The organism is Staphylococcus sp. GDY8P72P, assembly GCF_016890655.1.
Lineage (GTDB): Bacteria > Bacillota > Bacilli > Staphylococcales > Staphylococcaceae > Staphylococcus > Staphylococcus arlettae.
In genome coordinates this window covers 203,323-260,993 of the sequence record NZ_JAFEQJ010000006.1, presented here as the reverse complement: position 1 = coordinate 260,993, position 57,671 = coordinate 203,323, and the positions used below count along the sequence as shown (strand labels likewise).

The window sequence follows — 57,671 nt, the reverse complement described above, 5'->3', positions numbered from 1 at the left end:
AACAAAAGAGCAACTTGCAGTAATTGCAGAAATTAAATCTAAAAGTCCATCATTACCAGAATTACCAGGTAAGGATTTAGTACAACAAGTTAAAGATTATGAAGCTTATGGAGCCAATGCGGTATCTATATTAACAGATGAACAGTATTTTGGTGGGAGTTACGAACGTTTACAATCACTAACAGTAGAAACCAACTTACCTGTGTTATGCAAAGACTTCGTAATTGATCCAATTCAAATTGATGTGGCCAAAAAAGCTGGAGCTTCTATCATTTTATTAATTGTTAATGTCTTAACAGATCAACAACTTAAAGAATTATACACGTATGCAACTAAACAAAATTTAGAAGTGCTAGTCGAAGTTCATGACAAAGAAGAACTAGCCAGAGCATATCAGTTAGATCCCGAAATAATAGGTGTTAACAATAGAGATTTAAAACGTTTTGTCACAGATGTTAAACATACAAACGAAATACTAAGTGGACGACAAGCAGGCTATCATTATATTTCAGAAAGTGGTATCCACACTAAAGACGATGTTGAGTCTATTGTGAATTCAGGTATTGATGGCTTACTTATTGGGGAATCATTAATGAAAAGTGATGATTTGAGTGAATTTTTACCGAGCTTAAAACTGGATAAAGTCAAAGTATGAAACTAAAATTTTGTGGTTTTCGTACAGCAACAGATGTAAAGCAAGCACGGCATTTAGACATTGATGCCATCGGTTTTATTCATTACCCCAAAAGTAAAAGATTTGTAGATACAGCAACTATTAAGTCATTAATCCAACTTGTACCAAACGATAAACAGACTGTAGTTATTGTAGTGAATCCAACAATGGATAAAATAACAGAATTGGTCCAAGTAACAGGCTTGTCTACGATTCAATTACATGGAGATGAATCAGTGGAGTTTGTAGCGCAAGTTAAACAACATTTTCCACAGCTAAATATTATTAAAGCCTTACCTGCAAACGAAAAATTAAATGCTAATTTAGTAGCGTATCAACCTTATGTCAATTTATTTATTATAGATACGCCTTCGAAAGCATATGGAGGTACAGGTCAACATTTCAATTGGCAAATATTGCAACAAATTAGAGATATACCTTATTTAATTGCAGGTGGTATAAACTATGACAGTATTCAACAAATAGAACAGTTAAATTTAGCGCATAGTGGTTATGATATAGCGAGTGGAATAGAAATTAACCAGTATAAAGATAAAGATAAAATGAACGATATTATTAAATTGGTCAAAGGAGTATCGACACATGAATAAAAAAATACAAACAGAAGCGGATGAATTTGGCTTTTTCGGTGACTATGGTGGTCAATATGTCCCTGAAACATTAATGCCAGCTATTATTGAATTAAAACAAGCATATCAAAAGGCAAAAAAGGATCCTTCTTTTTATGAAGAATTACAGTATTATTTAAAAGATTATGTGGGGCGAGAAACTCCTTTAACATTTGCTGAAAGCTATACAAAGCAATTAGGTGGCGCGCAAATATATTTAAAACGCGAAGATTTAAATCATACTGGAGCGCACAAAATCAACAATGCTTTAGGACAAGCCTTATTAGCTAAAAGAATGGGCAAAAACAAACTTGTAGCTGAAACTGGTGCGGGTCAACACGGTGTGGCAAGTGCAACAGTCGCAGCCTTATTTGATATGGAACTTGTTGTTTTTATGGGTGAAGAAGATATTAAACGACAATCTCTAAATGTCTTTCGTATGGAATTATTAGGAGCAAAAGTAGAATCTGTGAGTAATGGCCAAGGAACATTGTCAGATGCAGTTAACAGCGCTTTACAATATTGGGTAAGTCATGTTGATGATACGCATTACTTATTAGGTTCAGCTTTAGGACCAGATCCATTTCCAACGATGGTCAGAGATTTCCAAAGCGTAATTGGGACAGAAATTAAGTCGCAAATTACGGACAAAGTAGGGCGCTTACCGGATGCAGTAGTTGCATGTATTGGTGGGGGATCAAACGCTATAGGTACATTTTATCCATTTATTGAAGATGACGTTAAACTATACGGCGTTGAAGCAGCAGGTAAAGGAAAGAATACGGACCAACATGCCTTAGCAATTAGTCAAGGGAAGCCAGGTGTGCTACATGGTTCGAAAATGTATTTGATTCAAGATGATCATGGCCAAATTCAACTTGCACATTCTATTTCAGCAGGTTTGGATTATCCAGGAGTCGGTCCCGAACATTCTTATTATCAAGATATCGGTAGAGTTAACTATGTAACTGCTAGCGATGATGAAGCGATGAATGCGCTAGTACGATTTACTAAAGCTGAAGGTATCATTCCAGCAATCGAAAGTGCCCACGCGTTAAGTTATGTAGAACAATTGGCACCTGAAATGAGTAAAGATGAAGTATTGGTAGTTACGGTGTCCGGACGTGGCGATAAAGATATGGATACGATTAGAAATTACATGAAAGCAAGAGGTGAAATTTAATGTCGAAATTGTTTATACCGTATATTATGGGCAATAGTTCATTTATTCAAAATTTAAAAATGTTGAGTGAGGCAGGTGCAGATATTGTTGAAATTGGTGTGCCATTTTCAGACCCTGTAGCTGATGGACCTGTTATTATGGATGCAGGTAAAAAGGCAATTGAGGAAGGTATTAGTGTGAACTATATTTTAGAACAACTCACACAACATAAAGCCGACATTAATAGTAATTACGTATTAATGACTTATTATAATATTATTCATCATTATGGTGAAGAAGCATTCTTCGCTGCTTGTGAAGATGCAGGTGTTTATGGTCTGATTATACCTGATTTGCCGTTTGAGCTCATTGAACAAATGAAGTTGAGACATCCTGAACGTAAAGTGAAAATTATTTCATTAGTTGCTATGACAACTGCTAAAGAACGTATCGAACAAATTGCGCAACATGCTGAAGGTTTTATTTATACAGTTACCATGAATGCAACTACTGGTGAAAATGGTAAATTTCATCCAGAGTTAAAACAACGTATTAATTATATCAAGTCAATTTCACAAGTTCCTGTTGTAGCAGGTTTTGGCATACGTACTACAGACCATGTAGCTGACATTATTGAAGCGGCTGATGGTGTAGTGATAGGCAGTGAGATTGTAAGACGTTTAGACGAAGATGATAATGCTACATCACGTCAATATTTTAGTGAAATTCGTCACGTATTAGATGCTTAAGCAAATTAGTTTTTATCCATTTTAAAAAACTGTAAAATACAAATACATAGTTAAACTATGTATTCAAGTCTAATTTAGAGGTGACTGAAATTGAGTAAAAAGGTATTATTTGTTTTAACTAGTAGAAATCAATATGATGATGGTTCACAAACAGGTTTATGGCTAGAAGAAGCAAGTGAGCCATATCGTATTTTAGCAGAAGCTAATATTACAGTAGACCTTGTATCTATTGATGGTGGTGCAGTACCGATTGATGCAAATTCTACACAAAACGGTGAATTAGAGCAATACAGTGATTTTGTGGATAAAATTAATGATGTACCTAGCATTAAAACGGTAAACGTTGATAATTACGATGCGATTTATTTACCAGGTGGACACGGTACAGTATTTGACTTTGGACACAATCAAGAGCTAGCGACAGTACTTGCAGAATTTAAAGAACAAAATAAATTTATTTCATCTGTTTGTCATGGTCCAAGTGCTTTTGTTGGCGCTAAAGATAAAAATGGTAACTTTATCGTTAAAGATGTAACTTTAACAGCATTTACAGATGAAGAAGAGCGTGCTATGGGCTTAGAAAACAAAGTACCATTTTTAACACAAAGCGAATTAGAAAACCAAGGCGCAAAATTTGTCACTAAAGATAATTTTGTATCACATGTTGAGCAAGATGGTTTGTTTATTACAGGACAAAACCCTCAATCTAGCATTGCCATCGGTGAAACGTTAAGAGATGCATTAACACAATAACGATTAACTGATTCATAAAGTACAAGGTATATGATATATAATAAATTTAAAGAGAGCAGTATAGAAATTAAAAAAATTTAATTTCTATACCGTTCTCTTTTTGTTTGTTAACCTATAATAAATGGTATAATAATATGTAGCATAATGATTTTAAACTATCATGAAAATTGATTTATTGACTGAACAATAAGGGTATTAATTTTGTTTTAATGATGAATATTGTATAATAGTTAAGATTGAAGAATAAAAAGATTAATAGATGAACTAGGAGTATATAAAATGAAATTTACGAATTTAACGGCGACAGAGTTTGGCACATTTGCTGATAAGATGGAGAATAGTCACTTTACGCAAATGGTAGGAAACTATGAACTTAAAATTGCAGAAGGTACAGAAACACATTTAGTAGGTGTTAAGAACAATAATAATGAAGTTATTGCAGCATGTTTGCTAACGGCAGTACCAGTAATGAAATTTTTTAAATATTTCTATTCAAACCGTGGTCCAGTAATAGATTTCGACAACAAAGAGTTAGTACACTATTTCTTTAATGAATTAAATAAGTATTTAAAAAAACATAATGCGTTATATTTCCGTGTAGATCCATATTTACCTTATCAGTATCGTAATCACGATGGTGACATTTTAAGCAATGCTGGTAATGATTGGTTCTTTGATAAAATGAAAGCATTAGGTTATAAACATCAAGGGTTTGTAACTGGCTTTGATCCAATTATTCAAATTAGATTCCATTCAGTTTTAGATTTACAAGATAAAACAGCTAAAGATGTCTTAAATAATATGGATAGTTTACGTAAACGTAATACGAAAAAAGTTCAAAAAAATGGCGTGAAGGTACGCTTCTTAACAGAAGAAGAATTACCAATTTTCCGCTCATTTATGGAAGATACATCAGAATCTAAAGACTTTCATGATCGAGATGATAGTTTCTATATCAATCGTTTTAAATACTATAAAGACCGTGTACTCGTACCATTAGCTTACATAGATTTCGTGGAATATATAGACGAGTTGAAAGCCGAAGGGGAAGTGCTGACAAAAGATATCAACAAAGCTATTAAAGATATTGAAAAACGTCCAGATAATAAAAAATCCCACAATAAAAAAGAAAATTTAGAAAAACAATTACAAACAAATGAACAGAAAATTGCAGAAGCTGAAGCATTAAAAGCAAAACATGGTAATGAATTACCAATTTCAGCGGCATTCTTCATTATAAACCCATTTGAAGTTGTATATTATGCAGGTGGAACAGCAAATGAATTTAGACATTTTGCAGGTAGTTATGCGATTCAATGGCAAATGATTAACTATGCACTTGACCATAATATTAATCGTTATAATTTCTATGGTATTAGTGGTGACTTTTCTGAAGATGCAGAAGATGCAGGTGTTATTAAGTTTAAAAAAGGCTTTAACGCCGATGTAGTAGAGTATGTTGGAGACTTTATTAAACCAATTAATAAGCCAATGTATAACGTCTATAAAGCCTTGAAAAAGGTCAAAGATAAAGTGAGTAAACATTAATAGAAGGGAACTAAGCTAGAATGAAATTTACAGAGTTAACTGTCAAAGAATATGACAATTTTGTACAAAATCCAGCGTTAGAAAGTCATTATTTTCAAGTTAAAGAAAATATAGCGACTAGGGAAGAGGATGGATTTCAAGTTGTTTTATTAGGATTAAAAGATGACAACAATCAAGTCGTTGCAGCTAGTCTGTTCTCTAAAATACCAACAATGGGGAGTTATGTCTATTATTCAAATCGTGGGCCAGTAATGGACTACAGTGATTTAGGATTAGTAGATTATTATTTGAGAGAATTAGATAAATATTTACATCAACATAACTGTTTATACGTCAAACTAGATCCGTATTGGATTTATCACATATATGATAAGGATGTTAATCCATATAGTAATAGATATCAAAATGATGCACTCGTTAATTTATTCAAAGCTTACGGTTATGAACATCATGGTTTTACGACATCATATGATACATCAAGCCAAGTAAGATGGATGGGTGTATTAAATTTAGCAGGTGAAACACCTGCATCATTAAAAAAACAATTTGATAGTCAACGAAAAAGAAATATTAATAAGGCCATTAATAATAATGTGCGCGTACGTTTCTTGGGTAGAGATGAATTTGATATTTTCTTAAATTTATATAGAGAAACGGAAGAAAGAGCTGGTTTTGTATCTAAAACGGATGACTATTTCTATAATTTTATTGATAATTATGGTGATAAAGCCTTAATTCCACTTGCTTATGTCAATTTAGATGAGCGTATTGAAACGATTCAAAACAATATCAACGATAAAGAAGCGCGTCGTGATCAAATGATGCAAAATGAAAATAAGACAGAGAAACATTTGAAAAAAATTAGCGAATTAGATAAGCAAATTGAACACGACAAATCAGAATTACTACAAGCGAGTGAATTACGTCAAACAGATGGTACTATTTTAAACTTAGCTTCAGGCGTATTTTTCGCCAATGCTTATGAAGTAAACTATTTTTCAGGAGGTTCTTCAGAAAAATATAACCACTTTATGGGACCATATATGATGCACTGGCATATGATAAATTATTGCTTTGAACATGGTTATGAGCGTTACAATTTCTATGGCTTATCAGGAGACTTTACTGAAAATAGTGAAGACTATGGTGTATATCGATTCAAACGTGGCTTTAATGTACAAATCGAAGAGTTAATTGGAGATTTCTACAAACCAATTAAAAAAGCAAAATATAAATTATTTAATTCTTTAAATAATATCCGTAAGAAAATTAAAAAATAACTGTTTTAAACCGCCATATTAAGAATATGGCGGGATTTTTATGTCAAAATAAGTAACTATATTTATGTTATGTAAACTTATAAAGTGATATTAGCAAATTATTGTCTTTAACAGGCAACTTCTAACATGACGATAAATTAAGAGATCAGAAACCATTACATTATAGTACTAAATGAATATAATGTATAAAAAGTATAAGTAATATAACAAGTAAGTAAATTTTAATTATGTAAAATTATCTGAGTCGAATATTGATATTGGTAAGTAAGTGTGATGTTCCTAATGGCAAATTAAGCAGTTATTTATAACTGAAAATGCTAAATATGCGAAAAAATATAATAACTTACGCTGCAATATAAATAACCATATTTATGTTATGTAAACCATAATGTATTTTAGCAAATAATTTAAACCCTGTAACTAAGGATTGCTACTTAGATAGATTTTATAGATTAATCAAGTGTTAATGTGTGTATTATGAGTTAATCTTGCTGATTTAAGCACTTAATGAATATCAGCTATAACTATAAGTACATTAATAATTATATTGTAATTTAAAGACGCTGAGATTTTGATTTCTGAGCAATTTTATTTAATTAAGTGAACAAACGTATAAGTAATGACAAATGAGTCAGTGATATTTACTAGACTATAGATAAATTAATCAATCAAGACAAATGAAGTGATATATGTAATTTATATGTGAGCATTATTAATGGATGGTAATATATGATCTTAAATATTGATATTATATATGTTAATTAACGACTAACTTTTAGAAAACATTTTAGTTTACATAATATATATTATAGGAAGTTATATATGGAACGCTTTTTCTGCTGAATATCCACTTATTAATAATGATTAGCATAGTTTTTGTAGTTTGTTATTTTTAGTTAAGTAATATTTATAGCTTATTTAGTACTTCGATTCATTATTATTATTTTAATATGAGTTAGCAATATATCATCGTAACTTTATTTGGTTATGTTATATATTTTGCCAATTGCTGTTGCAATTATGATATTTGCTCATTCTTACTCGACTTAGAAAAAGCTATGTGTAATTTGCAAACATATAATTATAATGTATATATTACAGTAATATATTAATTAAAAAATAATTGATAACGATTATCAATTACAGTATACTTCTGTTATAGGAGGCATACTACATGAAAAACATAATTATTCTTTTTAGTATCATTGTTGTAATGATAATGGTTACTGCATGTGATACTAAAAAACAATCAACATCACACCAAAAGACGAAAACTGTCAGTATCGACAATACATATGAATTTAAAGAGCAAACTAAGGATCATAATCGTGGGACTATGAAATCTAAAACTGTTAAAGTACCTATCAATCCTAAAAGAGTGGCTGTAATGGATTATGGTGCATTAGATACTATGCAATCTTTGCATTTAGAAAATCGCATAGTAGCCATATCTAAAGGTCAAAATGCCTCTTTTTTACCAGAACGTTTAAAAGCGTTTAAAGACGATAAATATGCTAATTTAGGGAATCCTGGGCGCCCTAATTATGAAACTTTAGCAAAAGCTAAGCCAGAAGTTATTTTTGCCTCTTTTAGACAAGCGCATTCTAAGACATTAGAGGAAATGCAAAAAGCTGCACCACAAGCAAAAATTATTTTTGTAAGCCCCCACTTCGATAATTATATCCAATCCGTAGAAGAGAATGCCATGATTATTGGTAAAATATTTAAACGAGAAAAAACTATACACAATATGAGCGATAAATTAGATCAGAAACTGTTAGAAACTAAAACAGTCATTAACGAAGATAAGGTATTATTTTTAAACGTGGATGACAAAGATGTGAAGGCGTATGGCTCCACAGGAAGATTTGGTGGATTTATTAATGAAACTTTAGGCATTAGACATGCTGATACAAATATGAAGGCTAGTTCAAGTGGCGCGGTCATTTCGTATGAGTATTTAGCACATACAAACCCTGACAAGTTGTTTGTAATAGATAGATCGAAGGATGGTAAGACGAATGGAGTGCCGGAAGCATTAAAAAACCCAGTCATAAATAATGTTAAAGCTGTGAAAAATAATGAGATCACCCTATTTGAGGCTAATGATTGGTTTTTTAACGAAGGTGGTCTGCAAGCAACAATGGATCAATTAAATGATGTTGAGAATGCATTTAAATAAAAATAAAAAGCGCTACAGGCGATTAAATCTTCCTGTAACGCTTTTTATTATTGTTTGTGGCGTGTATATTCTTCAACTTCTTGTCGAGGAATACCGCCTCGTTTTCTAATTTCTTTATTAAGTTTTTTTTCTTTGCGTTTTCGTCTCCAATTTCGAGTAAAATACCATAATAAAAATGTAATAATAATACAAAAGATTGCTAAAAATGCAGCATAACCCAACAATGGTTCATATGAAATGTTGTAAAAGTTAGGTATTAAAAATGCTGCAATTGCTAAAACAATAAAAGTGGTAATTGCAGGGAAAAACCATTTGTTTAATACTAAATTACAAAATACAGTCAATAATATTGCTGCTACAAAAGTAATCCACAAATAGTTCGGCATATCAAATATACTCATATTAATTGCTCCTCACAAAACTTATAAAATTGACATAAAGTCTTTGTTAACTACATTTTATCTGAAAATACTTTATATGTATAGCGACTATAGTTGTATCTCACGTAATAATTGTCCTTAGTATATCTTTAGTAAGTGATTAATGTATAATGCAAAGTGAATACATAATGAAAAGGAGTGAAATCAATGATGGTTTCCTTACCATTTAGAAATGAAGTCCCTAGTGAAGAACAATGGGATATTACTGATTTATTTATATCTGATGAAGCTTTTTATACACAATTAACCGAGACTACTAAACAAGCTCAACAATTTCGTGCAAATTTTGATACTCAAATAACTGTAGATAAGATTGAATCAATGTTACAGCAATATTCACAAATATTAATAGAAGTCGATCGTATGGCAAACTATGTTGAATTAAGGTTAAGTGTTGATACTACAAACGAAGCAGCACAAAATTTAAGTTCTAAATTTAGTACGACATATGGCAAAATAGCAAGTAATCTCGCCTTCGTTGAATCTACAATATTAGCTTTAAGCGATGAAGAGTTAGCACGTGTTATTGATCATTCTCAATACAAACACTTTTTAACTAAATTAAAAGCGCGCAAACCATATCAACTGGCACCTAATGTAGAGGAAGCTTTAGCGAGTTTCTCCCCTATTTTTGAAAAGCCTTATGAACTATACGGCAATACTAAGATGTTAGATATTGCTTTTGATTCATTTAAGCATAATGACGCTGTTTATCCTATGGATTACGCTACATTTGAAAATGATTATGAAGATAATGCTGATCCAGAATTTAGACAGAAAAGCTTTGCGACTTTTAGTGATGCTTTAAAAAAATATCAACATACTACTGCAACGACATATAATATGCAAGTACAACAAGAAAAGATAGAAGCAGATTTAAGAGGATATGACTCTGTTATAGATTATTTATTACAAGACCAAGAAGTAACACGTGAAATGTTTGATCGACAAATTGATGTAATCATGAGCGAACTTGCCCCTATTATGCAAAAATATGCTAAGTTGTTGAAGCGTGTACATAATTTAGAAGTAATGCGCTTTGAAGATCTGAAGATTTCGATTGACCCTCTGTATGAACCTGAAATTTCAATTGAAGAATCTAAATCATATATCTATGGCGCACTGAATGTCTTGGGTGATGATTATTTGAATATGGTTGAAACTGCATATAGAGATCGTTGGATCGACTTTGCTCAAAATAAAGGCAAAGAAACTGGTGCATATTGTGCAAGTCCGTATGCTTCACATTCTTACGTATTTATTTCATGGACAGGAAAAATGGCTGAAGCATTTGTTTTAGCGCATGAACTTGGACATGCAGGTCATTTCAACTTAGCGCAACACCATCAAAATTATTTAGAATCAGAGGCATCTATGTATTTTGTAGAAGCGCCTTCTACAATGAATGAAATGTTAATGGCAACATACCTATTTCAACGCAGTGAAGATCCACAATTTAAGCGTTGGGTTATTGGATCAATTATTTCAAGAACGTATTATCATAATATGGTAACGCATTTGTTAGAAGCTGCATTTCAACGTGAAGTTTATACAAAAGTAGATGCGGGCGAATCGTTAACTGCGCCCCAATTAAATCAAATAATGAGAGATGTATATAGTCAATTTTTCGGAGATAGTGTTAAGTTAAGTGATGGTGCTGAATTAACATGGATGCGCCAACCTCATTATTATATGGGATTATATTCCTATACTTACTCTGCAGGACTAACTATTGGAACGGTTATGGCAGAACGGATAAAAAATGAAGGCCAAAGTGCAGTAAATGATTGGCTAAATACATTGAAACTTGGAGGAAGCAAATCACCTATAGAATTAGCACAAGTTGCAGGTATTGATATTACAACAGATCAACCATTGCGTGCGACGATTAATTATATTGGTGAGCTCGTGAATGAGTTAGAAGATTTAACAAATACTATTGAAAATAAATAAACAAAGGCTACCAAGCATATGGCTTGGTAGCTTTTAATTATCGTATGATTCGAAACGTTCACCTGTAATAAAGTAATAATAATTCTCTGCAATATTACAAATATGATCGCCTATTCTTTCCAAGTGTCTTGCAGCTAGATGTGCTTGTCCTGAAACGAAAGGATCGTTATCAATCAGATAAGTCGTATTGACAATGTTTCGATATAAATCGTCAATATCACGATCTCTAGCGATAATTTCTTTTATTAATGTCAGGTCATTGTTATTTGCTGCTGTATTTAAATCAACGAGCATTAACAGAGCTAATTTACCCATTGTTTTTAACCGTGTTAATACATAATTATCGCTAAATTGTGCACGTAATCGTATTTTGGCAATACTTGCAGCATTATCACCCATACGTTCAAAATCAGAAGCTATTTTTAATGAAGCCATCATAAGTCGTAAATCAGTTGCTATAGGTTGTTGGCGTGTAATTAGCATAATTACCTTTTCATTAATTTCTGATTCAAGTGCATTAATTTCCTTATCTAGTGCTATTACTTGGCGTGCATAATCACGATCATTAACACTCAGCGATTCTAAAGCATAGTCAATGTTACGATATACTCGAAGGCCAAGCCGGCGTAAATCTTTATTGAGTTCGCCGATTTGGCCTTCGTAATTATGTCTAATAATAGCCATAGTTTATTAACCGAAGCGTCCAGAAATATAATCTTCTGTTTGCTTGTCTGCTGGATTAGAGAAGATTTTTTCAGTATCATCGTATTCATTGACATAACCGTTAAGGAAGAACGCTGTTTTATCAGATACACGTGCTGCTTGTTGCATGTTATGCGTTACAATAATAATCGAATATTTTTCTTTTAATTCTTGAACTAATTCTTCTACTTTTAATGTTGAGATTGGATCTAATGCTGATGTTGGTTCGTCCATCAAGATAACGTCAGGTTCGATAGCTAACGTTCTAGCGATACATACACGTTGTTGTTGACCACCAGATAAGCTATAAGCATTAGTGTCCAATCTATCTTTCAATTCATCCCAAATTGCCGCGCCACGTAAAGATTTTTCTACTATTTCATCTAATACTTTTTTATTTTTTATACCGTGAATTTTCGGTCCATAAGTGATATTATCATAAATTGATTTAGGGAATGGATTTGGTTGCTGGAAGACCATTCCTACATTAGTACGTAATTTTTCAACAGAATATTTATCGTCAAAAATATTTTGATCTCTGTACATGATTTTTCCAGCTGTTTTTACAGAAGGTACTAATTCAACCATACGATTTAATGCTTTAATATAAGTTGATTTACCACAACCTGAAGGACCGATAATTGCTGTTACATTGTTTTCTAAAATATCTAAGTTAATATTTTTTAATGCGTGGTTATCGCCATACCATAAATCAAGATTTTTCGTAGAGTAGACAATACTTTTGCTTTTATCTGAACTCTCTATTTTGTTGTTTGAATTAGTGTCTAATGGCGTAGTCGGTGCTTGATTTTGTGCTGTATGTTTTTCTAATTCGACTTTTTCATCTTTATTTGCAGTTAAATTGTTTACCATAATTAAAACTCCTTTATAGATGCTCATTAAGGTTAAAATATAGGTTACTTAATGAGGTGTTTGTTTTATGCTAGAATATTGTGCCTAAAACTTTTTGCTGTATTTGTTACGCAAGAATATTGCGATTGCATTCATTAATAATAAGATAACAAGTAATACGATAATACCTGCAGATGCTACGTTTTGGAATTCTGCTTGAGGTAGTTTTGCCCAGTTGTAAATTGCCATTGGTAATGCTTGGAATTGATCAAAAATACTTGATGGTAATGCCATAAGTACTGTTGGAATACCAATTAAGATTAACGGTGCAGTTTCCCCTAATGCACGCGATAATGCAAGAATAAAACCAGTTAAAATTCCAGGAATAGCGGCCGGCAGAACGACTCTTCTAATTGTTTGCCATTTATTGCCTCCAAGTCCGTAAGAAGCTTCTCTCACTGTATTAGGAACAGCACGGATTGCTTCTTGGCTTGCTACAATGATTACTGGCAAAATCAATAAAGACATAGTCAAAGCAGCTGCTAGAATAGAGTTACTTAATGCTAGTGCTTCGATTCCCATACCACGTACGAAAATAGTCAGGCCTAATAGACCGAATACGACTGAAGGTACACCAGCTAAATTAGAAATACTTACTTTAATAAATTGAGTAAATGCATTGTCTTTAGCATATTCCTCTAAATATATTGCTGTGCCTACCCCTAATATAATCGTGATTGGGATAATAGTAATCATCAACCAAACTGTACCGATTAATGCGCCTTTAATACCTGCCATCGATGGTGTTGAAGATGAGAAACTTGTAAAGAAAGATGGCGTTAAATGTCCAGCACCTTTAATTATAGTATCAATTAATAATACCGCTAATACAACAAGTCCAACCATTGTGCAGGCGAAGAACGCCCATTTGTTAAATTTATTTGTTTTCAAGCGTCCATTTAATTTATTTTCTACTGATTTTTGATCTACTAACACTTTGTTGTTATTTGATGGTGCTTGAGAGATTGTTTGATCATTTGCTTGTGTCATATTAATACTCCTCTCTAAAGCGTTTCGTAATCCATTGAGAGATTAAATTCATTGCTAGTGTAAATAGGAATAACGTGAATCCTACTGCATAAATACTATAATAAATGTCTGAACCGAAAGTAGCGTCACCAGTTGCGACTTGAACAATGAAACCAGTCATCGTTTGGATTGAACCAGTTAAGTCTAATGAGGCAGTTGGTGTACTACCTGCAGCGAGTGAGACAATCATTGTTTCACCAATTGCACGTGAAATGGCTAAAACAATTGACGCCATGATACCTGATGTAGCTGCTGGTAATACTACTTTAGTCGCTACTTCGAATTTTGTAGCACCTAAGCCTAAAGCACCTTCGCGCATTTTATTAGGAACTGAGGACATAGCATCTTCACTCATACTTGAAATAAGAGGAATGATCATGATACCTACTACAATCCCAGGACTAATAGAGTTAAAGCTTCCTAATGATGGGAAAATGTCTCTTAATAATGGTGTTACAAATGTTAAAGCAAAGAAACCAAATACAATAGTTGGAATACCTGAAAGGATTTCCAAAATTGGTTTGATAATTGCACGTGCACGTTGTGATGCATATTCACTTAAATAAATAGCTGCACCTAAGCCGATTGGCACCGCTACAATAGTTGCTATAACTGTAATTTTCAAAGTACCTAGAATTAATGCCCAAATACCATATTTAGGTGTGGATGAGAATGGATTCCAATCCATCGTAAATAAAAATTCTGTAATTGGTACGCGTGTAAAGAATGTGATTGTTTCCGTTAATAAAGTTACTAAAATACCTACTGTCGTTAATATGGAAATAACTGCAATAGTTCCTAAGATGACAGGCACAATTTTGTCGCTTGTACCTTTCTTTTTGGCGTTGTTTTGAGCAATCATTTCACTAACAGAGAAATTGTTATCCGCCATAAAAATACCTTCCTTCTATATAATAAGCTCCCAAAATTTAAAAAAGATTGGGGACTGTTGTCACCTACTTACAAAAACGGTGTTTCGTAAGTGTTATAAAGGTGAACAGTTATGGAAAATGGTTAACGAAGTGGTGTTTACTTCGTCTGCCATTTTCCTTATCCCAATCTTAAAGAATTGATGTTATAATTATTTTTCTTCTTCCTTACTACTTTCTTCTTTGCTATCTCCACCTGTAATGTCCTTCAGGTTATCTTGTTGTTCTTTGTAAGTTTTTTCAGGAAGTGCAACATATCCAGCATCTTCTGCTGCTTTACCTTTATCGTCTAAGATGAAGCCGATGAATTCTTGGAAAGCTTTATTGTCTTTAAGTTTTTTCTCATTTGCGTAGACATATAAGTCTCTACTTAAAGCGTATGAACCATTTTGAATAGATTTCTTAGTTGGTTCTTTTGCTTCGCTATCACCTTTGATTTTAACTGCTTTTAATTTGTCTTTATTTTGTTCGTAGAAGTTATAACCGAAATAACCAATACCTTGTTTATTATCTTGTACTGAAGAAACGATTACGTTTGTATCAGCATTTTTCTCTGCTTTGATATCACCGTCATCCATAACTTCTTCTGTGAAGAAATCATAAGTACCGTGTGATTGGTCAGGAGAGAAAGCTTTAATTTCTTTATCTGGCCATTCTGGGTTAACATCTTTCCAAGACTTAGCTTCACCAGAATAAATTTGTTTCAATTGATCTTTATCAAGTTCATCAACAAAGTCATTTTCTTTGTTAACTGCAATAGTTACACCGTCTTTTGCAACTTTGAACTCTTCATATTTAATACCTTTATCTTCTAATTTTTTCTTTTCTTCATCTTTGATTGGTCTAGAAGCATTTGCAAAATCAGTGCTTCCAGAAATGAATTTTTCAAATCCTCCACCAGTACCAGAAGTACCAGAAGAAACTGTTATATTTGGAAAATCTTGAGCAAATTTTTCATTTAATTTTTCAATGATTGGACCTACTGTTGAAGAACCGTCACCCTTAACTTCGCCTTCAACATCTTTGCCTTCACCAGAACCTCCGCTACCGCCACAAGCTCCTAGTAAAAACGAAGCACCAACAACTGTAGTACCAATTAACTGCCATCTTTTCATTGAAACATCCTCCTAAATAGAATCAATAACTCGAAAACAAGTTATATGTATTTATTACAACTCTTATGATACAGACGAATTATTAATCTCAAATATGCTAATTGTAAATGTTTCGTTAAGAATAGAATCATTGTGTTTACAAAATTAAAAATTGAAAGCATAGCTTGTGGAAGTCAATCATATCAAGGGTTTAAAGAGTTATAAATGTTACGTTAACATTACGTGATACTAAAATTAGCAAAATAATTATTTAGTTTTTGTGTTGAAAATTTTATTTTGGGTTTGTTTACTTATAATTAAATGTATTTTGAGGAAGTTTTAGTTGATTATTAAGAAAGTATTAAGTGAATAAAATGGAACTTGTACATTAATTGTGCTTTAGTGAGATTGTCGATGTAGTTTCTGACTTTGTGGCATGTTTATGCACGCTTTCCGCGGGGACTGCCTCAGTCTGTAGTCTTCGGCGAGAGCTATTCCCGCAGGAGTCGGCATAAATACAGCCGATATTATAATATATATAAATAAACACCCCTTCACATTTATTTGTGAAGGGGTGTTTATTTATTATGATCTAGATTTTTTAAAAGCTCATTTCTATTATTGAACATCACCTATAATAATAGAAGAAACTAGTTTTCTAATCTAGACCATCCTTTTTTAGTTAGTTCAATTTTGCCAGTTTCGATATTAATGATTTTTTGTTTGTAAAGGTGACCAATAGCTCTTTTAAAAGCACCTTTACTCATATTGAATACTTCTTTAATTGCTTCTGGGCTTGATTTATCCCAAAAAGGCAATTCACCATCATACTCAACAAGTAAATCAAAAACGATTTGGCCATCTTCATCTAAACGTTCATGGGCTAATGGTAAAAATGATCCATTTAACTCCCCTTTGTCGTTGTGGCCAATAATTCGTACATTGACTAGTTCACCGAATCTTGGTTCTGCTTTACGTTCTGATTCATGAACAAATATTTTATAACCATCTTTTGATAGTAAAAAACTACCAATTCTAAGTAAACGATATGGTCTTGCTTCAATTACTTCGTTTTGTTTTGAATCGTCATGGACAGGCGTGAACATTGATTCAACTATTGTTTCTGTTGCTAATCTAGCAAACATTTGGTTTTCACTATCTATTCTTAAAGTGACTAATAATTCATCACCATGTTCTGGCCATAAAGTTTTTACTTTAGGTAAATCTTCCCATGGGATAAGGACCTCTCTTGGTAATCCAACATCTACATGGGCACCATCTCGGTCTGTTTTTAATACTTTTACAAAATCGTACTTATCTACAGTGATGTCTGGCATATTTTGGGTTGCAAATAGTTCTCCTGAACGATTAGGATAGATAAAAAAGCTGTACTCTTCCCCTACTGCTAACTCGTCTTCTTCATTAACTTCTGATTGGTTTAATTTAACTGTTTCGTTATTTGGGCCTTGTAACATATAAGTTGATCCTTGCAAACCAACAACTTTTAAGAATTCAATCGTTCCTACAATTCCTTTTTCTTCTCGTGCCATATTTGTCTCCTTCGCACATATTTATTCTGTATCATTATAACACGCCAAGCGTTAACAAGCATTAATCCTTTTTAGAAAGCTCGAAACAAAGATATAAGTATGTTATAATTTGTCCGTTAGAATAACGATAAAGGAGTAAGTGCATGTTACAAGTTACTGATGTGAGTTTACGATTTGGTGATCGTAAATTATTCGAAGACGTAAATATTAAATTTACAGAAGGCAATTGCTATGGGTTAATCGGTGCAAATGGCGCTGGGAAGTCTACATTTTTAAAAATATTATCTGGTGAGTTAGATGCTCAAACGGGCAACGTGTCTATGGGCAAAAATGAACGACTAGCTATTTTAAAACAAGATCACTTTGCTTATGAAGAAGAACGAGTTATTGATGTAGTGATTAAAGGTCATGAACGTTTATACGAAGTGATGAAAGAAAAAGATGCTATCTATATGAAACCTGATTTCAGTGATGAAGATGGTATTAGAGCTGCTGAGCTTGAAGGTGAATTTGCTGAAATGGACGGTTGGAACGCAGAAGCCGACGCTGGTTCATTACTTTCAGGTTTAGGTATTAAAGCAGATTTACAAGATAAATTAATGTCAGAATTAGAAAACAACCAAAAGGTTAAAGTTTTACTAGCGCAAAGTTTATTTGGGCAACCTGATGTGCTATTACTCGATGAGCCGACAAACGGTTTGGATATTCCAGCAATAAGTTGGTTAGAAGATTTCTTAATTAATTTTGAAAATACTGTTATTGTCGTTTCACACGATAGACATTTCTTAAATAATGTATGTACACACATTGCTGACCTAGATTATGGCAAAATCAAATTATATGTTGGGAATTATGATTTTTGGTATCAATCTAGTCAATTAGCAATGAAAATGGCTCAAGATCAAAACAAGAAAAAAGAAGAAAAAATTAAAGAATTACAAGACTTCGTGGCACGATTCTCAGCAAATGCTTCGAAATCTAAACAAGCAACTAGTAGAAAAAAACAACTTGAGAAAATCGAGTTAGATGATATTCAACCATCATCACGTCGTTATCCATATGTTAAGTTCACTCCAGAACGTGAAATTGGTAATGACTTATTATTTGTTGAAAATGTATCTAAAACAATTGATGGTCAAAAAGTATTAGATAACATTTCATTTACGATGGATCCAAATGATAAAGCTGTACTGATTGGCGATAGTGAAATTGCTAAAACGACTTTATTGAAAATTTTAGCAGGTGAAATGAAACCTGATGAAGGTAGCGTGAAATGGGGAGTGACAACTTCTCAAAGTTATTTCCCTAAAGATAACTCAGAATATTTTGATGGTGTTGACACTAATCTTGTTGATTGGTTGCGTCAATATGCTCCGGAAGATGAGCAAACTGAAACATTTTTACGTGGCTTCTTAGGACGTATGCTCTTTAGTGGCGATGAAGTTAAGAAAAAAGCAAGTGTCTTATCAGGTGGAGAAAAAGTACGTTGCATGTTAAGTAAAATGATGCTTTCAAGTGCTAACGTCTTATTACTTGATGAACCAACTAACCACTTAGACTTAGAAAGTATTACTGCTGTCAATGATGGTTTAGAGTCCTTTAAAGGTTCTATAATTTTCACTTCATATGACTTTGAATTTATCAATACAATTGCAAACCGCGTGATCGATTTAAATCAACCAGGCAGTCTATCTAAAGAAATTTCATACGAAGCTTATTTACAAGAAATTGGTGTATTAAATAAATAATGACTTATAACAATTAGCCTTAACGTGATTTCTACTCACACGTTAAGGCTAATTTTATGCAAAATAGTGTTTTTTAATGGTATGGATATATATAATGAAACTAAATTGACTTAAGGAGGATATAACTTATGGAAAAGTTAAACTTAAACGATGGTCACATTATACCCGTTGTTGGCTTTGGTACATATAAATTAAATGGGACACAAGGTGTACATGCAATTGTGAATGCCTTGAACAATGGTTATCGTGTACTGGATACTGCTTATAATTATGAAAATGAAGGTACTGTTGGTAAGGCAATATCACAAAGTCACGTAGCTAGAGATCAAGTTATCGTAACATCTAAATTGCCAGGTCGTTATCATGACTATGATAGCGCAATGATAGCCATACAAGAGTCTATTTATAGACTTAATGTTGACTATATTGACTTATACCTTATACATTGGCCTAATCCAAAACAAGGGAAATTTGTAGAGGCTTGGACGGCGCTTATCGATGCTCAAAAAGCTGGGTTATTAAAATCAATTGGTGTATGTAATTTCCTACCTGAACATATAGATACGCTTGAGCAAGAAACAGGAGTCCTTCCTGCCATCAATCAAATAGAATTACACCCCTACTTTAACCAACAAGATGTTATAGACTATCATCGAGAAAAAGGTATTGTAATTCAAGCATGGAGCCCTATCGGTAGAGCTTCTAACGTAATTAATGATGAAACAATTGCTACGATAGCTGAAAAATATAATAAATCAATACCTCAAGTAATTTTAAAATGGCACGTGCAAAATGGTATTGTCCCAATTCCTAAAGCAACGTCTAACCAAAGACAATTGGAAAATATTAATATTTTTGATTTTTCATTAGATGATGAAGAAATGGTTAAGATAAATAACTTAACGCGTGAAGATGGTCGTCGCAAAGATCAAAATCCAGCGATATATGAAGAGTTTTAATACATTTTAAAGTGTAAAATAACATTAATATTAACTTTGAACATATAAAATGAATAAGTTTTCAGTAAATTCAAATAAAATGAATTTAAAGGTTTACAGTCATATGCCCTATATGTATAATATGAATCATAACCAATTTAATAAGAATTAGATGAGGCGCATCAATCATTAGTAAATTTTAGAACAAACTATCTGCTAGTAGCTAAAATTGAAAGGGTGAGATGCCGAAACGACAATAATAGCAGCTTATTGTTTTGTTGGACTTTGTGGTTAAGAGCTTAAGGTCTGTCATTATTTAAAATAATGGAGTGCATCACTTGTATATAGATTTAGAGCAGGTTCGCACTTAGAGCTTGTTCTTTTTTTATATGATTTGTGATTCTCCCCTAATACTTTGAGGAGGATATGTAAGTGAATAGAAGTGTTTTAAAGTTTGGAGGTTCGTCTGTTAGTGATTTTTCGAAAATTAGGAATATTTCGGAAATGCTAAAACGACGAGTTGAACAAGGTGAACAATTAATTGTAGTAGTTAGTGCGATGGGAAAAACTACAGATCAACTTATGGAAAATGTAAATATGTTGACTGAAACACCTAAAGACGATGCACTTGCCCTACTGTTAACAACTGGTGAGCAGCAAACTGTATCATATTTAGCAATGACATTGAATGATATTGGTATAAGTGCAAAAGCAATGACTGGTTACCAAGCTGGTATTAAAACAGTTGGCCATCATTTGAAAAGTAGAATAGCTGAAATCAATCCAGATACATTTCACAAAGCATTTGAACAACATGATGTGCTAGTAATTGCAGGATTTCAAGGTATTAATGATGACTTTGAATTAACCACATTAGGACGTGGTGGCTCAGATACAACGGCAGTCGCTTTAGCTGCTAGCAACAATACCCCATGCGAAATTTATACTGATGTAGATGGTGTTTATGCAACAGACCCTAGGGTATATGCTAAAGCGAATCGTTTGTCAGCTGTCTCTTACGAAGAAATGATGGAAATGAGTGCTTTAGGAGCAGGTGTATTAGAAACTAGAAGTGTTGAATTAGCGAATAATTATAACATCCCACTCTACTTAGGTAGAACTTTATCAAATGTGAAAGGAACATGGATAATGGCACAAACAGATTTATTAGAGAAAAAAGCGGTGACTGGTGTCGCCTTAGATACGCATATGATGCATGTGACAATTAGTTACCCATTACCAGATAATAAATTATTAACAAGATTGTTTACACAACTCGATCGAGGATCAGTCAACGTGGATATGATTTCACAAATTGTAAATATTGAAGGTTTACAGTTATCATTTACAATTAAAGATACTGATGTAGTTCAAATTTCAAAACTATTGGAAGAGTTGTCAGAAGATTACAACGCTTTAGATTTCAAAATAAATGAATCATATGCCAAAATTTCTTTAATTGGTTCAGGAATGAGAGATATCTCTGGCGTGGCTTCAAAAGCATTTATCACTTTAATCAACAACGACATTGCATTTTATCAAACAACGACTTCTGAAATAAGCATTTCATATGTTATTGATGCAGACAATGGTGAACGTGCTGTTGCGGCATTATATGAAGCCTTTGAAATGTAAGCAAATAATTTAAAAAATAGAAAATGGAGTGTATCAATTATGACAAAATTAGCAGTTGCAGGAGCAACAGGTTTAGTAGGAAGAAATATGTTAGATACAATAGATAGAAAAGGTATACAATTTGATGAATTAGTACTGTTTTCATCAGCGAGATCAGCTGGTACAGAAGTATCTTTTCAAGGTAAAACATATACTGTCAGAGAGTTAACAGAAGAAGCTGCAAATGAACAATATGATTTTGTATTAATGAGTGCAGGCGGTAGTACAAGTGAGCACTTCTCCCCTATTTTCGAACAAGCTGGTGCCGTGGTCATCGATAATTCAAGTCAATGGCGTATGGTCGAAGGCATTGACTTAATTGTCCCTGAAGTAAACGAACCAGAATTAACTAGAAAAATTATTGCTAACCCAAATTGTTCAACGATTCAATCAGTTGTCCCGTTAAAAATAATGCAAGAAGCTTATGGTTTAAAACGTGTGGCGTATACTACGTATCAAGCTGTTTCAGGTTCAGGTGTGAAAGGTAAACAAGAATTAGCAGAAGGTGCAAACGGTAAAGCACCTGAAACATATCCACATGCTATTTATAATAATGTGCTCCCACATATAGATGTCTTTTTAAAAGATGGCTATACAAAAGAAGAGCAAAAAATGATTGATGAAACTCGTAAAATATTAAAAGATGATGCTTTAAAAGTAACAGCGACATGTGTACGTGTTCCTGTTCAAGATAGTCATAGTGTTCATATGAGCGTCACTGTTAATAAAGATACTACAGTTGCAGATATTCAGCAGTTATTTGACAATGACTCACGTGTTGTCTTAGAAGATAATCCAGCAAATAATGAATATCCTTTAGCAATTAATTCTACTGGCAAAGATGAAATCTTTGTTGGGCGCATTAGACGTGATGATTCTTTAGACAACACATTCCATGTGTGGTGCACTTCTGATAATTTATTGAAAGGTGCAGCTTTAAACGCTGTTCAAATACTGGAACAAGTTATGAATTTGAAAGGAGTTAAATAATATGACACATATTTTTGAGGGTGTTGGTGTAGCTTTAACTACGCCTTTCACCCATAACGAAGTAAATTATACTGCACTTAGAAAACATGTGAATTATTTAATCGACAAGCGTGCTCAATCTATCATTGTAAATGGTACGACAGCAGAGAATCCTACACTATCTGACGAAGAAAAAGATCAAATTTTAGAAGAAGTGATTAACACTGTAGATGGACGTATACCTGTTATTGCTGGTACAGGTACAAATAGTACTCAAAAATCTATTCAAGCTTCTGTTAGAGCAAGAGAACTGGGTGCAGATGCTATTATGTTGATTACACCGTATTATAATAAAACGAACCAACGCGGATTAATCGAACATTTTACGACTATCGCCGATGCTGCTCAACTACCAGTAGTGTTATATAATGTGCCTTCTCGCACTAATATGACAATCGAGGCAGCTACAGTAGAAACATTAAGTCAAAATGAATATATTGTTGCCTTAAAAGATGCAACTAATGATTTTGACTACTTACATGATTTACAACAGCGTCTAGATACAGATCAATTTGCACTTTATAGTGGTAATGATGATAATATCGTACAATATTTTAAAGATGGTGGACATGGTGTAATATCAGTTGTAGCCAATGTTATTGCTGATGATTTACAACAATTGTTTGAAGCACAACAAAATGGTGAGGATATAACTGCAAGCTTTGCACCGATTGAAACGTTGTTAAATGCTTTAGCGGTAGATGTAAACCCTATCCCAATCAAAGTATTGACTACGGTGGAAGGCTTTGGTAATTATGAAGTACGTTTACCACTTGTACCATTAGAAACAGCAGACGAAAATGCCTTAAAAGAAGCATATGCATATTATAAAGCGGGTGAACATCGATGAAAATATTACTTATTGGCTACGGTGCAATGAATGAACGTGTTGCACGACTAGCGGAAGAAAAAGGTCATGAAATTGTAGGGATAATTGTTAGGGATAGCAATAATACATATCCCTACCCTACTGTTGAACATATTGCTGATGCACAAGATGCAGATGTAGCGATTGATTTTTCTAATCCTGAACTCTTATTACCATTATTAGAAGAATCTTTTAAACTACCATTAGTAATTGCAACAACTGGTGAAAAAGAACAGATTATTCAACGCTTAGAAGCATTAAGTACACAAATGCCAGTCTTTTTCAGTGCAAATATGAGTTATGGTGTTCATGCACTTACTAAAATATTAGAAGCAGCTGTACCACTGTTACGTGATTATGACATTGAATTAACGGAAGCACATCATAATAAAAAAGTAGATGCACCTAGTGGTACATTAGTAAAACTGTATGATGTAATAGAATCATTGCGCGATAAAACAACACCAGTTTATGATCGACATGAAGTTAACGAAAAACGTACTGATGACGAAATTGGTATACATGCCAAGCGTGGAGGTACAATCGTTGGTGAACATGAGGTTTTATTCGCAGGTATTGATGAAACAATCGAAATTACACATCGTGCACAATCAAAAGACATATTTGCAAATGGCGCTATAAGTGCAGCCGAAAAACTTGTGAAACAAACTCAAGGATATTATACTTTTGATAATTTATAAATTAAAGGAGCTAATTAAATTATGACACAACATTTATCAGCAGAAGAAATTATTCAGTATATTAGTGATGCAAAAAAATCTACACCACTGAAGGTTTATGTTAATGGAGATTTCTCCAACGTGATTTTCCCTGAAACTTTTAAAGTATTTGGATCTGAAGGTTCAAAAGTCATCTTTTGTGAAGCGGCAGAGTGGCAACCATTCTATAGTGCCAATGAAGCAAGTTTTACAGATGTTGAAATCGAACAAGATCGTCGTAATTCAGCAATCCCATTAAAAGACTTGACGAATACTAATGCTCGTATCGAACCAGGTGCATTTATTAGAGAACAAGCCACTATTGAAGATGGTGCAGTAATAATGATGGGTGCAACGATTAACATCGGTGCTGTTGTTGGCGAAGGTACGATGGTTGATATGAATGCGACATTAGGAGGTCGTGCTACAACTGGTAAAAACGTACATGTAGGTGCCGGTTCTGTATTAGCAGGTGTCATTGAACCCCCTAGTGCTTCTCCAGTTGTCATTGAGGATGATGTGTTAATCGGTGCTAATGCCGTAATCTTAGAAGGTGTACGTGTAGGACAAGGAGCAATTGTGGCAGCAGGAGCAATTGTTACTCAAGATGTTCCAGCAGGCGCAGTTGTAGCCGGTACTCCAGCTAAAGTGATTAAACAAACATCAGATGTTGAAGATTCAAAACGTGAAATTGTATCAGCTTTAAGAAACTTAAATAACTAATAAGTTATACTTAAATCATCAATAAATTTATTTAGGAGGATTGAGTTATATCGTTGTGTGCCATGTTTAGAAGTACTTTAGAGCATAACACTAACAATGATATTTCTCTCCCTCCTATTTTTATAATACATAATGAATTGAACAAATTTAACTTATGAACTAAAAGGACTGATCTAATATGAATGAACTTGAATTTGTTACGAAACATAGACGGCACTTACATCAATATCCTGAGCTAAGTTTACATGAATATGAAACGACGCAATATATTGCGAGCTTTCTAGATAGTTTAGGTGTTCACTATGAACGACCACTAGACACAGGATTAGTAGCGTATATACCTGGAAATGGTCAAAAAACAATTGCTTATCGTGCTGACATTGATGCATTACCGATATTTGAAGAAAATGATGTTGATTATAAAAGTCTCAATGATAATGTTATGCATGCATGTGGTCATGATGGTCATACTACTGCATTAATGTTATTTTTACAGCGTTGTAAATCACGTGCAGATGCTGGTACGTTACCACAAAATATAGTGTTTATTTTTCAACCGGCTGAAGAATCAGGTGGCGGTGCCAATCGTTTAATAAAAGCTGGTGCTTTTGAAGCGTACCCTATCGAAGCTGTTTTCGGAGTACATGTAATGCCCTTTGTCGAAGAAGGAAAAGTTGCAATTCGCGATGAAGAAATTACAGCAAGTGCCACTGAGTATCGTTTCTTTTTAAAAGGACTATCTAGTCATGTTGCTGATAAGGAACAAGGTCATTCTTGTGGTGAAGCATTACAACATGTATTGGCGCAAGTGGGTTCAATTCAACAATACCATTTAAATGGACTTAAAAGAAATATCGTTCATATGGGTAGATTTGAAGCTGGTGAAGCAATTAATACTGTGCCAAGTCAAGGATATCTTGAAGGGACAATTCGCACATATGATACTCAAGATTTGGCAGTTGTGAAGCAACAAATGTTAAAAATTGCAGAAAGTGTTGATTTATTATTCGGTGTTGAGTGTGAAGTTAAATTTGCAGAAGGTTACCCACCAACGTACAATGACCCTTCACTGAGAAAACATGTAGTAACAGGTCTAGAAAATGCTGGATTACAAGTTGTAGATAAAACGACACCTTACCTTTTTGGCGAAGATTTTAGTTTTTATAGCCAATTAGCACCTAGCTATTTTGTGTTTGTTGGTACTAAAGATGAGCAACGTGGATTTGTTACGGGATTACATACTGCACATTTAAATTTCAATGAAGCTATGCTAATTAGAATCGCAGATTATTATGATCAAATTTTAAATCATTACGGAGAGGTGCAAGCACAATGACAGCCACTTGGTCAGTAGATATACAAACTTTTTACAATAATGTAAAGCACGTACAACACAATAATTCTATTATGGCTGTAGTAAAAAACAATGCTTATCACTACGGTTTAGAATTTGCTGTACAACAGTTTTTAAAAGCTGGTATTACTACTTTTAGCACAACTTCACTAAAAGAAGCGATTAGAGTTCGTAAACTTGCACCCCAAGCGACGGTATTTTTAATGAATGCTGTCTATGACTTTGATACAGTACGTAAATATAATATCGAAATGACGCTCCCTTCATTAGAGTTTTATTATCAATACTATGAATCGTTGGCAGGTATCAATATACATTTAGAATATGAAAATCTGTTACATCGTTCAGGTTTGAAAACATTAGCTGAATTACGCGAAGTATTACAACATCATCAACAAAACCACCAAGCAGAAAAAATGCACATTCGTGGTTTGTGGACACACTTTGGCTATGCAGATGAATTTGATGTTGAAGAGTATGAGATAGAAAAAGCAAATTGGTTAAATATTGTTAATACATTATTAGATGAAGGTCAACAATTTGATATGATACATGCTCAAAACAGTGCAAGTTATTATCGTGAGTCTGGCATTTTACCCAATCATACACATGCACGTATCGGTATTGCACTTTACGGCTCGAGACCTTATAGCACCCTCTCAACATTGGATATTGTGCAAGCATTAACGGTGAAAGGTAATGTTATTCAAGTGAGAACTGTCAATGCTGGAGATTATTGTGGTTATAGTTTTGCTTTTGAGGCACAACGTAATCAGACGAAACTAGCCGTAGTTGATATTGGTTATGGTGATGGTATTTTAAAAACGAGAGCACAACACGAAGTGATTATTAACGGTCGTCGTTACCCTATTCGTGCATTAATGATGAGTCATATGTTTGTTGAAGTAGACGATGAAGTACATGCACAAGATGAAGTGATACTATATAATAATGATATACGTATAGATGAACATACGTTTAAAGGTGTGGGAGCAAATTCAGAACAATTAAGTGCAATGAATCATGATTCATTGATAAAGGAGTATAGATAATAATGACTGTAGAATATAATAATAATGGCGAGCTTACAATGGGTGGTACAAGCTTAAAAACTATAGCGCAAAGCTTTGGTACCCCTACTATCGTCTATGATGAATCACAAATTAGAATACAAATGCAACGATATCATAATGCCATGAAACAAAGCGGCTTGAAATATAATATTTCTTATGCCTCAAAGGCCTTTACATGTATTCAAATGGTTAAATTAGTTGCGGAAGAAGGTTTACAATTAGATGTGGTGTCTGAGGGTGAACTTTATACTGCATTAGAAGCTGGTTTCGATCCTAGTCAAATTCACTTCCACGGTAATAATAAGACTAAAAGAGAGATACAATATGCTTTAGAAAATAAAGTTGGTTACATCGTTATTGATGATTTAGAAGAGATAGAGTTAATTAATCGTTATGCTTCTGATGTTGTTGATGTAGTACTACGCTTGAATCCTGGAGTTGAAGCACATACACATGAGTTTATTCAAACAGGTCAAGAAGACAGTAAATTTGGCTTATCCATTAAGCATGGTTTAGCAAAACAAGGAATTGAAGCGGTGCAAAATGCCACAAAATTAAACTTAAAAGGTGTTCACTTCCATGTAGGTTCTCAAATAGAAGGTACAGAGGCTATGATTGAAACATCTAAACTAGTTATTCAATGGTTGAAAGCTGAAGGCGTTTTTGTAGATTTGATTAATTTAGGCGGAGGTTTCAGCATTAAATATGTTGACGGTGATGTGAGCTTCCCTATTGAAGAAGGTATTGCAGAAATCACTACAGCGATCAAAGATGTTGCTACAGCAGAAGACTATCCAATGCCTGAAATTGGAATTGAACCTGGACGCTCAATTGTAGGTGAAGCAGGTATTACACTTTATGAAGTGGGAACGATTAAAACAATTCCAAATGTAAATAAATATGTTTCTATTGATGGTGGTATGAGTGATCATATTCGTACAGCATTATATGATGCTGAATACGAAGCTAAACTCGTTAATAGAAATGATGTAGCAGATGAAACAGTGACTATAGCTGGGAAACTGTGTGAATCTGGTGATATTATTATCAAGAATGCAAAGTTACCATCTACAGTACGTCGCGGTGATTATCTCGCTATTCAATCGACAGGAGCTTATCATTACTCTATGGCATCTAACTATAATCAAATGCAAAAGCCATCTGTCTTTTTCTTGAAAGACGGTAAAGCCCGTGAAGTGATAAAAAGGCAGTCATTGCGTCAATTAATTATTAATGATACAAAATAAGAAAAAGCCCCTTGTATGTCGAACATACAAGGGGCTTTAAATCATTATGGACATATAAAAAGAACCTTTTTTAAGGTTCTTTTATAAGTCAATTTATAATCTATAAATTATAGTTTAACAACGTTAGCAGCTTGAGGACCGCGATCGCCTTCAACTACTTCGAATTCAACTGATTGACCTTCTTCTAATGATTTGTAACCTTCTTGGTTAATAGCTGAGAAGTGTACGAATACGTCGTTTTCTCCTTCAACTTCGATAAAACCAAATCCTTTTTCAGCATTAAACCATTTAACTGTACCTTGTTTCATATTGTGAAACCTCCAAGACTAAAATTCATTCAATATGCTTTATTCGCATATTACAAAAAATACGATGTTACAGAAATCTGTTATTACAATATTCTTTGCAATATGGAATAAAACAATTGCTTACTTACAAGTATACGGGATTGCATATTAAAATGCAATACATAATTGAAAAATTCAAATTAGTTAAATTTTGGAAGATCACAATAAACTTTATCATTATTTAAAACAATATAACTATAAAATATTTGTAAATCCTCATCACAATCTTCACAGAATCCTAATTCACAATTGTTATAAAACGCGTGGATATTATGTTTCCCTACTAAAAAATTATCAAATTTATCTTTACTATTATTTATTATAGATCGGTATGCTTCTAACATTTCATCGTAAGTTGAAAACGATTGTTGTTCTATAATATGGTCTGTCCAGTCACTAAATAGCCACCAGCCTTCGTAATCAGCTCTAATTTTTGCAACTGTCCACATGGTTAAAGCTCCCCTTTTTCAAAAATTCATTTTCATATGTATTTTCATTTAATTTTGACATTTGTATTGTTGGCAATAGTTTAATGTAATGTAAATGTGTTAATAAATATGAAATTAACTCTATGTGTAATATTTTAACTTTAATATTGACAAAATCAAGTTTTCTGACTCATACTTTTGGCCGATAAAGGACAGGTAGAAAAACTTAAATATTAGTTTTGTAGAAAAAAATTTCGTATAATAGACCTAAGAGGTGATTTGTATGCTACGTAAACACATTAAAGTATTTGGGATGGTACAAGGTGTTGGTTTTCGTTTTTATACAGAAAGACTGGCGCTTAAATATAATATTGCAGGTACTGTACAAAATGTAGAAGACTATGTAGAAGTTTTTGCGCAAGGTGAACCAGAAGCGCTTAATCATTTTGTTGAAGCAGTTATAGCCGGTGCATCACCTGCGTCACATGTTGAGAACTTTACTGTCGAAGAATTAGACATAGACAAGACACTGACAAAATTTAAAACTATTTAAAATAAAGGAAGATGTAATTTGAGATACAATATTTCTCGTATTTTGGGGATGATAGTCGCGATACCGTTTGCGATTGTAGTATGGTTTATTTCAGTGTTTGCATTTGATATTCAGGCAATTTTTGATGTATTAATTTCAGTTGCTGCGTTTTTGGGTTCTTACTTCCCTACGCAACGCTTATCATCGAGAAAGTATCTTAAAGAAATTGGGTTATCACGGAGAGAGCATCGCTATGTACAACATCAATTAAGCCATGCACAAGACAAGATTAGACGCATATTAAAAGTATTTATTAATGTGAGATCAATTAAAGATTTCAGACAAGTGAATGAAATATATCGTATTGCACGTGCTATTTACTACGCTGTAAAACAGCAACCAGCTAAGTTTTTCTTAGTAGAAAGTTTCTTTTATTCACACATTGATAATGCTTTGAATTTAATTGAAGCATATACTCGACTCTCAAAATCACCCAAAAAATCTAAAGAAGATAAGCAACGTCTAGAACAAACACGTATTACTTTAGATGAAGTTAACCGTACTTTAGTAGCAGACTTAAAACGAATTAACGAAGAAGATTATGAAAAACTAGATATCGAAATAGAGCTAAATAAAATTGAACAAAAACGTCAGAAATGAAGTGAAATATCGACGAAAGAATGGAGCGAGATAGGTTATGACAAGAGAGCAAGATTCAATTAATGCACACCCTCTTGATTCTTTTATTGACGAGCAAGCTGCGAATGAAGGACAAATCATCCAACAAACGAAGCAATTTTCACCAGAAGAGCAAAAAAAGATTGAGGAATTAAGTTCGTCTATTACACCGATGGATCATGATGGGTTATTAAATTTCGGTACCGAAGCACAATCTAATATGTCTCAATTTTCACACCGTATATTAAACGATGTGAAAACATCGGATATCGGCCCGGTTGGAGATTCACTTAATGGTTTAATGGCTAAATTAAAATCAGTTAATCCAGATGAATTAAACCCTGAGAATCAATCAAAATTAAAACGATTCTTCAAACGTACTAAAGCATCTGTGAATGAAATTTTTTCTAAAATGCAATCAATAGGTTCTCAGATTGATCGTATTTCTATTGAATTAGACAAACATAAAACGAATTTGAAAAAAGATGTTGAGTTATTGGATCAGTTATATGACCAAAATAAGGACTATTTTGACGATTTAACATTATATATTGAGGCAGCAAAACGTAAAAAACAATTGATTGAAAGTACAGAATTACCAAAATTACAAAAAGAAGCACAAAATTCTAATAATCAAATGGTAGTGCAAGATGCCGCTGATTTGAGTCAATTTGTAGAACGTTTAGATAAACGAATATATGATTTACAACTGTCAAGACAAATTGCCATCCAAACAGCACCGCAAATTCGAATGATACAAAATGTTAACCAAGCGTTAGCGGAAAAAATTCAAAGCTCTATTTTAACTAGTATACCTTTATGGAAAAATCAAATGACAATTGCCTTAACTTTAATGAGACAACGTCATGCAGTATCCGCACAAAAAGCAGTTACTGATACAACGAATGATTTACTGTTGAAAAATTCTGCACTATTAAAACAAAATGCTATAGAAACTGCCACAGAAAACGAGCGTGGTGTAGTAGACATAGAAACATTGAAAACGACTCAAAGTGATATTATAGAGACGATAGAACAAACACTTCAAATTCAAAAACAAGGTAGAGATAAACGTAAACAGGCTGAAGGTGAACTCAGCGAGCTAGAGGGAGAACTAAAACAACATTTATTGGATATGAAAAATAAACCACAATAATTATGGTTAACATCGTGTAACTTCCCTATTACATTGATTAATAAAACAAGCACTTCCCTTTTTGGGAAGTGCTTGTTTATTAGTGTTAATTATTCTTTTTCATAGACAATCGGTTGTTCATTTTTGACTAAAGTAGCCACAATATAACCTATAATTGTAAATAATACGGCAATTGGGAACCACTCTAATGAATATTCTTTTAACGGTAAAACATCAATGAAGCTTAATTTAATCCAACCTTGAGTGTGGACAATACTTAAAATTGCAATGATAGTTACCGCTGTAACTGGAATTCTTTGTGCGATTGGTTTTGTTGGTACAATACGTGCAATTAAAATGAGTAATACTGATGTGATAGCGATTGGGTATACAACACTTAAAACCGGTACTGACATTTTAATTACTGAGTTCAATCCTTGGTTGGCTAGGATAAAACTGATAATTGTAAAAATAACTGCAAATACTTTGTACGATACTTTAGGTACAATTTTATGGAAGTATTCGGATACAGATACAATTAAACCACACGCAGTTGTTAAACAAGCAAGCGCTACAATAATACCTAACACATACTTACCAAGTGAACCAAAACCAGTTGTAGCAATGGTCGTCAATAGATATGTACCAATATTTTGATCTTTAGCAGTTAGACTGGCAATTTTATCTGGCGATATATTCATATGATTTCCAATAAAGCCTAAAGAAATATAAATAAACAATAATGCTACTGCTGCAATAACACCTGCTAATAATGTTTGTTTAAATATTTGATTTGCATGAGTGAGTCCTGTAGATTTCACAGCATTAACTACAATCATTGAAAATGCAATTGCTGCAATCGCATCCATAGTCAAATAACCGTTTGTAAATCCTTGTGAAAAACCTGCTAAATTAGATGTAAATAGCTCTGATTCCTTACTTGCTGAATTACTTCCAAAATCAATAAAACCTTTAATAATCATAGCTAAAATAGTAATTAACAATAATGGTGTTAATAAAGATCCGATACGATCTACCATTTTAGTTGGATTAATACATAAATATAAAACAATTAAGAAATAGATAACTGTAAAAATAAATAAAGCAAGACTACTATTTGTATGTGCAATTGGCGTTACAGTCATTTCGAATGATGTTGAAGCTGTACGCGGAATCGCAAACAATGGTCCAATCGTTAAGTAAATAACAATTAGAAAAACAATAGAAAACTTAGGTGATATTTTATTTAATGAACCGATATATCCCTCTTTATCTAATGCGCCTACCACTACTCCCAATAATGGTAAACCGATCCCTGTAAGTGAAAATGCTAAAATAGACGGCCAAAAGTACTGTCCACTATCTAGGCCTAAACTCGGTGGGAAAATTAGGTTACCTGCTCCAAAAAAGATAGCGAAAAGCATGAAACCTATAATCCATGTATTTTTATTCATATTTTATACTCCTTCAATCTTTCCAAAAATATAATATTCATTATTCTACCACGATTAACGACAATAAGTCTATATAACTTTTCAGAATATTTTAAACTATTGCTAAAATCGGTTAAAAAGATTTTAACAATAGTTTTTTGAGTAATGGTGAAAGCTGACTTGGTAAGTTTTCAACACCTTCTACGAACAACGCAAATTGTCCGTAAATATTGTGTATCGTTTGTTCGATATCTTCGGTAATAGGTTCTTGACTTAAAAATACATTAAAAACTTCAATCCCCATTTTACGTGCAGTTTCTACGGATTCATAAGTATCTAAAATACCATCCTGACTGTAGTTATATGCAGAAGGCTCGCCATCTGAAAAGACAATTAAAAATCGTTGATTATGAGAACGTCTGAGTAGTCTTTCACTTGCAATACGTATAGCAACGCCATCTCTGTTATCATCTTGGGGTTCTAACGCGATAATACGTGGTCCTTCATTTGAATAGATAGATTTATCATAATGAATGATTTCATCTATAATATTTGGTTGCGTATTTTCGTCAGCTTCAAAGGCATCTTCATTAAAAGCTAAAATTTCATGTTTTACATTTAATGATTTTAACGTTTCATGGAATAAGACTACACCTTTTATGGTTTCGTCCATTTTATCTTGCATACTGGCTGAGGCATCTATTAATAAAGTGAAAGTTGCATCAAATGACTGACTTAAATCTTGTTTTTTATAAAATAATTTATATTGGTCATCAATAAACCAATTTAATAAGTTTTTTTGTAGTCGTCCTTTGGTTAAATTATGGCGTTCATCATCATGTTCACGATCAATTGTTTTTTTAATGATTTTGATTAAATCTTTAGTTTCAAAAGCTACATCTTGTTCTACTTCTCTATAAGCTTGCTGAAAATCAGGTTTTATTTCTGGAACGCGCCAATCAATATCAACATTTTCATTAATACCAGTCAGAGCAAATAGATTATTACTTCCTAGTGAGCCGCCCTCTTCGTTGTCTATAGTTTGGTTAGAACCTTTTCCTTTTTTAAGTTGCATATCGGTCATATCATCACTAGGATCGCCTTCACGAGCAGTATCATTGTCACTTGCAACGTCACTATTAGTGCCTTCATGAAGTTCCATTTCTAAATATGCACCACCTGAAGATTGACTGTCAGCACTTTTAGTTTCCGCTTTTTCGCTCTCGATATCTTCAGAATTCTCTTGTTCATTAGTACCATCAGTGTTACTAGCATCTGTACGACGCAAGTCTTCAAAAGACTGCGTTTCCATAGCACTATAAACTTGTTTAGGTAGATGATAATACTCATTAAGCATATCTTCTTTTAATATATCGTCTATTTGATACATGATTCGATCAGCTAAAAATTTGTTGTCTTCAGAGTTTTCATTGTAGAAAAAATTAGGTAAATACTGGTACATATTAACTAAAATATCATCAATTCGTGGATGAATATGAGGAATGTCATAAAAGTTTTCAGTTAAAAATGAGTGCGCCAAGTGCAATAATAATAAATCAGTAAATGTTGTTTTGGTTTTATAGACATTTATCTGTGTCTCTATAAATTGCTGTCTTACTTTATTTCTTAGAATAATTGCTTTTTGCGTACTAGGTCGTTCTTGTATAATGATATTTAAAATTCTTTTATCTTCGAGCAATTTAAATAACTGTTGATAAAACTTCGTGTGAGTAAATGATTCTACATTATTAATCACATCATTAACGACTGTTGAATCCATTAACTGGTATCCGTATGCTGCAAGCATGACATCTGTTTTTAAACCTGCAGTTTCAATATGTGTTGGTCGATGTGACCAAAAAGAGCTTGTTATCAACACATTATTGATTGGATCGAAATAAGGGAATTTTTGAATTTTGACATGTGTTTCTTTGTTTTTTAGTAATAATCTTGACAAGTCTTGTAACATCATTACTTGTTTGGCATCTAGTTGTTCGTCGTTAAATTTTATAAAACGATCACTCATAACTTATCCCTCACTAAAAGTTTAATTCAACCGCATTGATGATAGCTTGTTGTTCTCTCTCGTCTTCTAATTTATCTATAATTGTCCGCTGTATTGCCCTTTCAATTGGCATAATTGTTGCTAAATCACTTAAGTCAATTAATGCACGAATACTAGCAGCCTCTTCAGAAATTTGTCCTTGTTTTGTCATTGTACGTAAATCTTCATTGAATTTAATAATACGTGAAATTAAATTGTCGTCATCTAGTTGGCTTTGCTCTTTAATAACATTACCTAACGTATCACCATCTATATAATCCACTTGTATAACGACAAAACGGTTTTTCAAAGCTTCGTTCATTGGCAAGGTACCAATATAACCTTCGTTGATTGCTGCTATTACATTGAACCCAGGTTCAGCTTTAACAACTTCACCAGTAAATGGATTTGTTAGTTTTCTACGATAATCAAGTACACCATTTAAAATTGGCAATGTTTCCGGTTTAGCCATGTTGATCTCATCAATATATAAAATATGTCCTTCTTTCATTGCTTTAATAACAGGGCCGTCGATAAAAACAATTTCTTGTTGGCCTTCACTATTGGTTTGAATTGTTTTAAAGCCTAACAAACTTTCAGCATCTAAATCAACAGAACAATTGACTTGATACATCGGTGTTTCTATTGTTTCGCTTAATGTTTCAGCTAACTTAGTTTTACCTGAACCGGTTGGTCCTTTGAGTAATATATTTTTATTTAATCGTAATAATGCCGAAGCATCATTGAATATAGTTTCATCAGAATTGATATATTGTGTTTTTACCATGAAAAATAGCTCCTTATAATCAGTAAATGTGTTGTCATTAAAAAAGAGACTGGAGTAAAAAATCACCCTAGTCTACTATTCTAATCATGTATTACTCATGTTTAATATTAATGTCTTTTAGTTAGATGTTAAACTTCTTTAAAATAAGTTTTATAATAACCACCAACTAAACCAGCATTATCAATAATTTGATAATAATCTTCGGTTTCATTGATGACGTCATATTGTTTGCCTACTGTCAACATATCAGATACTTTAAACTTTTGTGCATTTGTATGCACAACTTCTACTTTCTTAAGTGGTTCATGTGTTTTCCATGTTTCGTGTAGCATTTTTTATAAAATCCTTTCATTACTTTGTTTTTTCTAATGTTAAAATAAATGTAATTCCGCTATTTTCTGAAATTCTTAATGATTGGGCGTCACCTTGATCAAGTGTTTGGTATGGAATGCCAATAACTTCTAATTGTTGTAAAGCATGTTGATATTCCTCTGTTGATTCAGTTGCGAATTCTATTTGTTCTACAATCCCATGTGCAGGCATGTTAATTTCTTCGGCAGCAGGATATAAATGCAATTCGCCCCCTAATCCACCATCACCAATTTTGAAAACTTGAACTTTGAAATCATCGTTGTCCGATGCAACATATTCTGCGTAATGAGTAAGATTAAACACTTTAGACAAAATAGATTGTGTTAGTAATGGTTCATTCACTTTTATAATAACCGGTGCAAGTCCTTGAATTTGATGCAATGGATTCACTGAACTATCAAAAGATGGCATACCTAAAGGTGTCCCACTATTATGCTCATTGGAGTAAATGGCAAATTGTTGCCCATCATGATCTTTAAAGTGAAAGTATTGATGATCGTTTAAAGTTGTAATAGCGCTATAGTCTATACCAACATCTTTCAAAATAGCTTGATACTCTAATAAAGCTTCATCTGTGGGTACACGTAAGCCAATGCTGTTAATTTGGTTGTTCGCAATATTATAGTTAGGAATTTCTACTACATGTACACGAGTACCAGACGCTAAGTCTGCATCGCCAAAACGTAAAGCATGCTTTTTTTGTCCAACAGTCATACCTAGCACATCAGTTAATAGTGCTTGAGATTTGTTTAAATCGCTCGTTCCAATCGTAACACTTCTAAGACCATTCATTCATAGACACCTCAATACATTCTTTTGGTTTATTATAACGTATTTTCTAATTAATTTATAGAATGAACTTTGAATATGTTGAATTAACAAGAAACAAAGTTGATAAAATGATATTTTGTATTAAAATAAAGATATAAACAACTAATATTATCTTATTAACAATAATATTAAATAAGGAGGTTTTTGAATGATTAACTTCTTATTATTATTTGGCATCACAGTATTAATTGCAGTGTATTCAGGCATTACATTCTTTACGAATTTGAAAAATAAAAACAACCAAAAGTCGTCCAAAGATAAAGCGCCAAATAATAAAATTTTCGGTATAGTATTTGTAGTATTTTTAATTATTGCCATTATCGAAGTCATTGTCTACTCAATTTAAGCAACTTTAATTGCATACAAACTAGTAAACAACAAGTGTTAATCGAATACTAAGTCAGATGCAGTGTTAAGTTTAACTGTTTTCTGACTTATTTTTTGTACTTTGACGATAAATTAATTGTACTACTCCACTTTTGTAAGTATTTACTGTAGAGAGTTCTAACTGTTTTTGGTTGTTAATAGCTTCAAAAAGTGGAGTACCAGCAGCTAAAATAATAGGATGCACAGCTAACTGCAATTCATCGACTAAATTTTGATTTAAAAATGTTGTGATAATACTAGAGCCACCGTAAAGCCAAATATCTTTGCCGGGTTGAGCTTTTAAGTGATTTACAGTGTTGGCAATATGATTATTAATATAAGTAGTTGTAGGATTAGAGTATTGTAGTGTACGACTAAAAACATATTTGTGGGTGTTTTGCATTAATTCCCACATATGATATTCACTTTGCGGAGTATTGCTATTAGGTTGATATTCGGTCCATAAATCATAACTTTTGCGTCCAAACAGAATCGTATCAATTTGTTCTAAAAATTTATCGAATTGCATATCATCTTCCATAATGCACCAATCAATTTCACTGTTTGGCCCTTCTATAAAACCATCTAAAGTTACTGCAAGATTTAAGATTACTTTTCTAGTCATAAAACCCCTCCTTAAATTTTTAATTATGAAAATATGCTTTATCAAAAAGTTAGTTATACAGTAGCTTATTTTAAACTATGAAACAGACATATTACAGTAGAAAGCTAATGTTTGATCATTAATTTGTTGTATATAACAATTGAAATTTATTATTAAAAAGTTCAAACATACTTTTGTTTTAGCTCATTTCACTAGTACAATGTGATATGTAGCATTTAAATCACTAACAATTTGGAGATGGTAATTTTGAAAATAGCCCGATTTATTTCTGTACTCTGTACAGTGTTATTAATCATTGTATTAATTTATGGACTAATAATGATGATTGGTGACTTTATGGGAGTGACGACATTTAATAATCAATTCCTCATTATTGGTATTGCTATAGTTTTATTAAGTAATTTATTTCAACAATCAAAACCCCGAGTGTCTATAGCATTATTAATTATCGGTATCATTCTTATTTTTATCGGTTAATATTATAGTGAATGAAGTTTACAATTTGGATTTTATAATAAAATCTTTAAAGCAATGTCTATCAACAGGCGTTGCTTTTTTAATTTATAGTTGTGCTGACAGTGTATTTACTAGTTAACACAAAAGTTCTTGTTGCGGTTCAAATAGGCATTGAGACGGTAAATAAAGACCTCCCCCACCTCTATAATTTATATAAAGCACAAATAGTTAACTTTAACGATTGTTCTTTGTTTTGTTCTTTTTGTACGTTATAATGACCTTTGAGGTGTATAAATTATGAAAGAAATTAATGAAATTATATCTGACAATATAAAGTTATTTAGAAAACAACATGGTTATTCACTAGACCATTTATCAGAACTTACAGGAGTTAGTAAAACAATGTTAGGTCAAATAGAACGTAAAACATCAACACCATCTATTACTACGTTATGGAAAATTGCTAGTGGATTAAAAGTATCTTTCACAGAATTAACGCAAGAAAGTGATGCTATCATTAACAAAATAACGTTAGATCAGACACAAGCACTATCTTCAGAGCACAACAAATATCAAATATTTTCTATATTTAAATTTGATATTGAAAGAAAAATTGAAAGTTTTATGGCTGTCATTGAACCAAGTGGAAAAATTAGTGTATCTCCTCATGGTGCTGGCTCTATGAAGTATATAACGGTATATGATGGGACAGTAACAATTACATTAGATGGAGAAAAGTTCATTTTACAGCAGCATGAATCTATTAAATTTAATGGCAATATGTTTCATCAATATAACAATGAACATAATGAAACTGCACGGTTACATATCGTTATACATTATTAATTTACGTAATGACGGTAATGAAATAAAAATACAACGACGCTGTGCGCCGTTGTATTAAGATTAATTAACTATTTCATATTAAAGCTTTAATATTAGCTATTGTTCTTTATTTTTCTGAAGAATTTTTTGTATTTTCTCAAGGTTTGCCTTAAAATCTTTTTTAGATTGCTCACTATCATAATATTCAGGGTCGCTCTTTCTAATTAATTCTCCGTCTATTCTCCACTTCTCATGCAATGTAAGTGGTTTGCGCTTTCTATTTCTACTTGTATTGTGTTCATTTTCAGTCATGTTCAACACCTCACAAATTTATCGTTTGCAAGTATAATAACACCTTACGCATATATTCGTACAATGTCTCTAATTTGAATTTTAAGCCCGTTTTTAGCGCATAGCGCAGTTAGATAATTCACGTGTTTAAGGATGAGATTCATAGCATACGTAACGTATATACGAAGCTATACGCCAAATTTATATCATGTATCCATATAAAAGATAAAGGCTACTCAATTAAGAGCAGCCCAATAACGTGAAAAGTTGATGTTTAGATTAACAGTCGCCATGTTAATCTTACAAATACTTAAGCTAATAAAGGAGAAGTTTTATGGGAATTTCCCACAAATGAATAAATACATAAAAATACAACGACGCTGTGCGCCGTTGTATTGAGGTTAATAAACTATTTTATGTTGTGTATTAAGATTCTAATAGTAAATCTTCTGGGTTTTCAATTAAATCTTTTATTGTTTTCAAGAAGCCTACTGCCTCTTTACCATCAATGATACGGTGGTCATAGCTTAATGCAATGTACATCATTGGACGGTTTTCAATAGTTTCTGCATCAATAGCAATTGGACGTGTGATGATAGAGTGCATGCCTAGGATTGCTGCTTGACTACCATTAATGATTGGCGTTGACATCATTGAACCAAAAATACCGCCATTTGTAATAGTAAACGATCCGTTGACCATATCATCTAAACCTAATTTTTTATCACGTGCTTTAACTGCTAAATTGGCAATTTCAGCTTCAATTTCCGCAAAGTTCTTCTTATCACAATCTCTAACGAATGGTACAAGTAAACCATCATCTGTAGAAACAGCAACACCAATGTCGTAGTATTCTTTAGTAATCATGTCATCGCCATCGATTTCAGCGTTAACTTCCGGATACTTTTTCAATGCTGCAACAGCTGCTTTTGTGAAGAATGACATGAAACCAAGTTTAGTGCCATCATGATCTTTAATGAATTGTTCTTTTTTACGTTTACGTAAGTTCATAACGTTTGTCATATCAATTTCATTGAAAGTTGTAAGCATTGCTGTATTGTTTGATACTTCTAGTAATTTTTTAGAAGCAGTTTTCTTACGTCTCGACATTTTTTCACGTTTAACTGGTTTTGAAGGTTTTTGAGCTGCTGGAGCTGGTGTTTCTTGTTTTTTACTACTTTCAGCCGGTTTATTGTTTGAAGCAGCTGCTCCATTTTGTTGTTGATCAACATCTTCTTTACGTACAACATCGTTTGATTTTGCTGCCACGTCGTTTAAATTAACGCCTTTTTCACGAGCATATTTACGTGCTGATGGTGTTGCATTAACGCGTTGTGTTGAATCTGTAGAGTCATTTTGTTCTGCTTTTGGTGCTTCATCTGAAGTGGACGCTGCCTCTCCAGTTGAAGATGCTTCAGTTGATTGTTGTGATGAAGTATCTTCATTGCTGTTACTTGCATTGCCTGAACCTTCTCCTACAACTGCAACAGCTTGACCAACTTCAACAGTATCACCTTCGTTGGCTAAAGTTTCTTGTAATACACCTGCTTCTTCTGAAACTACTTCAACATTGACTTTATCTGTTTCTAATTCGAGAATAGCTTCACCTTTATCGACGCTATCTCCTACTTGTTTTAACCATTCTGCTATGGTACCTTCTGTGATTGATTCTGCTAATTCTGGAACTTTTACTTCTGGCATGCCTAACTTCCCCCTAGTTATTATTTGTGCTTTGTTCAATTATCATATTTTGTACGAGTTTGTGAATTTCGCCATCACCTTCAGCTGGTGCTGCACGTTGGATACGTCCGTGATAGCTTAAATCATATTTGTCTACAGTTAACTCTTTTAAGTATGGATAAACAAATGACCATGCGCCTTGGTTTTTAGGTTCTTCTTGTACCCAAGCGACAGTTTCTAAGTTTGGTAAATCATTTAAAATAGCTTCTATTTCTGATGCTGGGAATGGATATAATCTTTCAACAGCAATTAATAAAATAGAATTGTTTGGATTTTTAGCCAAATGCTCTTTTAAATCGATAAACATTTTACCTGACGCTAAAACCACTTTTTTAACAGCTTCTTTATCATGTTCTTCAGTTAAAATTGGTTCAAATTTGCCTGAAGTAAATTTAGAAATTGGATCTGAAACTGTTTTATTACGCAATAAACTTTTTGGAGACATAATTACTAATGGTCTCATTGATTGAGTACCTAAATTAGCAGCTTGCGCTCTAAGTAAATGGAAATAGTTACTTGAGCTTGAAAGATTTGCAACAGTCATATTATTTTCGCCCGCAAGTTGTAAAAATCTTTCAAGTCTTGCAGAAGAATGTTCTGGTCCTTGACCTTCAAATGAATGAGGTAATAATAATGTTAAACCTGAACGTTCTCCCCATTTAGCTCGTGCACTAAATAAGAAATTATCAAAAATCATTTGCGACATATTTGAAAAGTCTCCGTATTGTGCTTCCCAAATAGTCATACAATCTTTATTTTGTACATTATAGCCGTATTCAAAACCAACTACAGCTGCTTCTGATAATGGTGAATTATAAACTGTGAAAGTAGCTTTTTGATTTGGAACATGATTTAACGGTATAAATGTATTGCCATTTTCTGAATCATGTAATACTGCATGACGATGACTAAATGTACCGCGTTCGCTATCTTGCCCAGTCAAACGAACTGGTTTGCCATCTTGTGTAATAGTCGCAAAGGCCAATTGTTCAGCTTGAGCCCAGTCTACTAATCCATCTTCAGAGTTAAATGGTTCTTTACGTTTTTCTAATACTTTGTTTAGTTTTTTCAACACAGTAAAATCAGACGGATAAGATAGCATAGCGTCATTTATTTCTTGTAATTGTTCAAAAGTAAATTGACGATCATCACCTTGTAAAGGTTGTTGTAAACTCTCAGGTTTTTGCATATCTGGATTATCCATTTTGTCATTTTTATCGATTTTATCATGTGCAGCACGTAATGTTTTTTGAACTTCATCAAAAATATTATTCATTTGATCCTTCGAAATAATACCTTCTTCAACTAATTGATTACCATATAAAATATCGACTGGATCATGATCACGTATTTGTTGATATGGAACTGGATTAGTGATTGATGGTTCATCCATTTCATTGTGTCCATAACGGCGATAACCAACTAAGTCAATAACCACGTCTTTATCGAATTCTTTTCTGAATGCCATTGCAATTTCAATAGCTTCGATAGTGGCTTCTACATTATCTGCATTAACATGCATAATTGGCACATCATAGCCTTTTGCAACATCAGATGAATACGTTGTAGAACGTCCGTCTTCAGGTTCTGTTGTGAAACCAATTCTATTATTTGTAATAATATGTAGCGTACCACCTGTAGAATACCCATCTAAATTGCCAAGGTTCATTGTTTCAAAATTGATACCTTGTCCAGGATAAGCTGCGTCACCATGAATTAAAATTGGCATAGATTTATTAAATTCAGTTGTTGTCGAGCCTGCTTTTTTAGTGTCATCTTGTGTTGCTCTTGTTTTACCAATAACAACTGGTGCAACAATTTCTAAGTGACTTGGGTTATTAGCAAGTGAAATACGTTGTTCAATACCATAAGAAGATGTTGTTTTCACGCCACCTAAATGGTATTTTACATCGCCTGTCCAGCCTGAAGTCAGGTATAAACTACCGTCTTCTGGTGAGAATTTCATTGGATCAGTGTGCATAAATTCAGATAACATCATTTCATATGGTTTTTCTAGCACGTGTGTTAAGACGTTAAGACGTCCTCTATGTGCCATACCAATTTGAATGTTTTGTATACCTTCATTACCTGCTAATTTCAATGTTTGTTGTAACATTGGTACTAGTGTATCGACGCCTTCAATTGAGAATCGCTTTGCGCCTACAAAGTTTTTATGCAAATACTTTTCAAAACCTTCGACATGTGCAAGGTTTTTAAATAATTCAATTTTTTGATTGTCATTTAGTGTGGCTTTATAAGGTGTCTCTATACGACGTTTTAACCATACACGCTCTCTATTATTATTAATGTGTGTATATTCAAAGGCAATAGGACCTTTGTAACGTTTTTCCATACGAACAATAGCCTCGTATGCGTTGTCGTAAATATCTTTAAAATGTTCAGATACAATACCAGCCGAAATACTTTCCAAAGTCTCTTTATCAAGATTAAAATCTTCAATATTTAACTTTGGTACATGATTTCTTTCAGGACGATTAACTGGATAAATATCTGCCAATAAATGCCCGTATTGACGTATATTATCGATTAATCTCATAACACGTTTGATCGTGCTATCTGCTTTGGTATTAGCGCTTTGAACGCCTGATTTGGTTTCGATGTTAGCTTCACCGTTTTTAATTGTACTAAAAAGGACTTGCAAATCTTCAGGGACTGCAGTCGGATCTTCTAAATAGTTGTCATACAAATCAAGAATATATCCTAGATTTGTCCCGAAATTTACAGGTGCCTCAGTTACCTGTCTTTCGTTGCTCATTTTACACCCTCCACAAAATAGTTGAAACGCTTACAAATCAATAATAGCATTAAATCAATTGAAATTAAAGTAGCAAAAGCTTGTATAACGCAAAAATCAATCAACAAAATAAAATTGCTATTGTATCTATATTTTGATGCTTTCTTTATTGATTAAAAAGTTGCTGTAATTAAAAAAATAACTACAATCAGTTGTACTTTGCCCTTCTTTTCGACAAACTAATCATAGTTATTTTTGTATTATTATATTTAATTGTTAAAATGTAATTTTAAATGTAGTATAACTTCCTAATTCACTATCAACTTGAATTGTTCCACCATAGTACTCGATTATTTTTTTCGCAATAGACAGTCCTAAGCCGTTGCCACCTAAGTTACGTGCACGAGATTTATCTACTCTATAGAAACGGTCAAAGATAAATTCAATATCTTCTTGCGGAATACCTAAGCCATGGTCAGTAATTTCTATTGAAATTTGTTTGTTTTTAAGACCGGTTTGAATTGTTATTTGTTTGTTTTTCTGGTCATATTTCATGGAGTTATCAATAAATATAATCAACACCTGCTCGAATTGATAGCGATTGATTTTAATATTTAAAGGTTTAGGATATGGTATAAATTCAAAGGTATAATCTTGGTGCAAATGTTCAACAGATTTAATGCGTGACTTAATTTCTTTATTAATATCTACTATTTCTATTTCACGCTCGTTTACATTGTTATTGTCTTTAGTTAATAGTAAAAGTTCTTCGATTAATTTAGTAATTCTAGTCATTTCTTCTAGTGAAATATTTAATGATTCTTCTAAGATTGCAGGATCTTTCTTACCCCACCGTTGTATAAGATTTAAATGACCTTGAATAATTTGTAATGGTGTACGCAATTCATGCGATGCATCTTCTACAAATTGTCGTTGCTGATTAAATGATTCTTCTAATTGAGCCATCATTTCGTTGAATGTATCAATTAAATTATCTGTTTCTTCATAATTTGTAGGCAATTGTAATTGTTCTTGGAAACCATCCCTTCTAATTTGTTGCATTTTATTAGACATTGTAATGAGTGGTTTAGTAATTTGTGATGACACAAAATAACTGATAATAGCTGTTAAAATAGTAGCAATTATTCCAAAAGCAAAAGCGAAAAAGTAAAGCGAGTTTACTAATGTATTATAATTATCTAATGAATGAACAATCATACTGTAACCATCAAAATTATCATTGTGCACGCTATTTGTAACGATTAGGTAATCTTTGTTGCCAGTACTTTCGATTTCAATCTGATGAAATTTAGATGGCTTTATAGTTGGAGAATACTTAATGGAATTGTCATTTGATGTTTCGATAATTTGTTGGCCGTGATCATCAAACAAAATAACTTTTTGAAAATTACCTAATGATGCATTTAAATCTAGTGGCGTAATATCTTTAATATGTTGCGATTGAAATAAGTTGTTAATATCGTTTGAACTACGTTCTGCCTCGCTAACTTCATTGTGCCTCAAAGCACTACTTAAATAGAATATAATAATCAAACTAAAAATTAATATAGTAGAAAATGTGATTGTAGTAGTGATAAGCATCCATTGAGTTTTTAATTTACGTTGTTTCATCTTCGTATCACGTATCCTACGCCTCTAACAGTTTCTATGTAGCTATCTTTATCAAAAGGTTTCAACTTATTACGTAAGTAACGAATATAAACATCAACTACATTAGTTTCTACTTCTGAATCATAGCCCCATACATATTCTATTATTTGTTCTCGCTGCATAACATGATTAATATTTTCAGCAAGTAATAATAATAAGTCATACTCAGTTTTAGTGAGTCCAACATGTTCACCATTAACAGATACTTTAAATGCACCTTTATCAATTACTAAACCATTAATGTTAATCTCATTTTTTTGTGGTTGTCGTCTTAACATAGCACGAATTCGTGCCAGTAATTCTTCTATATCAAATGGTTTTACAATGTAATCATCTGCACCATAATCTAAACCAACAACTTTATCATAGGTGTCACTTTTCGCAGTTATCATGATAATAGGTGTATTTTGAACTTGACGTATTTGACGACATATCTCCAAACCGTTGATATTTGGTAACATCAAATCAAGTAAAATCAAATCAAACTCATATTCCAATGCTCTGTCTAAGCCGGTTTGTCCATCATTTTCAATTTCAACTTCATACGCTTCGTGTTTTAGTTCTAATTCGATAAAGCGAGCAAGGTTTTGCTCATCTTCAACAATTAATATTTTTGTCATACATCGCACCTCATATGCATCTTAGTAATTAAATAATCTTATTATAACCATATTATTTTAGCAAGCTATTCGAATGAACAATAGCATAGCTCATTACATTAAATAATGTGTTAACTTAACTCATAAAACGAAAAATTAAAAAAAATTCTAAGGATTTAATTGACAATGATTCTCAATGTTGTATAATGTAATTGAAAATGATTATCAATACTAAATAAGACATTCCCCCCACACATTACGTTCTTATTAGCATTGATCATTTTCAGAAATATCCCCTTTTATATGCCCGTAAAAGACTAACGTTGCGAGTCAACGTATTATAAAAGCTGACTTTACTTTAGTAAAGTCAGCTTTATATTTTATCTAAATGACCTAATAATTTAGATATTCAATTTTTTACGTAACATTAGCGTCGCTAAAACAATGCAAAATACGCCACCTATAATTCCCGCGATAATATCTGTAGGATAATGTACACCTAAGTAAACGCGAGAAGAAGAAATCATTATGATAAATAATGCACATAAGCCAATCATAAATCCTTTTGATTTCCCTTTCATTACTCGATTCGAGATATAAATCGCACTGCCGAAAAAGGCTGTCGAACCCATAGCGTGTCCACTAGGGAAACTGAAACCTGAAATATCGATTAATCTGAGTAAAGTAGGTCGTTCTCTGTCAAAAATATTTTTTAATAGAGGGTTTAATGTACTAGATAAACTCATAACTATAGCAAAAAACAATGCTTCAATGTTTAAGCGTTTTAGCATTAAGAATGCCACTAATAACAATGATAAGCATACCATTGCCCAAACTTCGCCCACTTTTGTTACACCTAAAAAGATTGAAGTTGTAATAAAGCTTTCTGATGAGTATATAAATTCATATACTTCATTATCAATCCATTTTCCTAATCTTGATTCATGGAAAAATGCAATGACACCAAATATTAAGGTGAAGATGATTAATAATGAAATTCTTTTCCAGTGTGACATTGCTCCACGACCCCCTTATTAAGCTTCTGCGTCTGTAACGATTTTATCGAATAAATCTTCTTTAGTATAACTTTCTTTATAAGTTTTCATTTTATCAATAATGTCTGATCTGTTATGTTCTATATCAGCTAATTGTTCAGCTAGTTGGTTTTCAGAAAGTTCATCTTCTAAAATATATCTACCAAAATCTTTTGATGCAAAATTTTTAGCGTTGTCAATTTGGTCTCCTCTAGACTGTTCCAAACCTAATGGAATGAGTAACATAGGAATACGTAACGTTAAAAACTCATAAATCGCATTAGAACCAGATCTACTAACAACAGTATCGGTAATAGCTAATAAATCAGTTAAGTCATCTTTCACAAATTCAAACTGAATATAACCTGGGCGATTAATATACTTTTCGTCTAATAGTCCTTTACCAGTTAGGTGAATGATTTGATATGTTTTGAGTAATGCATCTAAATTACCTCTTATAGTATCATTTAATTTTTTGCTTCCGAGGCTACCTCCCATTACTAGTAAGACCTTTTTGTCGCTGCTAAACTGCGTTAATTGATAACCACGCGATTTATTACCACTTTTCAAATCTTCTCGGACAGTTGCACCTACAAAGTCAGCTTTATCTTTAGGTAAGTAGTTTAACGTATCTTCAAATGTTGTGTATATTTTTTTAGCAAACTTTAATGCTATCTTATTTGCTAATCCTGGAGTTAAATCAGATTCATGAATGATGGTTGGTATTTTTAAAGACCGAGCAGCTATAACTACAGGTACAGACACAAATCCTCCTTTAGAAAATAACAAATCAGGTTTTTCTTTCTTTAATACGCGACGCGCATCGATGATTCCTTTAAGAACTTTAAAGATATCTTTGAAATTGTCAAAAGACAGATAACGACGTAATTTCCCACTGGAAATTACATGATATTTGATTTCTGGTAGCTGTGATTCAATCATCTCTCTTTCAATCCCTTTTTGAGATCCTATATAAAAAGCTTCATGTCCTTTCGCTAACGCTGTAGGAATTAAACTTAAATTAACAGAAACATGACCAACAGTACCGCCACCGGTAAATGCTATTTTCGACATAAAACAACCTCGCTCTATTTTTTTAATTTGGTGTAATAAGCATAAAAAGGTTTCCCTTTATCAAATGGAAAATAATCCATTGTGGCTTCGCCTACTTTAGTAAAGCCAAATTTAGTGAATAATTGTTGTGCACGATAATTTAATGCAAACGTGTCAGTAAGTACATAATCAACTTCGAGGCTTTTGGCTAAATTTAAAGCAAAAGCAAAAAGTTTTGTAGCGCCTCCCTTATAATTAGGGGAATTTGCTAATCGATGTATTACAAATGCCTGATTTTTATTTATAGGCCACTTTAAGCTATCATACCATTCTGCTTGAGATTGGTCGACCGCAACAAAACCATAAACCGTATTATTTTCATCTAACACATAAAGTGATTTGTTTTCAATATCACCCACGAAGTGTTGTTGTAATGGGTAGTTGTCATCCCATTGTGGATTATTATCTTGTTGCATAATTGCTTTTGCTTGATTTACGATAACCATTATTGAATCAAGATCTTTCATTGTTGCATTACGAATCATTGACTGACACCTCGTATTATTTAAGTTTATCAAGTAATTCATCAAGTACTGTATCTTTTTCGTTTGCTTTGTTGACTAACATTTCAGTGAATTTATTGTTCGTCTCTTTATCAAAATTACCATTTACAGTTAATTTTTGATCTTTTTGGAATTTTTTAATTGCTTCAGTTAATTCATTATCATAAGTTTTAGACTCGTTATTTATGGAATAACCCAATGCTTTAAGTCCAATTTTTATTGTTTTGACATGGCTAGTTTCGTCACCTTCTACATAAGTTTTGTTATTTGGAATAACGTTTAATGATTGATATTCAGGTGTGTCAATTTTAACATCAGGTTTTATCCCTTTACCATGAATATATTTATCATCTGGTGTTAACCATTTCATGTCAGTGTATTTTAAGATAGAACCATCGTCTAATTCATGAGTAGTTTGTACGATCCCTTTACCAAATGTTTTACTACCATATATTTTAGCTTTATCATGAGCTTTCATGGCTCCTGCAAAGACTTCTGAAGCACTTGCTGAACCGCCATTAACTAAGATAGCAACATTCATATCTTTAGCTTCTTTTAGTGAGTCGTTCGGTGTTTTTACCTGTTCTTTATGTTCCCCTTTTTCTAATTGCACAGCAGTTTTATTTTTGTCGATAAAGATATTTGCCATTTTAACTGCTTCATTCAATAAACCACCAGGATTATTTCGTAAGTCTAGTACAATATTATCAATTCCTTGTTTGCGTGCTTTAATAATTGCAGATTTTAATTCGCCTGCTGTACTATCTTGGAATTTATTGATTTTAAACACACCACTATTTCCATGTTTTTCGTATTCAACACTTTTCACATGTATAGTATTACGTTTAATAGAAATGTCTTGTTCCTCACCATTTCTTTTTATCGTAAGTGTAACCTCACTACCTTTTTTACCTCTCACTTGTTTTACAATAGCATCTAAAGGTTTACCTTTAACAGATTTACCATTAACTTTAGTAACAATGTCTTTTGGTTGTATTCCTGCCTTTTCAGCTGGTGAGTCTTTCATAGGACTTGTTATTTGAATTTGGTCATTTTTTTTCTGCATTTCAGCGCCAATGCCGACAAAATCACCGGAGACATCTTCATTAAATGCTTTAGTTTGTTGTTTCGTCATATACTCTGAATAAGGGTCATCAAGTTGTTTGACCATACCGTTTATAGCAGCATCTGATAATTCTTTAGACTTTACGTCTTTATAGTATTCGTTATCAATTGTTTTATAGGCTTGTTCTATTTTGGCTACATCCTTACGTTGTTCACTAGTAAGTCCAGACATAAAATTACTGATGGCAATTGTAGCAAAAACCGTAATCAAAGCTGTTAATATAATAGTAGCTATAACAAGCCAAATAAATTTTCGCCGTTTGAATTGTAAGTATTTTGTAGCTGGTTGAGACTTCTCTGTGCTGTCTTCAGTATGTGTATCTTGTGGTTCTGTCATAAATTCACTTCCTAATCATCTAACTAAACAGTAAAATAGCTGGGTTTGAACTCATACGTTTCACCCAGCTATTTACTCTATTTTTATATTTTAATATATCTAAAATGTGAAACTCAAATATATTGATATTTAAAATTTAAGCCACTCTTGGTATTCTTCATATAAATCATCGAATACTGCCATAGATACTGTAAAATTGCCGTGAGTTTCAACATAATCCGATAATTGGTTGAAATCCTTTTCTTGTTTTGGAAAAGATAAGTCATCAAAAATTTCTTCGGCAAGCTCACCTTTTGCATCTTTTCGACCTCTCACGGTTAATATAAATTGATAAAATGAGTGGTTTTTCATTATTTCATTGTCACATCAGCGATTTTAGTTTCACCTTTTATTAAATCAGTAGCTTCAGCGAAGTTTATATCACTTGTTTGATCTGAATTAGTAATGATGATTGGAGAATTTGTTGATTTAGCATTTTTTTGAATATAGTCAATATCAAAACGTAAAATTGGATCACCCACATTGACAGTATCTCCACTGTCTACTAATACTTCAAAGCCCTCACCATCAAGTTGTACAGTATCTAAACCGATGTGTACAAGTAACTCTAAACCATTTTCAGCTTTTAAACCAATAGCATGTTTGGTAGGAAATACATTATCTACTTTGCCTTCTATAGGTGAAACTACTTCACCTTCACTAGGATTAACTCCAAAGCCTTCTCCCATCATTTTTTGGGCAAAAACTGGATCAGGAATATCTTCGATTTGAATATATTGTCCAGTTATTGGTGCAAAAACTTCCGTATTTTTGTTAACTTCTTTACCTTTTCCAAATAATTTTTTAAACATATCGTATTCGCTCCTTATTTATTAAAATGGGTTAGTAAATCACCATACCCTAGTTCTTCTAATTTATCATACGGTATAAATTGTACTGCTGCAGAATTAATGCAATAACGTAAACCACCAGATTCTTGTGGCCCGTCATTAAACACATGACCTAAATGACTATTTGAGTCTTCAGATCTTACTTCTGTACGAACCATACCAAAAGATTTATCCACTAATTCGACAATTTCATCATCCGTTAATGCTTTAGAGAAACTAGGCCAACCACAATCAGATTCAAACTTTTCTTCTGATGTGAACAGTGGTTTGCCTGATAATTTATCTACGTAAATCCCTTTTTCAAAATGATTCCAATATTCATTTTGAAATGGTGGTTCAGTACCATCTTCTTGTGTTACTAAATATTCCATTTCAGATAGCTCTGATTTACTTTTCTTAATCATTCTGTTCCCCCCAATGCTTTTCAATAAACGCTTTTCTACCAGAACCTTTTTGATATTGCTGATAATGTAAAGGATTCTTTTTATAATAATCTTGATGATAAGATTCAGCTGGATAAAAATTTGTATATGGTTTTATTGGTGTAATGACTGGTTTATTAAAGATTTGTTGTTCATTTAATTGTTGAATTTTATACTCGGCAGCCTTTTTTTGGTGTTCATCATGATAAAATATTGCTGGCTCATAATGTGGACCTCTATCGAAAAACTGACCCGAATTATCTGTTGGATCAAATGTTTTGAAAAATATATCTAAAATATTTTCAAAAGAAGTGATATCGGAGTCAAATGAAATTTGTACTGCCTCAACATGACCGGTTTGCCCTGTACTTACTTGCTCGTAAGTCGGGTTCTCTACATGGCCACCAGCATAACCTGATATTATGCTTTCGATACCTGGATAAGAAGTAAATGGTTTAACGAGGCACCAGAAACAACCACCTGCTAATGTTGCATAAGCCATAAAATACCTCCCTCTAATACTAGTGTGTCATAAAATATATAATATATTAAGGATTTTGCAATTATTAACAGCAGAAATAATAAGATATTTGAATTGCTATAGTTAATTGTATTAGCTTTATGAACGAACTACTACTAATCCAATCGCGCCTTGACCTGTATGTGTAGTAATTACAGGCGTTGTCGTATTGACATCAAAGGTATGATGATCAAATTCTTCAGCAAATTGCTTTTTAATTTTATCTACGAATTGGATTATATTGGCATGAGCAATACCGATAGATTTAACATTATGATTTTTGATAAACTTAGAAACTTCTTTCTTTAAAAACTGTATACTCGCATTTTGAGTTCGTGAATTATGCATTAATTCAATTTTCCCATCGACTAATGTGCCGATAGGTTTAATTTTCATCATATTACCGATTAGCCCTTTAGTTTTACTAATGCGTCCACCTTTAATCAATTGATTTAATTGACCAATGACGACAAACAGTTTGATGTTTTTTTGTAATTCTTCAAGTTTTAGTAAGATATCGTCTGTGGAATGTCCTTCATTACACCAAGTAACTAAATGTTGTATTTGATAGCCTAAACCGTACGAAATCGATTTTGAATCTATTACAGTAACATTGCTATCAGTCATTTGACTCGCTTGCAATGCAGTTTGATAAGTACCACTTAAACCGGAAGTCATGTGAATACTTATAATTTCATCCCCATTGTCACCTAAAGTATTATATAATTCTATAAATTTGCCTATAGACGGTTGACTTGTTTTAACATCTGCACCTTCCTCAATGCGTTGTATATAGTCTTCTGAATTGATATCAATTTGGTCTACATATGACACTCCGTCAATTGACAAATTTAATGGTACAACATGTATGTTGTTGTCATTCAAGTAATCTTGTGATAGATCAGATGTAGAGTCAGTTACTATTATCCTGTTTTTCATTTGCTATCCCCCTATTATTCTTTCTAACTAAATGTAAAAACGTATGTGGGATGGTGTTTTTATCATCTAACTCACCAGGTACTGAGGAAACAACATCCCATTCTTCAAAAGTATAAGGTGGGAAAAACGTGTCGCCATTAAATTTGTCTTCGATTACCGTTATATACATGTCATCGACTTTATCAATCATTGCTTCAAATAATGTTTGCCCGCCAAATATAAAAACATGACCTGGCAAATTATTAATTTCATCTAAAGAGTGTATCACCTCTACACCTTCAGGATGAAAAGAACGATTTCGCGTAAGTACTACATTTTTTCTATTAGGTAAAGGTTTACCGATAGATTCATAAGTTGCTCTCCCCATAACTAATGTATTACCAGTACTTAATTGTTTTACATGTTTTAAATCATTTGGTAAATGCCAAGGTAAGTCATTGTTTGCGCCAATGACACGTTGGCGGTCATGCGCAACTAATATTGAAAGCGTCATGAAGTTCCTCCTTTAAAAAACTTAGTTCTTCTTAATTATTAATTTAACTTGGTGTCTATTATATAACAAATTTAACTGTTTTATAACTTTAGAGACTTTTATACTGCAATTGGTGCTTTAATCGCTGGATGCGATTGATAATTTATTAATTCAATATCTTCATAATTAATATCAAAAATTGACTTGTCACTATTTATTTTAACTGTAGCAGGTGCGTAACTATCTCTAGATAATTGCGTTTCAATGGCATTGATATGATTAGAATAAATATGTGCATCACCAAATGTATGAACGAATTCTCCCACTTCTAAGTTACATTCTTTGGCGATGAGATGTGTTAATAAACTATAACTGGCAATGTTAAAAGGTACACCTAAGAAAATATCGGCACTACGTTGATATAGTTGACAGCTTAATTTGCCATCTTGAACATAAAATTGGAACATTGTATGGCAAGGTGGCAATGCCATCGTATCAATTTCAGTTGGATTCCATGCAGATACAATATGTCGTCTGGAATTTGGATTTTGTTTTATCTGTTCAATGACAGTTGCCAATTGATCGAAATGGTTACCATCTTTATTTTCCCAATCACGCCATTGTTTGCCATAGACGTTACCTAAATCACCATACTTTGCCGCAAAAGTTTCATCATTTAATATTTTAGCTTTGAAATTTTTCATTTCAGTTTGGTATAAAGCTTTGAAATCTTCATCTTGATTCGCTCTATGACCAAAATCAGTCATATCTGGTCCGTGATAATCTGGAGAATTAATATAATTTTCGAATGCCCATTCATTCCAAATATTATTATTATATTCTAATAAATATTTAATATTAGTGTCGCCTTTAATAAACCATAATAACTCTGTAGCAACTAATTTAAATGAAACTTTTTTAGTCGTTAATAACGGAAATCCCTTTGACAAATCAAAGCGAAGTTGATGGCCAAATTTTGAAATTGTTCCAGTTTTTGTTCTATCATCTTTTGTACTACCAATGTTTAGTACTTCGTTACATAGATCATGATAAGCTTGATCAAAAGCATTTAACATAATCACCACACTCCTTCCACATTGAATCGTTATATTAATAATATTTCATAAAGACATTTTTTTAAAGCGTAATCATTATTCTTGAAAAATAAAGCGATTGACACGTGTGTCAATCGCTAATAAATCAACAGTTATCTTGCTTGTTAAGTTTTCAAATATTAACAATGATCGTCAAATGCATCTTTAATATCCATGCAGATATCTTGAATGTCGCGACCCTCAATATGCTCTCTTGGGATAAAGTGTTTTAACTCTGTCCCTTTAAATAGCGCGTATGATGGGCTAGATGGTACTTGTTGAATATAATTACGCATTTCTGCAGTGGCTTCTTTATCTTGGCCAGCAAATACCGTCACTTTATGATTAGGTACTTTGTCGTTTTGTTCAGCAACAGTAACTGCTGCTGGTCGTGCAAGGCCTGCAGCACAACCACATGTTGAATTGATTACTACAAAAGTAGTATCTTCAGCATTAACTTGTTGCATATAATTCGTAACTGCGTCCGCAGATTCTAAGCTATTAAAACCATGTGTAGTAAGTTCTTCGCGCATTTGTTTAGATAATTCATTCATATAAGCTTCGTAAGCATTCATTGTTACACTCTCCTAATTTAATTTCACTATTTACGATGTATCTTTAACATGTATGAGTTACTTATTTCGATTTGCAATTTGTTTCCATACAGAACCTAAAGCTTCATCACCATTTTCAATACGTGATATTGCCATTTCGATTTGCAGTTTGACTTCATAAGCAGAATCTTCAACGTGAGCTTTTAATGTATCAAGTTGTTCTGGACCACCTTCATCGAATAGGAACATAGCTGCACGCCAACGGACAATTTTTTGTGGATCAGCTAAAGCTTTTTCCATTGCTGGTAATGCTGCTTTAAAGCCTAAATCACTTAAACAATCTCCTGCGGTTCTTCTAACTGCTGGACTTTTATCGTTAAGTCCTTTATACAAATAAGGTAAAACACGTTCATCTTCAATCATCCCAAGTAATACAACCGCTTCTCTGCGTAACGGTACTTTCGCTGCTTCTGAAATCACATAATCTAATAATGTAATATCATCTAATGTTGGCGTTGGGAAATGTTTCAACATACGTAATTGTGCTTTCCAATCATCTGTCGCCTTAAAGTCATCTAAAGTTACATGTTGATAATGTTTTTCCGGGATAACAATATCTGTTTGTAAAGCATTATTTACAAGCGTCGACAATTGTGATTCTGGGTATAAAGCATAGATTTCTTCAGTGATTTCTGACATAACTTCATCAAAATCACCGTAACGTGCACCAAAGTTTTCCCATTTTCTTAAAAATACGACGTTATCATTTTCTTTTTGCGCTGCTAGCATACTGTCTACATATATTTCTGGTAATTGTTTACGTTTTTCTTCGTCAGATGAAGTAAGTTTAATTTGATATGGTATTCCTTTAAACATTAATACTTCAGCTTTTATTTCACCAAAGTGTTCATCTGGTGCTGTGGCAGTCTCTTCTTCACTTTCATCATTTAAAGTTGCAGTAACTTGAGGTAATACATCTTCCCAATCAAATTTAGGTTGTTTATCAACCGCTAAAAAGTCCATGACATGGAAAATTGATTTTACACCCTCTAGCGCTAATAAATCATTGATAAACTTAGGTTGCTCTTCTTTTACTGTAGTATAGGTGTTTGATTTATTATCTTCCCTCTTTTCACTTAATACAATTTTCATTGTATTTGGACTAGGTGTTGGTTCAACTCTAACAATTTCCATCCTATGACCTCCTATTGTAATTCATTTCCTAATTGTTTAATTTGTTTACCGACAGAACATTCATTTATACAAAAATGATGTGCCTGTGTTTTTCCTTGTGTATGTTTAATATGAGATTTTAGTAAACATTGATGACAATATGTGTTCATCAATTTATCAATAGCCGCAATAGCTTCTTTCTCCGTATACGTAAGGATAGTTTTCACACTCCTAATTCATGTAACTTGTTAGCACTAAGAGACGACCGAACATAATAGTATATTTTACTATCATTCAAGCGTTAATTTTATTTTAACATCAATTAGCAATGTCGCCCACTAGTGTGTATAAATCAGTTGTAAATATTATAATTTGTAGTATATCAAATATTAGCGATAGATACGTATTGTGTCTATTATTATAGCAAATAACAGCTATTATTTATAAATTTGAAAACCGATGTTATAAAATTTAAGTTTAATATGACAAATTAACTTAGCCTATTGCTTTTCAATAGTTATTTTATTAGAATGAATAGGTTGAATTTTGCGGTTTCTAAACACCCGCATTATCAAAATTTAGGAGGAAAGAAAATGTATAACGAAATATTTGGTGTTTTAAC

General features: G+C 32.8%; 60 protein-coding genes and 1 riboswitch (2 of these 61 only partly in view). Of the genes, 26 read left to right on the top strand and 34 right to left on the bottom strand.

What is annotated here, in order from left to right:
• From trpC to JVU85_RS02450, 8 genes are all read left to right on the top strand, one after another.
• On the top strand, positions 1-655 hold the 3' portion of the coding sequence (gene trpC / locus JVU85_RS02485) for an indole-3-glycerol phosphate synthase TrpC (protein WP_002511100.1). The gene continues 128 nt to the left of window position 1, outside the view; the window shows 655 of its 783 coding nt (coding positions 129-783); the start codon falls outside the window, past its left edge; its stop codon occupies positions 653-655.
• Positions 652-1,284, top strand: coding sequence for a phosphoribosylanthranilate isomerase (locus JVU85_RS02480; protein ID WP_002511101.1), 633 nt, complete (start codon positions 652-654; stop codon positions 1,282-1,284). The genes trpC and JVU85_RS02480 overlap by 4 nt, the downstream gene beginning before the upstream one ends.
• Entirely contained in the window at positions 1,277-2,485 is a 1,209-nt protein-coding gene (trpB, locus tag JVU85_RS02475) for a tryptophan synthase subunit beta (protein ID WP_021458816.1), read from the top strand. The genes JVU85_RS02480 and trpB overlap by 8 nt, the downstream gene beginning before the upstream one ends.
• Positions 2,485-3,213, top strand: a complete 729-nt coding sequence (gene trpA / locus JVU85_RS02470; RefSeq protein ID WP_204172066.1) for a tryptophan synthase subunit alpha — start codon at positions 2,485-2,487, stop codon at positions 3,211-3,213. Before trpB ends, trpA begins: the two co-directional genes overlap by 1 nt.
• Before the next feature lie 90 nt (positions 3,214-3,303).
• The gene (locus JVU85_RS02465; protein ID WP_021458815.1) at positions 3,304-3,966 is read left to right on the top strand and encodes a type 1 glutamine amidotransferase domain-containing protein; all 663 of its coding nucleotides are present in this window, start codon (positions 3,304-3,306) and stop codon (positions 3,964-3,966) included.
• Positions 3,967-4,245: 279 nt separating this feature from the next.
• Positions 4,246-5,514, top strand: a complete 1,269-nt coding sequence (locus tag JVU85_RS02460; protein WP_142019667.1) for an aminoacyltransferase — start codon at positions 4,246-4,248, stop codon at positions 5,512-5,514.
• A gap of 20 nt (positions 5,515-5,534) precedes the next feature.
• The gene (locus JVU85_RS02455; RefSeq protein ID WP_002511106.1) at positions 5,535-6,794 is read left to right on the top strand and encodes an aminoacyltransferase; all 1,260 of its coding nucleotides are present in this window, start codon (positions 5,535-5,537) and stop codon (positions 6,792-6,794) included.
• 1,174 nt (positions 6,795-7,968) lie between these two features.
• Positions 7,969-8,976: a siderophore ABC transporter substrate-binding protein gene (locus JVU85_RS02450; RefSeq protein ID WP_021458814.1), complete on the top strand. Its 1,008-nt coding sequence runs from the start codon at positions 7,969-7,971 to the stop codon at positions 8,974-8,976.
• A 47-nt stretch (positions 8,977-9,023) separates the two neighbouring features.
• Here the strand turns inward: JVU85_RS02450 and JVU85_RS02445 are convergent, their stop codons facing one another.
• Positions 9,024-9,377 (bottom strand): hypothetical protein, encoded by a 354-nt coding sequence (locus JVU85_RS02445; protein WP_002511108.1) that lies wholly within the window; start codon positions 9,375-9,377, stop codon positions 9,024-9,026.
• A 186-nt stretch (positions 9,378-9,563) separates the two neighbouring features.
• On the opposite strand from JVU85_RS02445, the gene pepF reads away from it, so the two are divergent.
• Positions 9,564-11,369 carry an oligoendopeptidase F gene (pepF, locus tag JVU85_RS02440; protein ID WP_107387330.1) on the top strand — a complete coding sequence of 602 codons (1,806 nt, stop codon included), beginning with the start codon at positions 9,564-9,566 and terminating at the stop codon, positions 11,367-11,369.
• Between the two features lie 33 nt (positions 11,370-11,402).
• Here pepF and phoU read toward each other — a convergent pair whose 3' ends face one another.
• The 6 genes from phoU to cvfB all read right to left on the bottom strand — a co-directional run bounded on the left by phoU (position 11,403) and on the right by cvfB (position 17,585).
• On the bottom strand, positions 11,403-12,053 hold the full coding sequence (phoU, locus tag JVU85_RS02435) for a phosphate signaling complex protein PhoU (RefSeq protein ID WP_002511110.1): 651 nt from the start codon (positions 12,051-12,053) through the stop codon (positions 11,403-11,405).
• Between the two features lie 6 nt (positions 12,054-12,059).
• The gene (pstB, locus tag JVU85_RS02430; protein ID WP_107373465.1) at positions 12,060-12,944 is read right to left on the bottom strand and encodes a phosphate ABC transporter ATP-binding protein PstB; all 885 of its coding nucleotides are present in this window, start codon (positions 12,942-12,944) and stop codon (positions 12,060-12,062) included.
• A gap of 84 nt (positions 12,945-13,028) precedes the next feature.
• Positions 13,029-13,973: a phosphate ABC transporter permease PstA gene (gene pstA, locus JVU85_RS02425; RefSeq protein ID WP_103387910.1), complete on the bottom strand. Its 945-nt coding sequence runs from the start codon at positions 13,971-13,973 to the stop codon at positions 13,029-13,031.
• Position 13,974: 1 nt separating this feature from the next.
• Complete coding sequence (gene pstC / locus JVU85_RS02420; protein WP_002511111.1) at positions 13,975-14,904, bottom strand: phosphate ABC transporter permease subunit PstC; 930 nt, start codon at positions 14,902-14,904, stop codon at positions 13,975-13,977.
• A 189-nt stretch (positions 14,905-15,093) separates the two neighbouring features.
• Positions 15,094-16,056: a PstS family phosphate ABC transporter substrate-binding protein gene (locus JVU85_RS02415; protein WP_107373466.1), complete on the bottom strand. Its 963-nt coding sequence runs from the start codon at positions 16,054-16,056 to the stop codon at positions 15,094-15,096.
• 629 nt (positions 16,057-16,685) lie between these two features.
• Complete coding sequence (gene cvfB / locus JVU85_RS02410; RefSeq protein WP_021458810.1) at positions 16,686-17,585, bottom strand: RNA-binding virulence regulatory protein CvfB; 900 nt, start codon at positions 17,583-17,585, stop codon at positions 16,686-16,688.
• A gap of 143 nt (positions 17,586-17,728) precedes the next feature.
• Here cvfB and JVU85_RS02405 point away from each other — a divergent pair, with 143 nt between their 5' ends.
• From JVU85_RS02405 to lysA, 10 genes are all read left to right on the top strand, one after another.
• Entirely contained in the window at positions 17,729-19,333 is a 1,605-nt protein-coding gene (locus JVU85_RS02405; RefSeq protein ID WP_002511114.1) for an ABC-F family ATP-binding cassette domain-containing protein, read from the top strand.
• 128 nt (positions 19,334-19,461) lie between these two features.
• Positions 19,462-20,292, top strand: a complete 831-nt coding sequence (locus JVU85_RS02400) for an aldo/keto reductase (protein WP_021458809.1) — start codon at positions 19,462-19,464, stop codon at positions 20,290-20,292.
• A gap of 143 nt (positions 20,293-20,435) precedes the next feature.
• Positions 20,436-20,614: riboswitch (Lysine riboswitch) on the top strand.
• 89 nt (positions 20,615-20,703) lie between these two features.
• A complete protein-coding gene (locus tag JVU85_RS02395) occupies positions 20,704-21,906 on the top strand; it encodes an aspartate kinase (protein WP_021458808.1) in 1,203 nt (400 codons plus the stop codon).
• A gap of 39 nt (positions 21,907-21,945) precedes the next feature.
• The gene (locus tag JVU85_RS02390) at positions 21,946-22,935 is read left to right on the top strand and encodes an aspartate-semialdehyde dehydrogenase (protein WP_021458807.1); all 990 of its coding nucleotides are present in this window, start codon (positions 21,946-21,948) and stop codon (positions 22,933-22,935) included.
• A 1-nt stretch (position 22,936) separates the two neighbouring features.
• Entirely contained in the window at positions 22,937-23,824 is an 888-nt protein-coding gene (gene dapA / locus JVU85_RS02385; protein WP_021458806.1) for a 4-hydroxy-tetrahydrodipicolinate synthase, read from the top strand.
• Positions 23,821-24,543, top strand: a complete 723-nt coding sequence (gene dapB, locus JVU85_RS02380; protein WP_021458805.1) for a 4-hydroxy-tetrahydrodipicolinate reductase — start codon at positions 23,821-23,823, stop codon at positions 24,541-24,543. The genes dapA and dapB overlap by 4 nt, the downstream gene beginning before the upstream one ends.
• Before the next feature lie 21 nt (positions 24,544-24,564).
• Positions 24,565-25,284 (top strand): 2,3,4,5-tetrahydropyridine-2,6-dicarboxylate N-acetyltransferase, encoded by a 720-nt coding sequence (dapD, locus tag JVU85_RS02375; protein WP_021458804.1) that lies wholly within the window; start codon positions 24,565-24,567, stop codon positions 25,282-25,284.
• A 178-nt stretch (positions 25,285-25,462) separates the two neighbouring features.
• Positions 25,463-26,620, top strand: coding sequence for a M20 metallopeptidase family protein (locus JVU85_RS02370; RefSeq protein ID WP_021458803.1), 1,158 nt, complete (start codon positions 25,463-25,465; stop codon positions 26,618-26,620).
• A complete protein-coding gene (locus JVU85_RS02365; RefSeq protein WP_021458802.1) occupies positions 26,617-27,690 on the top strand; it encodes an alanine racemase in 1,074 nt (357 codons plus the stop codon). The genes JVU85_RS02370 and JVU85_RS02365 overlap by 4 nt, the downstream gene beginning before the upstream one ends.
• 2 nt (positions 27,691-27,692) lie before the next feature.
• On the top strand, positions 27,693-28,958 hold the full coding sequence (gene lysA / locus JVU85_RS02360) for a diaminopimelate decarboxylase (protein ID WP_021458801.1): 1,266 nt from the start codon (positions 27,693-27,695) through the stop codon (positions 28,956-28,958).
• Between the two features lie 107 nt (positions 28,959-29,065).
• Here the strand turns inward: lysA and cspA are convergent, their stop codons facing one another.
• Both cspA and msaA read right to left on the bottom strand, forming a co-directional pair.
• Positions 29,066-29,266, bottom strand: a complete 201-nt coding sequence (gene cspA, locus JVU85_RS02355) for a cold shock protein CspA (RefSeq protein ID WP_001831260.1) — start codon at positions 29,264-29,266, stop codon at positions 29,066-29,068.
• A gap of 179 nt (positions 29,267-29,445) precedes the next feature.
• The gene (gene msaA / locus JVU85_RS02350; RefSeq protein WP_021458800.1) at positions 29,446-29,754 is read right to left on the bottom strand and encodes a regulatory protein MsaA; all 309 of its coding nucleotides are present in this window, start codon (positions 29,752-29,754) and stop codon (positions 29,446-29,448) included.
• 262 nt (positions 29,755-30,016) lie between these two features.
• Here msaA and JVU85_RS02345 point away from each other — a divergent pair, with 262 nt between their 5' ends.
• From JVU85_RS02345 to JVU85_RS02335, 3 genes are read left to right on the top strand one after another with little or no spacing between them, the layout of a single operon-like run.
• Positions 30,017-30,286 carry an acylphosphatase gene (locus JVU85_RS02345; protein ID WP_002511123.1) on the top strand — a complete coding sequence of 90 codons (270 nt, stop codon included), beginning with the start codon at positions 30,017-30,019 and terminating at the stop codon, positions 30,284-30,286.
• A gap of 18 nt (positions 30,287-30,304) precedes the next feature.
• A complete protein-coding gene (locus JVU85_RS02340) occupies positions 30,305-30,925 on the top strand; it encodes a 5-bromo-4-chloroindolyl phosphate hydrolysis family protein (protein ID WP_002511124.1) in 621 nt (206 codons plus the stop codon).
• A gap of 37 nt (positions 30,926-30,962) precedes the next feature.
• Complete coding sequence (locus tag JVU85_RS02335) at positions 30,963-32,099, top strand: toxic anion resistance protein (RefSeq protein ID WP_002511125.1); 1,137 nt, start codon at positions 30,963-30,965, stop codon at positions 32,097-32,099.
• 89 nt (positions 32,100-32,188) lie between these two features.
• On the opposite strand, the gene brnQ3 is transcribed toward JVU85_RS02335, so the two are convergent.
• The 5 genes from brnQ3 to JVU85_RS02310 form a co-directional block, all read right to left on the bottom strand.
• On the bottom strand, positions 32,189-33,532 hold the full coding sequence (brnQ3, locus tag JVU85_RS02330) for a branched-chain amino acid-like transporter carrier protein BrnQ3 (RefSeq protein ID WP_002511126.1): 1,344 nt from the start codon (positions 33,530-33,532) through the stop codon (positions 32,189-32,191).
• Between the two features lie 112 nt (positions 33,533-33,644).
• The gene (locus JVU85_RS02325) at positions 33,645-35,537 is read right to left on the bottom strand and encodes a vWA domain-containing protein (protein WP_002511127.1); all 1,893 of its coding nucleotides are present in this window, start codon (positions 35,535-35,537) and stop codon (positions 33,645-33,647) included.
• 13 nt (positions 35,538-35,550) lie between these two features.
• Complete coding sequence (locus JVU85_RS02320) at positions 35,551-36,342, bottom strand: ATP-binding protein (protein ID WP_002511128.1); 792 nt, start codon at positions 36,340-36,342, stop codon at positions 35,551-35,553.
• Between the two features lie 128 nt (positions 36,343-36,470).
• Positions 36,471-36,674, bottom strand: a complete 204-nt coding sequence (locus JVU85_RS02315; RefSeq protein WP_021458799.1) for a DUF6501 family protein — start codon at positions 36,672-36,674, stop codon at positions 36,471-36,473.
• 19 nt (positions 36,675-36,693) lie between these two features.
• Entirely contained in the window at positions 36,694-37,506 is an 813-nt protein-coding gene (locus JVU85_RS02310) for a VOC family protein (RefSeq protein WP_021458798.1), read from the bottom strand.
• Positions 37,507-37,693: 187 nt separating this feature from the next.
• Between JVU85_RS02310 and JVU85_RS02305 the strand changes: the two genes are divergently transcribed.
• Positions 37,694-37,891 (top strand): hypothetical protein, encoded by a 198-nt coding sequence (locus JVU85_RS02305; RefSeq protein WP_002511131.1) that lies wholly within the window; start codon positions 37,694-37,696, stop codon positions 37,889-37,891.
• A gap of 72 nt (positions 37,892-37,963) precedes the next feature.
• Here JVU85_RS02305 and JVU85_RS02300 read toward each other — a convergent pair whose 3' ends face one another.
• The gene (locus JVU85_RS02300; protein ID WP_021458797.1) at positions 37,964-38,536 is read right to left on the bottom strand and encodes a dihydrofolate reductase family protein; all 573 of its coding nucleotides are present in this window, start codon (positions 38,534-38,536) and stop codon (positions 37,964-37,966) included.
• Between the two features lie 246 nt (positions 38,537-38,782).
• Between JVU85_RS02300 and JVU85_RS02295 the strand changes: the two genes are divergently transcribed.
• Both JVU85_RS02295 and JVU85_RS02290 read left to right on the top strand, forming a co-directional pair.
• Complete coding sequence (locus JVU85_RS02295) at positions 38,783-39,013, top strand: hypothetical protein (protein ID WP_002511133.1); 231 nt, start codon at positions 38,783-38,785, stop codon at positions 39,011-39,013.
• Between the two features lie 276 nt (positions 39,014-39,289).
• Positions 39,290-39,838 (top strand): helix-turn-helix domain-containing protein, encoded by a 549-nt coding sequence (locus JVU85_RS02290; RefSeq protein WP_002511134.1) that lies wholly within the window; start codon positions 39,290-39,292, stop codon positions 39,836-39,838.
• 96 nt (positions 39,839-39,934) lie between these two features.
• Here the strand turns inward: JVU85_RS02290 and JVU85_RS02285 are convergent, their stop codons facing one another.
• The 19 genes from JVU85_RS02285 to JVU85_RS02195 form a co-directional block, all read right to left on the bottom strand.
• A complete protein-coding gene (locus JVU85_RS02285; RefSeq protein ID WP_002511135.1) occupies positions 39,935-40,129 on the bottom strand; it encodes a hypothetical protein in 195 nt (64 codons plus the stop codon).
• Positions 40,130-40,534: 405 nt separating this feature from the next.
• Positions 40,535-41,809, bottom strand: coding sequence for a 2-oxoglutarate dehydrogenase complex dihydrolipoyllysine-residue succinyltransferase (gene odhB, locus JVU85_RS02280; protein ID WP_002511136.1), 1,275 nt, complete (start codon positions 41,807-41,809; stop codon positions 40,535-40,537).
• 13 nt (positions 41,810-41,822) lie between these two features.
• Positions 41,823-44,624, bottom strand: a complete 2,802-nt coding sequence (locus JVU85_RS02275) for a 2-oxoglutarate dehydrogenase E1 component (protein WP_204172065.1) — start codon at positions 44,622-44,624, stop codon at positions 41,823-41,825.
• 255 nt (positions 44,625-44,879) lie between these two features.
• Positions 44,880-46,235: a HAMP domain-containing sensor histidine kinase gene (locus JVU85_RS02270; RefSeq protein ID WP_021458795.1), complete on the bottom strand. Its 1,356-nt coding sequence runs from the start codon at positions 46,233-46,235 to the stop codon at positions 44,880-44,882.
• Positions 46,232-46,894 (bottom strand): response regulator transcription factor, encoded by a 663-nt coding sequence (locus JVU85_RS02265; protein ID WP_002511139.1) that lies wholly within the window; start codon positions 46,892-46,894, stop codon positions 46,232-46,234. The genes JVU85_RS02270 and JVU85_RS02265 overlap by 4 nt, the downstream gene beginning before the upstream one ends.
• Before the next feature lie 380 nt (positions 46,895-47,274).
• Positions 47,275-47,889 carry a phosphatase PAP2 family protein gene (locus JVU85_RS02260; protein ID WP_002511140.1) on the bottom strand — a complete coding sequence of 205 codons (615 nt, stop codon included), beginning with the start codon at positions 47,887-47,889 and terminating at the stop codon, positions 47,275-47,277.
• Positions 47,890-47,907: 18 nt separating this feature from the next.
• On the bottom strand, positions 47,908-48,981 hold the full coding sequence (locus tag JVU85_RS02255; protein WP_002511141.1) for an undecaprenyldiphospho-muramoylpentapeptide beta-N-acetylglucosaminyltransferase: 1,074 nt from the start codon (positions 48,979-48,981) through the stop codon (positions 47,908-47,910).
• A 14-nt stretch (positions 48,982-48,995) separates the two neighbouring features.
• Positions 48,996-49,505: a GNAT family N-acetyltransferase gene (locus tag JVU85_RS02250; protein WP_021458794.1), complete on the bottom strand. Its 510-nt coding sequence runs from the start codon at positions 49,503-49,505 to the stop codon at positions 48,996-48,998.
• A gap of 16 nt (positions 49,506-49,521) precedes the next feature.
• A complete protein-coding gene (locus JVU85_RS02245) occupies positions 49,522-50,985 on the bottom strand; it encodes a S41 family peptidase (RefSeq protein WP_021458793.1) in 1,464 nt (487 codons plus the stop codon).
• A 129-nt stretch (positions 50,986-51,114) separates the two neighbouring features.
• Positions 51,115-51,336 carry a YozE family protein gene (locus JVU85_RS02240; RefSeq protein ID WP_002511144.1) on the bottom strand — a complete coding sequence of 74 codons (222 nt, stop codon included), beginning with the start codon at positions 51,334-51,336 and terminating at the stop codon, positions 51,115-51,117.
• Complete coding sequence (locus JVU85_RS02235) at positions 51,336-51,836, bottom strand: PTS sugar transporter subunit IIA (protein WP_002511145.1); 501 nt, start codon at positions 51,834-51,836, stop codon at positions 51,336-51,338. The genes JVU85_RS02240 and JVU85_RS02235 overlap by 1 nt, the downstream gene beginning before the upstream one ends.
• 14 nt (positions 51,837-51,850) lie before the next feature.
• Positions 51,851-52,279 carry a peptide-methionine (R)-S-oxide reductase MsrB gene (gene msrB / locus JVU85_RS02230; protein ID WP_002511146.1) on the bottom strand — a complete coding sequence of 143 codons (429 nt, stop codon included), beginning with the start codon at positions 52,277-52,279 and terminating at the stop codon, positions 51,851-51,853.
• Positions 52,272-52,799: a peptide-methionine (S)-S-oxide reductase MsrA gene (gene msrA / locus JVU85_RS02225; RefSeq protein ID WP_002511147.1), complete on the bottom strand. Its 528-nt coding sequence runs from the start codon at positions 52,797-52,799 to the stop codon at positions 52,272-52,274. Before msrA ends, msrB begins: the two co-directional genes overlap by 8 nt.
• 117 nt (positions 52,800-52,916) lie before the next feature.
• Positions 52,917-53,756, bottom strand: coding sequence for a DegV family protein (locus JVU85_RS02220; RefSeq protein WP_002511148.1), 840 nt, complete (start codon positions 53,754-53,756; stop codon positions 52,917-52,919).
• Positions 53,731-54,249 (bottom strand): dihydrofolate reductase, encoded by a 519-nt coding sequence (locus JVU85_RS02215; protein ID WP_002511149.1) that lies wholly within the window; start codon positions 54,247-54,249, stop codon positions 53,731-53,733. Before JVU85_RS02215 ends, JVU85_RS02220 begins: the two co-directional genes overlap by 26 nt.
• Positions 54,250-54,347: 98 nt before the next feature.
• Positions 54,348-55,304: a thymidylate synthase gene (locus JVU85_RS02210; protein WP_021458792.1), complete on the bottom strand. Its 957-nt coding sequence runs from the start codon at positions 55,302-55,304 to the stop codon at positions 54,348-54,350.
• A 158-nt stretch (positions 55,305-55,462) separates the two neighbouring features.
• Entirely contained in the window at positions 55,463-55,897 is a 435-nt protein-coding gene (gene brxA, locus JVU85_RS02205) for a bacilliredoxin BrxA (RefSeq protein ID WP_002511151.1), read from the bottom strand.
• A gap of 57 nt (positions 55,898-55,954) precedes the next feature.
• The gene (locus JVU85_RS02200) at positions 55,955-57,070 is read right to left on the bottom strand and encodes a conserved virulence factor C family protein (protein ID WP_021458791.1); all 1,116 of its coding nucleotides are present in this window, start codon (positions 57,068-57,070) and stop codon (positions 55,955-55,957) included.
• 11 nt (positions 57,071-57,081) lie between these two features.
• The gene (locus JVU85_RS02195) at positions 57,082-57,276 is read right to left on the bottom strand and encodes a zinc-finger domain-containing protein (protein WP_021458790.1); all 195 of its coding nucleotides are present in this window, start codon (positions 57,274-57,276) and stop codon (positions 57,082-57,084) included.
• A gap of 366 nt (positions 57,277-57,642) precedes the next feature.
• Between JVU85_RS02195 and JVU85_RS02190 the strand changes: the two genes are divergently transcribed.
• Positions 57,643-57,671, top strand: partial view of a queuosine precursor transporter gene (locus tag JVU85_RS02190; RefSeq protein ID WP_021458789.1) — the start only. 676 nt of this gene lie beyond the right edge of the window; 29 of the gene's 705 nt are visible here — the first part of the coding sequence; its start codon is at positions 57,643-57,645; its stop codon lies beyond the right edge, outside the window.

Excerpts from the sequence above, each read along its gene's own strand:
- JVU85_RS02390 (WP_021458807.1), top strand. The coding sequence starts at position 21,946 with ATGACAAAATTAGCAGTTGCAGGAGCAACAGGTTTAGTAGGAAGAAAT.
- msaA (WP_021458800.1), bottom strand. The coding sequence starts at position 29,754 with ATGTGGACAGTTGCAAAAATTAGAGCTGATTACGAAGGCTGGTGGCTA.
- JVU85_RS02325 (WP_002511127.1), bottom strand. The coding sequence starts at position 35,537 with ATGAGTGATCGTTTTATAAAATTTAACGACGAACAACTAGATGCCAAA.
- cspA (WP_001831260.1), bottom strand. The coding sequence starts at position 29,266 with ATGAAACAAGGTACAGTTAAATGGTTTAATGCTGAAAAAGGATTTGGT.
- trpB (WP_021458816.1), top strand. The coding sequence starts at position 1,277 with ATGAATAAAAAAATACAAACAGAAGCGGATGAATTTGGCTTTTTCGGT.
- JVU85_RS02400 (WP_021458809.1), top strand. The coding sequence starts at position 19,462 with ATGGAAAAGTTAAACTTAAACGATGGTCACATTATACCCGTTGTTGGC.
- brxA (WP_002511151.1), bottom strand. The coding sequence starts at position 55,897 with ATGAATGCTTACGAAGCTTATATGAATGAATTATCTAAACAAATGCGC.
- pstA (WP_103387910.1), bottom strand. The coding sequence starts at position 13,973 with ATGACACAAGCAAATGATCAAACAATCTCTCAAGCACCATCAAATAAC.
- JVU85_RS02480 (WP_002511101.1), top strand. The coding sequence starts at position 652 with ATGAAACTAAAATTTTGTGGTTTTCGTACAGCAACAGATGTAAAGCAA.
- JVU85_RS02260 (WP_002511140.1), bottom strand. The coding sequence starts at position 47,889 with ATGTCACACTGGAAAAGAATTTCATTATTAATCATCTTCACCTTAATA.
- JVU85_RS02455 (WP_002511106.1), top strand. The coding sequence starts at position 5,535 with ATGAAATTTACAGAGTTAACTGTCAAAGAATATGACAATTTTGTACAA.
- JVU85_RS02315 (WP_021458799.1), bottom strand. The coding sequence starts at position 36,674 with ATGCTACACGAAACATGGAAAACACATGAACCACTTAAGAAAGTAGAA.
- msrB (WP_002511146.1), bottom strand. The coding sequence starts at position 52,279 with ATGATTAAGAAAAGTAAATCAGAGCTATCTGAAATGGAATATTTAGTA.
- dapD (WP_021458804.1), top strand. The coding sequence starts at position 24,565 with ATGACACAACATTTATCAGCAGAAGAAATTATTCAGTATATTAGTGAT.
- pepF (WP_107387330.1), top strand. The coding sequence starts at position 9,564 with ATGATGGTTTCCTTACCATTTAGAAATGAAGTCCCTAGTGAAGAACAA.
- JVU85_RS02265 (WP_002511139.1), bottom strand. The coding sequence starts at position 46,894 with ATGACAAAAATATTAATTGTTGAAGATGAGCAAAACCTTGCTCGCTTT.
- pstC (WP_002511111.1), bottom strand. The coding sequence starts at position 14,904 with ATGGCGGATAACAATTTCTCTGTTAGTGAAATGATTGCTCAAAACAAC.
- JVU85_RS02300 (WP_021458797.1), bottom strand. The coding sequence starts at position 38,536 with ATGACTAGAAAAGTAATCTTAAATCTTGCAGTAACTTTAGATGGTTTT.
- JVU85_RS02250 (WP_021458794.1), bottom strand. The coding sequence starts at position 49,505 with ATGATTCGTAATGCAACAATGAAAGATCTTGATTCAATAATGGTTATC.
- JVU85_RS02345 (WP_002511123.1), top strand. The coding sequence starts at position 30,017 with ATGCTACGTAAACACATTAAAGTATTTGGGATGGTACAAGGTGTTGGT.
- JVU85_RS02290 (WP_002511134.1), top strand. The coding sequence starts at position 39,290 with ATGAAAGAAATTAATGAAATTATATCTGACAATATAAAGTTATTTAGA.
- JVU85_RS02450 (WP_021458814.1), top strand. The coding sequence starts at position 7,969 with ATGAAAAACATAATTATTCTTTTTAGTATCATTGTTGTAATGATAATG.
- JVU85_RS02240 (WP_002511144.1), bottom strand. The coding sequence starts at position 51,336 with ATGAAAAACCACTCATTTTATCAATTTATATTAACCGTGAGAGGTCGA.
- JVU85_RS02215 (WP_002511149.1), bottom strand. The coding sequence starts at position 54,249 with ATGACGCTTTCAATATTAGTTGCGCATGACCGCCAACGTGTCATTGGC.
- JVU85_RS02370 (WP_021458803.1), top strand. The coding sequence starts at position 25,463 with ATGAATGAACTTGAATTTGTTACGAAACATAGACGGCACTTACATCAA.
- JVU85_RS02220 (WP_002511148.1), bottom strand. The coding sequence starts at position 53,756 with ATGAAAAACAGGATAATAGTAACTGACTCTACATCTGATCTATCACAA.
- JVU85_RS02275 (WP_204172065.1), bottom strand. The coding sequence starts at position 44,624 with ATGAGCAACGAAAGACAGGTAACTGAGGCACCTGTAAATTTCGGGACA.
- JVU85_RS02235 (WP_002511145.1), bottom strand. The coding sequence starts at position 51,836 with ATGTTTAAAAAATTATTTGGAAAAGGTAAAGAAGTTAACAAAAATACG.
- odhB (WP_002511136.1), bottom strand. The coding sequence starts at position 41,809 with ATGCCAGAAGTAAAAGTTCCAGAATTAGCAGAATCAATCACAGAAGGT.
- JVU85_RS02335 (WP_002511125.1), top strand. The coding sequence starts at position 30,963 with ATGACAAGAGAGCAAGATTCAATTAATGCACACCCTCTTGATTCTTTT.
- JVU85_RS02415 (WP_107373466.1), bottom strand. The coding sequence starts at position 16,056 with ATGAAAAGATGGCAGTTAATTGGTACTACAGTTGTTGGTGCTTCGTTT.
- cvfB (WP_021458810.1), bottom strand. The coding sequence starts at position 17,585 with ATGGCACGAGAAGAAAAAGGAATTGTAGGAACGATTGAATTCTTAAAA.
- lysA (WP_021458801.1), top strand. The coding sequence starts at position 27,693 with ATGACTGTAGAATATAATAATAATGGCGAGCTTACAATGGGTGGTACA.
- phoU (WP_002511110.1), bottom strand. The coding sequence starts at position 12,053 with ATGGCTATTATTAGACATAATTACGAAGGCCAAATCGGCGAACTCAAT.
- JVU85_RS02200 (WP_021458791.1), bottom strand. The coding sequence starts at position 57,070 with ATGGAAATTGTTAGAGTTGAACCAACACCTAGTCCAAATACAATGAAA.
- JVU85_RS02210 (WP_021458792.1), bottom strand. The coding sequence starts at position 55,304 with ATGTTAAATGCTTTTGATCAAGCTTATCATGATCTATGTAACGAAGTA.
- JVU85_RS02365 (WP_021458802.1), top strand. The coding sequence starts at position 26,617 with ATGACAGCCACTTGGTCAGTAGATATACAAACTTTTTACAATAATGTA.
- pstB (WP_107373465.1), bottom strand. The coding sequence starts at position 12,944 with ATGGTAAACAATTTAACTGCAAATAAAGATGAAAAAGTCGAATTAGAA.
- JVU85_RS02405 (WP_002511114.1), top strand. The coding sequence starts at position 17,729 with ATGTTACAAGTTACTGATGTGAGTTTACGATTTGGTGATCGTAAATTA.
- JVU85_RS02310 (WP_021458798.1), bottom strand. The coding sequence starts at position 37,506 with ATGAATGGTCTTAGAAGTGTTACGATTGGAACGAGCGATTTAAACAAA.
- JVU85_RS02270 (WP_021458795.1), bottom strand. The coding sequence starts at position 46,235 with ATGAAACAACGTAAATTAAAAACTCAATGGATGCTTATCACTACTACA.
- JVU85_RS02460 (WP_142019667.1), top strand. The coding sequence starts at position 4,246 with ATGAAATTTACGAATTTAACGGCGACAGAGTTTGGCACATTTGCTGAT.
- JVU85_RS02445 (WP_002511108.1), bottom strand. The coding sequence starts at position 9,377 with ATGAGTATATTTGATATGCCGAACTATTTGTGGATTACTTTTGTAGCA.
- JVU85_RS02255 (WP_002511141.1), bottom strand. The coding sequence starts at position 48,981 with ATGTCGAAAATAGCATTTACCGGTGGCGGTACTGTTGGTCATGTTTCT.
- JVU85_RS02245 (WP_021458793.1), bottom strand. The coding sequence starts at position 50,985 with ATGACAGAACCACAAGATACACATACTGAAGACAGCACAGAGAAGTCT.
- msrA (WP_002511147.1), bottom strand. The coding sequence starts at position 52,799 with ATGGCTTATGCAACATTAGCAGGTGGTTGTTTCTGGTGCCTCGTTAAA.
- dapB (WP_021458805.1), top strand. The coding sequence starts at position 23,821 with ATGAAAATATTACTTATTGGCTACGGTGCAATGAATGAACGTGTTGCA.
- dapA (WP_021458806.1), top strand. The coding sequence starts at position 22,937 with ATGACACATATTTTTGAGGGTGTTGGTGTAGCTTTAACTACGCCTTTC.
- brnQ3 (WP_002511126.1), bottom strand. The coding sequence starts at position 33,532 with ATGAATAAAAATACATGGATTATAGGTTTCATGCTTTTCGCTATCTTT.
- JVU85_RS02285 (WP_002511135.1), bottom strand. The coding sequence starts at position 40,129 with ATGACTGAAAATGAACACAATACAAGTAGAAATAGAAAGCGCAAACCA.
- JVU85_RS02320 (WP_002511128.1), bottom strand. The coding sequence starts at position 36,342 with ATGGTAAAAACACAATATATCAATTCTGATGAAACTATATTCAATGAT.
- trpA (WP_204172066.1), top strand. The coding sequence starts at position 2,485 with ATGTCGAAATTGTTTATACCGTATATTATGGGCAATAGTTCATTTATT.
- JVU85_RS02305 (WP_002511131.1), top strand. The coding sequence starts at position 37,694 with ATGATTAACTTCTTATTATTATTTGGCATCACAGTATTAATTGCAGTG.